Source organism: Pseudomonas sp. B16(2017) (genome assembly GCF_002113205.1).
In the GTDB taxonomy this organism is placed as follows: Bacteria; Pseudomonadota; Gammaproteobacteria; order Pseudomonadales; family Pseudomonadaceae; genus Aquipseudomonas; species Aquipseudomonas pharyngis.
Genome location: NZ_NEKA01000007.1, coordinates 168,895 through 224,969 on the forward strand (window position 1 = coordinate 168,895; position 56,075 = coordinate 224,969).

Annotated in this window: 52 protein-coding genes and 1 tRNA gene (2 of these 53 only partly in view); 16 read left to right on the forward strand and 37 right to left on the reverse strand. The window is 60.9% G+C overall.

From position 1 onward, the window contains the following. The 4 genes from CAG25_RS14285 to CAG25_RS14300 form a co-directional block, all read right to left on the reverse strand. Positions 1 to 407, reverse strand: the 5' end (the start) of a protein-coding gene (locus CAG25_RS14285; RefSeq protein WP_085611796.1) for an alkene reductase. 706 nt of this gene lie to the left of the window's left edge; 407 of the gene's 1,113 nt are visible here — the first part of the coding sequence; its start codon is at positions 405 to 407; its stop codon lies beyond the left edge, outside the window. A 148-nt stretch (positions 408 to 555) separates the two neighbouring features. Then, a complete protein-coding gene (locus CAG25_RS14290) occupies positions 556 to 2,793 on the reverse strand; it encodes a molybdopterin cofactor-binding domain-containing protein (protein WP_085611795.1) in 2,238 nt (745 codons plus the stop codon). Then, positions 2,790 to 3,263 carry a (2Fe-2S)-binding protein gene (locus CAG25_RS14295; protein WP_064596021.1) on the reverse strand — a complete coding sequence of 158 codons (474 nt, stop codon included), beginning with the start codon at positions 3,261 to 3,263 and terminating at the stop codon, positions 2,790 to 2,792. Before CAG25_RS14295 ends, CAG25_RS14290 begins: the two co-directional genes overlap by 4 nt. Beyond that, entirely contained in the window at positions 3,260 to 4,519 is a 1,260-nt protein-coding gene (locus CAG25_RS14300) for a cytochrome c (protein WP_085611794.1), read from the reverse strand. Before CAG25_RS14300 ends, CAG25_RS14295 begins: the two co-directional genes overlap by 4 nt. A 308-nt stretch (positions 4,520 to 4,827) precedes the next feature. Between CAG25_RS14300 and CAG25_RS14305 the strand changes: the two genes are divergently transcribed. Both CAG25_RS14305 and CAG25_RS14310 read left to right on the forward strand, forming a co-directional pair. Next, positions 4,828 to 6,027, forward strand: coding sequence for an MFS transporter (locus CAG25_RS14305; protein ID WP_085611793.1), 1,200 nt, complete (start codon positions 4,828 to 4,830; stop codon positions 6,025 to 6,027). A gap of 100 nt (positions 6,028 to 6,127) precedes the next feature. Beyond that, on the forward strand, positions 6,128 to 7,045 hold the full coding sequence (locus tag CAG25_RS14310) for a LysR family transcriptional regulator (protein ID WP_085611792.1): 918 nt from the start codon (positions 6,128 to 6,130) through the stop codon (positions 7,043 to 7,045). Positions 7,046 to 7,164: 119 nt separating this feature from the next. On the opposite strand, the gene CAG25_RS14315 is transcribed toward CAG25_RS14310, so the two are convergent. From CAG25_RS14315 to CAG25_RS14325, 3 genes are all read right to left on the reverse strand, one after another. After that, entirely contained in the window at positions 7,165 to 8,367 is a 1,203-nt protein-coding gene (locus CAG25_RS14315) for an NAD(P)/FAD-dependent oxidoreductase (protein ID WP_085611791.1), read from the reverse strand. A 223-nt stretch (positions 8,368 to 8,590) separates the two neighbouring features. Further along, positions 8,591 to 8,965: a response regulator transcription factor gene (locus CAG25_RS14320; protein WP_178076464.1), complete on the reverse strand. Its 375-nt coding sequence runs from the start codon at positions 8,963 to 8,965 to the stop codon at positions 8,591 to 8,593. A 148-nt stretch (positions 8,966 to 9,113) separates the two neighbouring features. Then, positions 9,114 to 10,133, reverse strand: coding sequence for a GlxA family transcriptional regulator (locus CAG25_RS14325; protein WP_085611789.1), 1,020 nt, complete (start codon positions 10,131 to 10,133; stop codon positions 9,114 to 9,116). A gap of 275 nt (positions 10,134 to 10,408) precedes the next feature. On the opposite strand from CAG25_RS14325, the gene CAG25_RS14330 reads away from it, so the two are divergent. Continuing rightward, positions 10,409 to 11,368 (forward strand): MBL fold metallo-hydrolase, encoded by a 960-nt coding sequence (locus CAG25_RS14330; protein ID WP_085611788.1) that lies wholly within the window; start codon positions 10,409 to 10,411, stop codon positions 11,366 to 11,368. A 130-nt stretch (positions 11,369 to 11,498) separates the two neighbouring features. Here CAG25_RS14330 and CAG25_RS14335 read toward each other — a convergent pair whose 3' ends face one another. From CAG25_RS14335 to CAG25_RS14355, 5 genes are all read right to left on the reverse strand, one after another. Then, a complete protein-coding gene (locus CAG25_RS14335; RefSeq protein WP_085611787.1) occupies positions 11,499 to 11,873 on the reverse strand; it encodes a response regulator transcription factor in 375 nt (124 codons plus the stop codon). Between the two features lie 126 nt (positions 11,874 to 11,999). After that, positions 12,000 to 12,524: a hypothetical protein gene (locus CAG25_RS14340; RefSeq protein WP_085611786.1), complete on the reverse strand. Its 525-nt coding sequence runs from the start codon at positions 12,522 to 12,524 to the stop codon at positions 12,000 to 12,002. Between the two features lie 15 nt (positions 12,525 to 12,539). Further along, positions 12,540 to 13,250: an AraC family transcriptional regulator gene (locus CAG25_RS14345; protein WP_085611785.1), complete on the reverse strand. Its 711-nt coding sequence runs from the start codon at positions 13,248 to 13,250 to the stop codon at positions 12,540 to 12,542. Positions 13,251 to 13,297: 47 nt separating this feature from the next. Beyond that, a complete protein-coding gene (locus tag CAG25_RS14350) occupies positions 13,298 to 14,752 on the reverse strand; it encodes a sensor histidine kinase (RefSeq protein WP_011333880.1) in 1,455 nt (484 codons plus the stop codon). Positions 14,753 to 15,098: 346 nt separating this feature from the next. Next, entirely contained in the window at positions 15,099 to 15,746 is a 648-nt protein-coding gene (locus CAG25_RS14355) for a response regulator transcription factor (protein WP_011333881.1), read from the reverse strand. A 402-nt stretch (positions 15,747 to 16,148) separates the two neighbouring features. Here CAG25_RS14355 and CAG25_RS14360 point away from each other — a divergent pair, with 402 nt between their 5' ends. Then, positions 16,149 to 17,123 carry a LysR family transcriptional regulator gene (locus CAG25_RS14360; RefSeq protein WP_085611784.1) on the forward strand — a complete coding sequence of 325 codons (975 nt, stop codon included), beginning with the start codon at positions 16,149 to 16,151 and terminating at the stop codon, positions 17,121 to 17,123. A gap of 110 nt (positions 17,124 to 17,233) precedes the next feature. On the opposite strand, the gene CAG25_RS14365 is transcribed toward CAG25_RS14360, so the two are convergent. Continuing rightward, positions 17,234 to 18,052, reverse strand: coding sequence for an alpha/beta fold hydrolase (locus tag CAG25_RS14365; protein ID WP_218191694.1), 819 nt, complete (start codon positions 18,050 to 18,052; stop codon positions 17,234 to 17,236). A gap of 345 nt (positions 18,053 to 18,397) precedes the next feature. Further along, on the reverse strand, positions 18,398 to 20,572 hold the full coding sequence (locus CAG25_RS14370; RefSeq protein ID WP_085611782.1) for a TonB-dependent siderophore receptor: 2,175 nt from the start codon (positions 20,570 to 20,572) through the stop codon (positions 18,398 to 18,400). 406 nt (positions 20,573 to 20,978) lie between these two features. Between CAG25_RS14370 and CAG25_RS14375 the strand changes: the two genes are divergently transcribed. Beyond that, positions 20,979 to 21,419: a hypothetical protein gene (locus CAG25_RS14375; protein ID WP_085611781.1), complete on the forward strand. Its 441-nt coding sequence runs from the start codon at positions 20,979 to 20,981 to the stop codon at positions 21,417 to 21,419. Positions 21,420 to 21,542: 123 nt separating this feature from the next. On the opposite strand, the gene CAG25_RS14380 is transcribed toward CAG25_RS14375, so the two are convergent. From CAG25_RS14380 to CAG25_RS14400, 6 genes are all read right to left on the reverse strand, one after another. Next, on the reverse strand, positions 21,543 to 21,962 hold the full coding sequence (locus tag CAG25_RS14380; protein WP_085611780.1) for an organic hydroperoxide resistance protein: 420 nt from the start codon (positions 21,960 to 21,962) through the stop codon (positions 21,543 to 21,545). 216 nt (positions 21,963 to 22,178) lie between these two features. After that, positions 22,179 to 22,340, reverse strand: a complete 162-nt coding sequence (locus CAG25_RS28650) for a hypothetical protein (protein WP_172829481.1) — start codon at positions 22,338 to 22,340, stop codon at positions 22,179 to 22,181. 157 nt (positions 22,341 to 22,497) lie between these two features. Beyond that, the gene (locus CAG25_RS14385) at positions 22,498 to 23,850 is read right to left on the reverse strand and encodes a cytochrome c (protein ID WP_085611779.1); all 1,353 of its coding nucleotides are present in this window, start codon (positions 23,848 to 23,850) and stop codon (positions 22,498 to 22,500) included. A 17-nt stretch (positions 23,851 to 23,867) separates the two neighbouring features. Further along, the gene (locus CAG25_RS14390; RefSeq protein WP_085611778.1) at positions 23,868 to 26,117 is read right to left on the reverse strand and encodes a molybdopterin cofactor-binding domain-containing protein; all 2,250 of its coding nucleotides are present in this window, start codon (positions 26,115 to 26,117) and stop codon (positions 23,868 to 23,870) included. Next, on the reverse strand, positions 26,117 to 26,572 hold the full coding sequence (locus CAG25_RS14395) for a (2Fe-2S)-binding protein (RefSeq protein ID WP_085611777.1): 456 nt from the start codon (positions 26,570 to 26,572) through the stop codon (positions 26,117 to 26,119). Before CAG25_RS14395 ends, CAG25_RS14390 begins: the two co-directional genes overlap by 1 nt. A 77-nt stretch (positions 26,573 to 26,649) precedes the next feature. Further along, positions 26,650 to 27,582 (reverse strand): AraC family transcriptional regulator, encoded by a 933-nt coding sequence (locus CAG25_RS14400; RefSeq protein WP_085611776.1) that lies wholly within the window; start codon positions 27,580 to 27,582, stop codon positions 26,650 to 26,652. Positions 27,583 to 27,809: 227 nt separating this feature from the next. On the opposite strand from CAG25_RS14400, the gene CAG25_RS14405 reads away from it, so the two are divergent. Then, complete coding sequence (locus tag CAG25_RS14405; protein WP_085611775.1) at positions 27,810 to 29,018, forward strand: MFS transporter; 1,209 nt, start codon at positions 27,810 to 27,812, stop codon at positions 29,016 to 29,018. A 188-nt stretch (positions 29,019 to 29,206) separates the two neighbouring features. Here the strand turns inward: CAG25_RS14405 and CAG25_RS14410 are convergent, their stop codons facing one another. The 4 genes from CAG25_RS14410 to CAG25_RS14425 all read right to left on the reverse strand — a co-directional run bounded on the left by CAG25_RS14410 (position 29,207) and on the right by CAG25_RS14425 (position 33,153). Then, positions 29,207 to 30,205 (reverse strand): NADP-dependent oxidoreductase, encoded by a 999-nt coding sequence (locus CAG25_RS14410; protein WP_085611774.1) that lies wholly within the window; start codon positions 30,203 to 30,205, stop codon positions 29,207 to 29,209. Positions 30,206 to 30,272: 67 nt separating this feature from the next. Beyond that, positions 30,273 to 31,142, reverse strand: coding sequence for an alpha/beta fold hydrolase (locus CAG25_RS14415; RefSeq protein WP_085611773.1), 870 nt, complete (start codon positions 31,140 to 31,142; stop codon positions 30,273 to 30,275). A gap of 82 nt (positions 31,143 to 31,224) precedes the next feature. Then, positions 31,225 to 32,013, reverse strand: coding sequence for an SDR family oxidoreductase (locus tag CAG25_RS14420; protein ID WP_085611772.1), 789 nt, complete (start codon positions 32,011 to 32,013; stop codon positions 31,225 to 31,227). Between the two features lie 39 nt (positions 32,014 to 32,052). Then, positions 32,053 to 33,153: an alkene reductase gene (locus CAG25_RS14425; RefSeq protein ID WP_085611771.1), complete on the reverse strand. Its 1,101-nt coding sequence runs from the start codon at positions 33,151 to 33,153 to the stop codon at positions 32,053 to 32,055. A gap of 148 nt (positions 33,154 to 33,301) precedes the next feature. On the opposite strand from CAG25_RS14425, the gene CAG25_RS14430 reads away from it, so the two are divergent. After that, positions 33,302 to 33,898, forward strand: a complete 597-nt coding sequence (locus CAG25_RS14430; RefSeq protein WP_172829529.1) for a TetR/AcrR family transcriptional regulator — start codon at positions 33,302 to 33,304, stop codon at positions 33,896 to 33,898. A 123-nt stretch (positions 33,899 to 34,021) separates the two neighbouring features. Then, positions 34,022 to 34,642 (forward strand): TetR/AcrR family transcriptional regulator, encoded by a 621-nt coding sequence (locus tag CAG25_RS14435; protein ID WP_085611770.1) that lies wholly within the window; start codon positions 34,022 to 34,024, stop codon positions 34,640 to 34,642. Positions 34,643 to 34,667: 25 nt separating this feature from the next. Here the strand turns inward: CAG25_RS14435 and CAG25_RS14440 are convergent, their stop codons facing one another. After that, complete coding sequence (locus tag CAG25_RS14440) at positions 34,668 to 36,128, reverse strand: efflux transporter outer membrane subunit (RefSeq protein WP_085611769.1); 1,461 nt, start codon at positions 36,126 to 36,128, stop codon at positions 34,668 to 34,670. A 190-nt stretch (positions 36,129 to 36,318) separates the two neighbouring features. On the opposite strand from CAG25_RS14440, the gene CAG25_RS14445 reads away from it, so the two are divergent. Continuing rightward, on the forward strand, positions 36,319 to 37,428 hold the full coding sequence (locus tag CAG25_RS14445; RefSeq protein ID WP_085611768.1) for an efflux RND transporter periplasmic adaptor subunit: 1,110 nt from the start codon (positions 36,319 to 36,321) through the stop codon (positions 37,426 to 37,428). Further along, positions 37,425 to 40,514: an efflux RND transporter permease subunit gene (locus CAG25_RS14450; protein WP_085611767.1), complete on the forward strand. Its 3,090-nt coding sequence runs from the start codon at positions 37,425 to 37,427 to the stop codon at positions 40,512 to 40,514. Before CAG25_RS14445 ends, CAG25_RS14450 begins: the two co-directional genes overlap by 4 nt. 85 nt (positions 40,515 to 40,599) lie before the next feature. Here the strand turns inward: CAG25_RS14450 and CAG25_RS14455 are convergent, their stop codons facing one another. Together CAG25_RS14455 and CAG25_RS14460 are read right to left on the reverse strand one after the other, a co-directional pair. Beyond that, positions 40,600 to 41,382 carry an SDR family oxidoreductase gene (locus tag CAG25_RS14455; protein ID WP_085611766.1) on the reverse strand — a complete coding sequence of 261 codons (783 nt, stop codon included), beginning with the start codon at positions 41,380 to 41,382 and terminating at the stop codon, positions 40,600 to 40,602. Then, a complete protein-coding gene (locus tag CAG25_RS14460; RefSeq protein ID WP_085611765.1) occupies positions 41,379 to 41,705 on the reverse strand; it encodes a nuclear transport factor 2 family protein in 327 nt (108 codons plus the stop codon). The genes CAG25_RS14455 and CAG25_RS14460 overlap by 4 nt, the downstream gene beginning before the upstream one ends. A 102-nt stretch (positions 41,706 to 41,807) precedes the next feature. On the opposite strand from CAG25_RS14460, the gene CAG25_RS14465 reads away from it, so the two are divergent. Further along, positions 41,808 to 42,737, forward strand: coding sequence for a LysR family transcriptional regulator (locus CAG25_RS14465; RefSeq protein WP_085611764.1), 930 nt, complete (start codon positions 41,808 to 41,810; stop codon positions 42,735 to 42,737). Between the two features lie 126 nt (positions 42,738 to 42,863). On the opposite strand, the gene CAG25_RS14470 is transcribed toward CAG25_RS14465, so the two are convergent. The 3 genes from CAG25_RS14470 to CAG25_RS14480 are packed head-to-tail and all read right to left on the reverse strand — an operon-like array spanning position 42,864 to position 45,646. Further along, a complete protein-coding gene (locus CAG25_RS14470; protein WP_085611763.1) occupies positions 42,864 to 43,865 on the reverse strand; it encodes an NAD(P)H-quinone oxidoreductase in 1,002 nt (333 codons plus the stop codon). Beyond that, positions 43,866 to 44,198, reverse strand: coding sequence for a carboxymuconolactone decarboxylase family protein (locus CAG25_RS14475; RefSeq protein WP_085611762.1), 333 nt, complete (start codon positions 44,196 to 44,198; stop codon positions 43,866 to 43,868). Positions 44,199 to 44,209: 11 nt separating this feature from the next. Then, on the reverse strand, positions 44,210 to 45,646 hold the full coding sequence (locus tag CAG25_RS14480; RefSeq protein ID WP_085611761.1) for an NAD-dependent succinate-semialdehyde dehydrogenase: 1,437 nt from the start codon (positions 45,644 to 45,646) through the stop codon (positions 44,210 to 44,212). Between the two features lie 239 nt (positions 45,647 to 45,885). Here CAG25_RS14480 and CAG25_RS14485 point away from each other — a divergent pair, with 239 nt between their 5' ends. Continuing rightward, the gene (locus tag CAG25_RS14485) at positions 45,886 to 46,812 is read left to right on the forward strand and encodes a LysR family transcriptional regulator (RefSeq protein ID WP_085611760.1); all 927 of its coding nucleotides are present in this window, start codon (positions 45,886 to 45,888) and stop codon (positions 46,810 to 46,812) included. Between the two features lie 76 nt (positions 46,813 to 46,888). Here CAG25_RS14485 and CAG25_RS14490 read toward each other — a convergent pair whose 3' ends face one another. After that, a complete protein-coding gene (locus CAG25_RS14490) occupies positions 46,889 to 47,140 on the reverse strand; it encodes a DUF2790 domain-containing protein (RefSeq protein ID WP_074690881.1) in 252 nt (83 codons plus the stop codon). A gap of 375 nt (positions 47,141 to 47,515) precedes the next feature. Continuing rightward, a tRNA-Ser gene (locus tag CAG25_RS14495) sits at positions 47,516 to 47,603 on the reverse strand. A 122-nt stretch (positions 47,604 to 47,725) separates the two neighbouring features. Here CAG25_RS14495 and CAG25_RS14500 point away from each other — a divergent pair. Next, entirely contained in the window at positions 47,726 to 48,397 is a 672-nt protein-coding gene (locus tag CAG25_RS14500; RefSeq protein ID WP_007955123.1) for a Bax inhibitor-1/YccA family protein, read from the forward strand. A 72-nt stretch (positions 48,398 to 48,469) separates the two neighbouring features. On the opposite strand, the gene CAG25_RS14505 is transcribed toward CAG25_RS14500, so the two are convergent. Both CAG25_RS14505 and CAG25_RS14510 read right to left on the reverse strand, forming a co-directional pair. Next, positions 48,470 to 48,796, reverse strand: a complete 327-nt coding sequence (locus tag CAG25_RS14505) for a YceK/YidQ family lipoprotein (protein ID WP_085611759.1) — start codon at positions 48,794 to 48,796, stop codon at positions 48,470 to 48,472. 40 nt (positions 48,797 to 48,836) lie between these two features. Continuing rightward, entirely contained in the window at positions 48,837 to 49,274 is a 438-nt protein-coding gene (locus CAG25_RS14510) for an Lrp/AsnC family transcriptional regulator (protein WP_064381847.1), read from the reverse strand. 139 nt (positions 49,275 to 49,413) lie between these two features. On the opposite strand from CAG25_RS14510, the gene CAG25_RS14515 reads away from it, so the two are divergent. Beyond that, the gene (locus tag CAG25_RS14515) at positions 49,414 to 50,307 is read left to right on the forward strand and encodes a DMT family transporter (protein ID WP_085611758.1); all 894 of its coding nucleotides are present in this window, start codon (positions 49,414 to 49,416) and stop codon (positions 50,305 to 50,307) included. Positions 50,308 to 50,309: 2 nt separating this feature from the next. Here the strand turns inward: CAG25_RS14515 and CAG25_RS14520 are convergent, their stop codons facing one another. The 3 genes from CAG25_RS14520 to CAG25_RS14530 form a co-directional block, all read right to left on the reverse strand. Then, positions 50,310 to 52,202 (reverse strand): acyltransferase family protein, encoded by a 1,893-nt coding sequence (locus CAG25_RS14520; protein WP_085611757.1) that lies wholly within the window; start codon positions 52,200 to 52,202, stop codon positions 50,310 to 50,312. A 73-nt stretch (positions 52,203 to 52,275) separates the two neighbouring features. Further along, positions 52,276 to 53,316: an FUSC family protein gene (locus CAG25_RS14525; protein WP_178076469.1), complete on the reverse strand. Its 1,041-nt coding sequence runs from the start codon at positions 53,314 to 53,316 to the stop codon at positions 52,276 to 52,278. 46 nt (positions 53,317 to 53,362) lie between these two features. Next, entirely contained in the window at positions 53,363 to 54,988 is a 1,626-nt protein-coding gene (locus CAG25_RS14530; protein ID WP_085611755.1) for an NADP-dependent glyceraldehyde-3-phosphate dehydrogenase, read from the reverse strand. A 231-nt stretch (positions 54,989 to 55,219) separates the two neighbouring features. Between CAG25_RS14530 and CAG25_RS14535 the strand changes: the two genes are divergently transcribed. Together CAG25_RS14535 and CAG25_RS14540 are read left to right on the forward strand one after the other, a co-directional pair. Beyond that, positions 55,220 to 55,582, forward strand: coding sequence for a cytochrome c5 family protein (locus CAG25_RS14535; RefSeq protein ID WP_085611754.1), 363 nt, complete (start codon positions 55,220 to 55,222; stop codon positions 55,580 to 55,582). Positions 55,583 to 55,658: 76 nt separating this feature from the next. Next, positions 55,659 to 56,075: the 5' portion of a D-arabinono-1,4-lactone oxidase gene (locus tag CAG25_RS14540; RefSeq protein WP_178076468.1), read on the forward strand. 912 nt of this gene lie beyond the right edge of the window; the window shows 417 of its 1,329 coding nt (coding positions 1-417); it begins with the start codon at positions 55,659 to 55,661; the stop codon falls past the right edge of the window.

Consider the following 56,075-nt stretch of genomic DNA (forward strand, 5'->3'; position numbering starts at 1 on the left):
GCATCGACGATGAAAGTCTTGCCCGGTACAGGCAAGGCGCTCGGCGCCACCGGCAAGGCGTTGTCCGGTTGAAAGCTTGGGTGCGATACGCGGCCCACATGCCACAGCTGCATGAAGATCAAGCCGCCGGCCTCGTGTACCTGGCGGCTGACTTCACGCCAGGCTTGCACTTGTTCATCGTTGTAGATGCCAGGCGTCCACGCATAACCCTGGCCCTGACGGGAAATCTGCGTCGCCTCGGTGATGATCAGCGCGGCGCTCGCCCGCTGGCGGTAGTACTCGGCGTTCATGGACGTCGGGATGTCGCCCGGTTGCCCGGCACGGGAGCGAGTCAACGGCGCCATCGCCACCCGATGGGGAAGTGTGTAGGGGCCGAGGGCGATGGGGCGGAACAGTTGTTGTGTCATGGGGGTTCTCCAGTCTTCGAAAAAGGTCGGTGGACGGTGTCGGACATTGGGTCCGGCACCGGATGGCCCTACGTTAAGCGGCTGACCGGTGCTTGATAATCCACACGCGACGCCACGCTGCATTGCGTGAAATGCAACGTGGCGCGGTTCAGGAAGGCTGTTGCGAGCGGGTCAGGGGCAGGTTCAGCCAACGCCGGCCGGTGGCATTCGCCACTGCATTGCCGATGGCGGCCGCCATGGGACCCTGGACGATTTCGGCGGCCCCCAGAAACGGTTGCCCCGGCTGGTCGAGCAGGTGAACGTCGACCTTTTTGGGCACTTGCGAGAAGCGCAGAATCGGGTAGCCGCTCCAGTCGTAGCTGCGGATGCCGCCGGCGTCATAGGCGACCTTTTCATACAGCGTCCAGCTGGTGGACTGCACGATCCCGCCCTCGACCTGGTTGCGCAGGCCATCGGGACTGACGATCTGCCCCACGTCGACCGCCGTGACGACGTGATCGATCTGCACTTCGCCGGTCTGCGGATGCACCCGCAGACGCACGGCGATGGCGCAGTAGCCCATGATGTTTTTGTAGCGCGCGAAGGCGAAGCCAAGGCCTGCGCCGGGTTCACTGCTTTTTTGCGCCCAGCCGACGGCATCGCGAACCTTTTCCACCACCGCCCGTGCCCGAGGATCGGTCAGGTGTGCCAGGCGCAGGGCAACCGGATCGACTGCGGCCTTGGCGGCCAGCTCGTCGATACAGGCTTCGATGGCGAAGACGTTGATGTGCGCCCCCAGCGAGCGCATGGCTGAAGTGCGAAACGGCATCTCGGTGACGAAGTTCATGTCGATCCGCGAGGAGGCCACGGTGTACAGCGGCACCGCGTTGCGATCGCCATCGCCCTCAGGCTGGGCGATCGGCACCGAGGGTGCGGAAGCGAACGGCCGGGCCAGCAGGCGTGCGGGCAGCAAGCGCCCGGCGTTGACGATGCGTTCGTTGTGCGGCGTGGTCCACAGGTCATAGTTCCAGTCCTGCAGCCGACCCTGTGCGTCGAGGTTGGCCTGCACTTCGGTGACCATCGCCGAGCTGTACGGCTCCCAAAGGTTTTCCTGCTCGCGCATCCATTGCACCCGCACCGGCGTGCCCGGTACGCGCATGGCAATCAGCGCCGCGTCGGCCGCGGCATCGTCTGCGCCGTTATGGCCGTAACAGCCGGAACCTTCAGTGTGGATACAGCGCACTCGGTCGGGCGGCAGCCGCAGCATTTCGGCGATCCCGGCACGCAGCGGGTATACGCCCTGGGTGTGGGTCCAGACGGTGAGGGTGCCGTCCTTGAACCAGGCCACGGCGCAGGACGGACCGATCGAGCCATGCATCAGATATTGCTTGGTCACCCGGGCGCGATATTCGTTGTCGGTCTTGCCTTGGGGCGTGCCTTCATGGCTGATCGGATAACGACGCGAGGGCAGGCGCTTGAGCAGCGCATGGATGTCGCGCGATTCGGGAATCGCCTGCCCGCCGCTCCAGCGCGCCGAGGCGTATCCATGACGCATGGCTTTGATCGCTTGCCATTCGTCCCGCGCGACCACGGCCAGATAATTGCCGTCGCGAATCACCTGCACCACCCCGGACAGCGTCTTGATCGATTCAATATCGATGGCTTCCAGCGTGCAGCCGGGACGCGGCGGGCGGATGACCCGGGCGTGGAGCATGCCCGGCAGGCGAATGTCCTGCACGAACGCGGCGCCACCGCTGACTTTGCCCGGGATATCCAGGCGTGGCAGCGAATGGCCGATGAGCTTGAATGACGCCGGTGGCATCGAGGGCGACTCGGATTTTGCATAGCGGTGCAGATCGACCTGCTGCACGGCGTCGGCGTAGGACATGCGTTGCCCGGTCGGGCCGAGAATGATGCCGTCGCGAGTCGTCAGCAGTGCCGGCGCAACGTTCCAGCTGCGCCCGGCCGATTCCAGCAGCATCTCGCGCACTTGTGCCGCCGCGTTGAACAGCGCGGTGCCGCTGTCGAAAATCGTGTGGCTGCCGGCGGTGTAGCCTTCGTTCGGCGTCAGTGCGGTGTCGGCGGTGAGCAGGTTGATCGCTGTGGGGGCGACCTCCAGCCGTTCAGCGGCAATTTGCAGCAAGGCGGTTTTGACCCCGGTGCCCAGTTCGACCTTGCCGGTGTAGACGGTGATGCCGTCGTGGCCGACGCGGATCCAGGCATCGAGCCAGGGGTTGGTGCGCAGGCTGCCGGGCAGGTCCGGCGCCAGCACGACCGTGCCGAGGGTATCGACTTCGGTGTCAGCCAGGGCGCGGCGCGAGACCGGCACCAAAGCAAACGCCACCAGCAGCGCGCCCCCGCGCAGGAACGCACGGCGACTCTGATCGACCTCATTGATCGTGGTCATTGCGCACTCCCGTTTTGCCGGGCGACAAGGCTGATCGCCTCGATGATGCGCAAGTGCGTGCCACAGCGGCACAGGTTGCCTGCCATGTGTTCGCGAATGGTCTGCTCGTCGGGATGCGGATTGCTTTCGAGCAGTGACTGCGCACGCATCAACATGCCGGCGATGCAGTAACCGCATTGAGCGGCCTGTTTGTCGATGAATGCTTGCTGCAGAGTGCCGGGGCGTTCGGCCGTGCCCAGGCTCTCGACCGTCCGCACCTTTTTGCCCTCAAGACCCGCGCAGGGTGTCAGGCAGGAAAACACCGGTTGGTCATCGACGATGACGGTGCAGGCGCCGCATTGGCCCAGGCCACACCCGTACTTGGCGCCGTTCAGGCCCAGGTGATTACGCAGTGCATAGAGCAGCGGCATGTCCGGTTCCAGTTCGAGAGCCCGGGAAGATCCGTTGACGTTGAGGGTGATCTGAGTCATTTCGTCTCCTGACGTAGCGCTTCGAGGGTGGCGGAAAGGTCGGTCCACGGTTGATCGGGCCTGGCCTGATGGCGCAGGTAGACGGCCAGGGCGTCGAGTTGAGCGTTGTCGAGACTGGCGGCGAACGAGGGCATCACCGGACCCGGTTGGCCGGGTTCTGCCGGGATGCCCTCGAGTACGGTTTTCACAAAGTTGCGCGGGCTGGCGGACTGCAGCGCCGAGGTGCGATCCAGTGCCGGGTGGCCGTCGATGTCACGCATCGGCGCGCCTTGGGCATGGCAGCCGGCGCAGGCACTGGCGAACAGCAGCGCGCCAGAGGATCGATCCGCAGGTTCAGCGCTGGCGCTCGGAATTTCGTTGATCGCGGTTTTCGCCGGCAGACTCAGCAGGTATTCGGCAATCGCCTGGGCATCTTCTGTGGGCAAGCGCGCCAGACCGAGACTGACCGGGCGCATCGGGCCCGCCGCCGTGCCGTGTCCGTCGACCACTTCGGCTCGCAGGTAACTCACCAATTGTTCGCTGCTCCACGGGTTTGCCCGGTGCGCCATGCCCAGCAATGACGGCGCGTCCCAGCCATCCACGCTGCCGCCGGCCAGGTTTTCGCCGGACTTTTCGGCGCCGATCAGGTTCAGCGGCGAATGACAGCCCGCGCAGTGACCGGGCCCCTCGACCAGGTAACGCCCGCGATTCCACGCCTGCGATTGCTCCGCCAGCGGCGTCAGCGGCTTCCCATGCAGGAACAGCAGGTTCCAGAACGACACCAGAGGCCGGATGTTCATCGGGAAGTTCATGCGGTTCTGTTGTGGCGGCGAGTCCACGGCCGGGCCGCTCATCAGGTACGCATAGGCGTCGGCGATGTCGTCCTGGCTCATGCGACGGTAATGAACGTAGGGGAAGGCCGGGTACAGGAAGTGGCCGTCGCGGGAGATCCCTTCACGCATCGCCCGCTCGAAGGCCGGCAGCGACCATTGGCCGATGCCGGTCTGTGGATCCGGGGTGATGTTGGTGCTGTAGAGGGTGCCGAACGGCGTCACCAGCGGCAGTCCGCCGGCCAGGTATTGGCCGCCAGGCCGCGTATGACACACCGCACAGTCGCCCGCCTCGACGACGCGCGCGCCGCGTTGCAGTTGTGCGGAATCGAAGGTTTGCGGGCGTTCGACCGGCGCAATTGCCGGACGCCACATCAGCGCCAGGGCAGCGATTGCACCGATCGACGCGAGGGCTGCCGCGCTGACCCACAGCGCTCTGGATCTCATGAAATGGCCGTTCATGAGCGGTTGCCCAAGAGGCACGCGGTGGGCGTGAGGGACGGATTCGGCATCTTCGACAACTCCTTGAACGACCGGGGAAGGGCGCCGATGCAAAGCCCTGCGCCAGGTGCCCAAGGGTAGAGAAGGTGCAAACGTCCGAGTATTGCCAGACCGCGCAATAGCACGTTGCGCCAAGTGCAACGCCGAGGGTCGTTGCATTTGGCGCATCACTCAATTGCCTTTGGGATGGATACTCGAAGGCCTGCGCGACCCTTAGCCTTGGCGTCACTTTCCCAACTCATCGAGGTGTCATCATGCTCACGGGCAATCCGGCAGCGGCGGCCAAGGCCGAACCATCCGCTTCTCTTTCCGGCCTGATGGTCGCGTTCCTGGCATTCTGCTGCGGCGCGGTCGTGGCCAACCTTTATTACGCTCAGCCGATCGTCGAACTGATCGCGCCGCAGATCGGCCTGTCCAGTGCCAATGCCAGTCTGATCGTTTCACTCACGCAGTTCGGTTATGCGCTGGGCCTGCTGTTGCTGGTGCCGCTGGCCGACCTGATGGAAAACCGTCGGCTGGTGGTGGGCTTTACCCTGGCGGCAAGCGTGACGCTGTTGTGCGCCGGTCTGACGCATTCGCCGTCGATGTTCCTGGTCCTGTCGTTGCTGATCGGCCTGACTTCGGTGGCGGTGCAGATCCTGGTGCCGTTGGCCGCGCACCTGGCGCCCGAGGCAACCCGTGGGCGGGTGGTGGGCAACATCATGAGCGGCCTGTTGCTGGGCATTCTGCTGTCGCGGCCACTGTCGAGTCTGCTGGTGGAAGTGTTCGGCTGGCGCGGGGTGTTTTTCAGCGCAGCGGCGCTGATGGCTGTCATCGCCCTGATCACGGCGATTGCCTTGCCGCGCCGCGTCCCGAGCCATCAGGCGACGTACGCTGCGCTGATCTGCTCGGTGTTTGCGCTGGCCCGTCGGCACGCGGTTCTGCGTCAGCGTTCGCTGTATCAGGGCTTGCTGTTTGCCAGCTTCAGCCTGTTCTGGACCCTCGCACCGATTGAGCTGATGCGGCACCACGGTTTCAGTCAGGCACAGGTGGCGATATTTGCCCTGGTCGGCGCCGTCGGCGCGGTCGCAGCGCCGATTGCCGGACGGCTGGCCGATGCCGGGCACGGTCGGCGCGGGACGCTCGTGGCACTGATGCTGGCGCCAGTCTCCTTGCTGATCGCCGCGCTGCCGGGCAGCAGCTATGTCTGGCTGGTGGTTTGCGCGGTGCTGCTGGACTTCGCCGTGCAGCTGAACATGGTGCTCGGCCAGCGCGAGGTGTACGCCATCGACCCGCACAGCCGGGCGCGCCTGAATGCCGTGTACATGACCAGCATTTTTGTCGGCGGCGCGCTGGGATCGCTGGTCGCCAGTCCGCTCTACGAGCATTTTGGCTGGAACCTGTCCGCCGTGACCGTGGCGTTGCTGCCGGCACTGGCCCTGGCGCTGTTCCTGAGCCGCAAGGCCGATGCCTGAACCGCAGGCACCGCTGAGTCCGATGAAGCACGGTCCTACAAGACGATTGGGGAACGGTGATGCACAATCATCACCGTTTCCTTTCGATCGGGCTCCACTTATGGACAAGTTGCTGGCACTGAAGATGTTCGTTGAAACCGTACGTTGCGGTGGTTATTCCTCGGCGGCGCGCAAACTCGGCATCTCCACCTCTTCGGTGACACGACAGGTGGCGGGGCTGGAAAACGAATTGGGCGCCAGCCTGCTCAACCGCACGACACGCAACACCAGCGTGACGGTCGCCGGCCAAACCTATTTCGAGAAAGCGGTGGCCATTCTCGATGCCATCGATGAGGCCGACGCGGTTGTCGCCGACCGTGGCAGCGAGGCGCAAGGACGCCTGCGCATCAGTGTGCCGGTGGAGTTCGGCCGGCAGATCATTGCACCGCAACTGGGGGTATTGCTCGACCGCCATCCGGGGCTTGAAATCAGTGTGTCGTTGAGCGATCAGGTCAGCGATCTGCTGAGCGAGCAGATCGATGTCTCGGTGCGGCTGGGATCGTCGGTGGTCAGTGACGATATCGTCAGCAAGCGCGTGGGCGGATTCCAGCGCTGGATTGTGGCGAGTCCGGATTACCTGAGCCGTCACGCTGTGCCGGCGCATCCGCGAGACTTGCTCGAGCATCAATGCCTGCGCTTCGACTACGCGGGTTCGCACCAGCACTGGACGTTCCAGGGCGACGAGGAAACCATCCAGCTCAATGTCCATGGTCGCCTGCAAAGCAACAACGCTGACATCCTGCGCGAAGCGGCGGTGGCGGGGCGCGGTGTGGCCCTGCTGGCCGACTGGCTGGTGCGCGCCGATGTCGAGGCCGGTCGGTTGACGCGGCTGCTGGAGGGGTATGAAGTCAACCCCGGTAATGCGAGCTGCTGCATCAATGCGTTGTACCTGCCCAATCACCGGGGCTCCAGTCGTATCAATGTGTTCATCGACTTTCTGGAAGACATTCTGGCAGCGGAGCCATCGCGTCAACGCTAGAGTGCCGTTTATTGCCGCCCGACGCTTTGTGAGTTCTGCATAAAAAAAGCGCCCGCCAAAAAAAACGTGGCGGGCGCCTGGGAATGCGCAGCGATAGGGAAGTGTGAACCGTCGGGTGATCAGGCCACCGGAATCAACGGGTCGGCCGCGGCCAGTGCGGTTGCACGATCGGCGGCCGGCGGGTAAATCCACACGGTGTTGATCTGGGTCTTGAGGTCTTTGGCCTCTTGCCCGACCAGTTTCAATTGACGGTCCCAGCCCTCGGTGAACACCGCGCCCCAGGCACCGAGGTCAAGGCAGGTCACGTACTTGGGCTGGCGGTAGGTGACCGGTGCGACACCGATCAGGTCAGCGGCCACATTGTTGCCGGCATAACGGCCCAGGCTGATCGCATGCTGGCAGGACATCGCGGCGTAGTTTCCGAGATCATCCGTGGCGGCATAAGCGACGTCGCCGGCGGCGAAGACATCCACGTGCCCCAGCACTTTCAAGTGGCCGTCGACGTGCAGGCGACCTTGCGGATCACGGCTGCCAGGCACCTGTTCGGTGAGCGGGCTGGCGCGGAAGCCAACGGTCCAGATGACGGTGTTGGACTCGATACGTTTACCGTCGGCCAGGGTCACGCCGCCGGCATCCACCGAGGCGACCGAGGCGTCGACTACCCATTCAATGCCCAGCTCTCGGGACGCTTCCACAATGGACGGGCGAATACCGTCACCCAGCGTCGCGGCGATTTGCGGCGAACGATCCACCACGATGACCCTGATCGGCGCATCGTCACCCAGTGCGGCACGCAGGCGGGCCGGCATTTCGGTGGCGGTTTCGATCCCGGTAAAACCACCACCGGCGACCACCACGGTATTACGCGCAGCGCTCGACGGCTGGTCCTTCAACGACTTGATATGGGCTTCGAGGCGTGCTGCTTCTTCGATCTGATCGACATCGAAGGCGTGTTCGATCATGCCCTTGAGCGGTGGGCGAATCACGCGACTGCCGGCGGCCAACACCAACCGGTCATAGCTCAGTGTGCCTTGCGTACCGAAGGCATCGCTGTAGGTCACTTGCTTGCTGGCGGTGTCGATGCTGTCGGCGATGCCTTTGACAAAATTCACGCCCACGGCATCGAACAGTTCACCCAGCGGCGCTTTCATGTTGTGGACATCCGGCTCGTAGAAACGCGGGCGAATGCGCAGTTCTGCCTGGGGCGCGAGGACGGTGATCTGCACGTCGTTACGATCATGCTGGTCCAGCAGACGTGCGGCGCTCAAGGCGCTCCAGACTCCACCAAACCCTGCGCCTATCACTAAAATGTGTTGTTTCATCGGATGACTCCTGTGGAAATTCTGGTCGTTGAACGGTTTGTCCGTTCATGCGTGAGCGTCTGCCGCACTGCACGAAGCAGGTGGTTGTGAACAACCGCAGAGCCGGTTCGATTCGCTGGGGAAGATGCTATCGGGGAAGGTGCGGCGAGACACTTCTACATAGGGTCAGTGCCGACATGCTTAGGTATGGGGTGAGGTATACACAGGTATAGAAAGAGGGCCGTCAAACGGCGCGATTGAATGCGCTTTCGATGCAGGTGATGAGTTCGCCGCACGGGAAGGGTTTAGGGAAATAGGCGAGGGGCTCGGGGAATGCGGCGTTGACCCGTGGCGGACGCCCCTGGTAACCCGTGATGAAAATGATCGGGATGCGCACGCCTCGGGCGCACAGCTCATCATACATCTCGATGCCGGACAGACCGGGCATCTGGATGTCCGAGATGATGCAGCCGGGGCGGGGCGGCGCCTTCATCGCCAGAAAAGCCTCCGCGCTCGGGTACAACTGCACGGTGTAGCCGTGAGAGCGCAACAGGCTGTCCAGCGCCATGCGCACGGACTCATCATCATCGACAACCGATACAACAGCGGTGTGGGACATTGCTTTACCAGGGCTGATCTCGGGTAGCCCGTCGAGGACGCCCGCCATTGCCGCACGATACGCCGCTCGGTCCGGCGGCGGACTTATACGTGTGTATAGCGACCGTATTTAAACGTCTGCGAGCCCGGCGCCATTGCGCTGTGTGGCGTCAGCGCGAGAACCGACTGCGGTATTCCCGGGGCGAGACCGAGAGGTGACGGTAGAAGGTGTCGCGCATGCGTTCTTCGTCGCCAAACCCGCACAACTGCGCGATCTGGTCGATGTTGCGCTGAGAGTCTTCGAGCATTCGTCGCGCCGCTTCCAGGCGAAACAGCTCGAGTGCCTTGGCCGGCGTGCGGCCGATCTTGCGTTTGTAGACCCGCGCGAAATTGCGCGGGCTCATCTGCGCCTGTCGGGCCAGCGATTCGACGCTCAATTGCGGGTCGCCGAGGTTTTCGCTGATCCACAGGTGCAATTCTTCGAAGCAGCCTCTGTCGTCGATCTGCGCTTGCAGCAACTGGCTGAACTGCGCCTGACCGCCAGGGCGTTTGAGAAAAACCACCAGCTCCCGCGCCACCTTCAACGCCACGGCGCGGCCGCAATCGGCCTCGACCAGTGCCAGCGCCATGTCGATCCCGGTGGTGACCCCGGCAGAAGTCCAGACGTTGCCTTGCTGGATGTAGATCGCATCAAGGTCGACATCGACACTCGGAAAACCACCCTTGAGCATGTCACACATGCCCCAGTGGGTGGTTGCGCGCAAGCCTTCCAGCAGCCCGGCCTGGGCCAGCAGAAAGGTGCCGCTGCACACCGAGGCGGTGCGTCTGGCCTTGGCCGACGCCGCGCGCAGCCAGTCGACCAACGCAACATTGTCGAGCATGGCCTGACGGATATTCGGCGCGCCGGGCACGATCAGCGTATCGATGGTTGTCTCGTCAAAGGTGCGCAGGGCCAAGGTGTTGACCGACAGCCCTTCGGCGGTGGCGATCAATCCGCCGTCCAGGCTGGCGGTGTGCAACGCGTAGCCAGGCAAGCCGCGTTCGGCCATGGCCTTGGACGCGGCCCAGAACACGGTTTGTGCGCCGGTCAGGTCCAGCAAGCCCATCTGCGGATACGCCAGGAACACCAGCGTGCGCGGTTGCGCGAGCAAGCAGGTGAGAGGGTCGGGATGGTGAAAAATAGAGTTCATGACTGCTCAGGGACCTGATGATCGCCCGCTTTTCGGCGATCCGGTGCGCCGTAGTTTCGGTGTTTGCGGGCAGGAGCGCGAATATACATTGGTATGGGCCACAGCCACCTCAACAGCGGCGTTACTCGGTCGATGTGGTTCAAGCCCTATACCCGCGTATGGTGTTGGACGTCGTGGTCGCGATGCACACTCGATTTCAAGGCGCGCCATTCAGCGCTTGCGCCAGCAAGGGCATTCGTCCGGGAAATTTTGACTCAGCCAAGAGGAAAGCGACCATGTCAACGTATCTGAATCACTCCAATCAAACCAACGCAACCGATGACCGGCAGGCGTCCGTCACCCGCCAGCCATTCGGTCCGGCGCAGGAGCTGGTGCCATCGCGCTACGCACTGCAGGTCGGCGACATTGACGTGGTGGTGATCAGCGACGGCGTGCTGCCGCTGCCGACCTCCACCATGTCCACAAATGCCGACCCGCAAGCTCGCGCCACCTGGTTCAAGGACATGTTCCTGGGGCCGGACGCGTTTGACTGGGCACTCAACGTGCTGGTCGTGCGCAGCGGCGAGCAGATCATTCTGGTCGACGCCGGACTGGGCGGGCAGTTTGCCGGTTTCCCCCGGGCCGGCCAGTTGCCGAAACGCCTGGAAGCGGCGGGCATCGATCTGGCCAGCGTGACTGACATTGTGATCACCCACATGCACATGGACCATGTCGGCGGTCTGCTGGTCGACGAGGTGAAGAGCCGGTTGCGTGCGGACGTGCGCATTCACGTCTCGGCAAAAGAGGTCGAGTTCTGGGAGACGCCGGACTTCACCCAGACCGTCATGCCGGCGCCAGTGCCTGACGTTCTGCGCGCGACGGCCAATCAGTTCATCAACGATTACCGCCGCCAGGTGCGCACCTTCGAGGATGAATACGAAGTGGCGCCGGGGGTGGTGGTGAAACTCACCGGCGGGCATACGCCGGGGCACAGCATTGTCTACGTCAACTCGGGCGGCGAACGCCTGACCTTTGCTGGCGACGCCCTGTTTCCGGTGGCCTTCGAGCATCCGGAATGGCACAACGGTTTCGAGCATGATCCTGAAGAGTCGGTGCGTGTTCGCATGCGTCTGATGCGCGAAGCGGCGGCGAGTGGCGAGTGGTTTGTTGCCACCCATCTGCCGTTCCCGTCGGTGGGCCGCGTGGCGGTCGATGGTGATGCGTTCCGCTGGATCGCAGCATTCTGGGATTACTGATCGGCTGTTGGCGGCCCGGCTGCATTCGGCCGGGCTCGATAAAAATCAGGCCCCGCAAGTGGTGAACTTGCGGGGCCTTTTTTGTTTTGAGGTTTATCGGTCGGGCAGGGCCGCGGCTCTTTTTGGGGGCTCAACGTCCGCGCATCAGCGCCTGCTCGATGCAGGCCAACAGAGCCTCGGTATGGAACGGTTTGGAGAAATAGCCTTCCGGCGTCTTCACACGGGTGCTGAATTCAGGGGGCAGGCCCGGCTTGCCGGTGATGAAGATCGTCGGAATATGGATCTTCCTGACCGCCAGCGCCTCGTACATTTCGACCCCGCACATGCCGGGCATCTGAATGTCCGAGATCAGACACCCGGTCTGCTCTGGCGCGCTCGATTCAAGAAATGCAAAAGCACTGTTGAATGTCTTGACCGTATAACCGCAAGACCGCAACAAACTGTCCATTGAAACCAGAACAAGTTCGTCATCATCGACAACTGAAACAATAGCTGAGTTGAACATGGGAAACCTTGCGTTCTTTGCGGGTGTCTGTCGCGCCCGCCATACTTGCAAGATACGCTTTCAAAAATTGTGGAATAGTATACGTGGGTATGTTTGGTTGGTTTTTTTGTTAGTTGCGAAAGTTAATCAATGTTCAGCAAATAAATGGTTGTTGATTAACGAAAGAAAGTAACTGTTATGTCGAGTGCAGGCTTCAAAGAGTTGTCGGCTGGCGTAGTCGTTGTTGGCAATTGCGCTGGCGCGACAGTCGCGGAACAAGGCATCGGCGGCCCGCAGTCGGCGCAGGGCGCGGTCAATGCCTTTAAGGCAGTCGGCAAAGCATAAAGGTTCGGGAGCCTCATTGAGGTGGTAGAGCGCGTCGCGCTGGGCATGGCCGCCCAGGTCGGTGATGCCGGTGACGAGAAAGTCGGCGTAACGGGTATTGGCATTCAACAGCCTGCGAAACAGCGTCTGCACCGGTAAAAAGCTGACAGCGTGCAGTGTCTGCTGGCTGTGCTTGAGCCGCGCCAGAATGCTCAGCGTCGCGCTCAGGGTCTGCGTCATTGCGTCGATGATCTCCACGCGCTCAGCGGTGGACAACGATGTGTGCGTGCCATAGCGGGTGACGCAGGGCGGGTGACTGACCAGGTACAGTGTGTGCGGTGCGTTCATGACCACCGTCTCCGGCTAGCGCTCGTGCGCGATGGAATGTTGTGATTGCAGCAGCGGACTCCACTGTTTCTGGTTGTCCGGGCGTCGGTAGTACACCACCATGCGCCGGGCGACCTGCATGGCCAGCTCGCGACCGTGATCGGCCTCGACCAGCGCCAGCGCCAGATCGATCCCCGCGCTGACCCCGGCCGAAGTCCACACCGAGGCCTGGTGGACGAAGATGGCCTCGCGATCCAGCTCGACCCTGGGGAACAGCCGCTCGAACATGTCAGCCATCAACCAGTGTGTCGCCACGCGCAGTCCATCGAGCAGTCCGGCCTGAGCCAGGAAAAAAGCACCGCTGCATACCGACGTCGTACGGTTGGCCGTGGCTGACGTGGCGCGTAACCAATCGACCAGCGGCGCGTTGTCTCGCAACGCCTGGCTGATGAACGCCGAGCCCGGAACGATCAACGTATTGATCGGCTCGTCGCCGAGCTCATCCAGCCGCCGGGTTTGAACCACCAGGCCTTCGCCGGTCTGCACCGGCCCGCCTTGCAGGCTCGCGGTGTGCAAGGCATAACCGGGCAAACCGAGTTGCGCCAGTCCGCACGTCGCCGCCCAGAAAACGGTCTGCGCACCGGTCAGATCCAGCAGGCCCATTTGCGGGTATGCCACGAACACGACGGTTCGTTCGTGTACCGGGGTTTCGGGTTCTGCGCCGGGGTTTGTACGTTGGATAGACAATGCGGGTCTCCATATCGCCACCGGGCGACATCAGGGGTGGATGGTTGTCATTGATCGTGTTCGAGCGCAGCCAATGGAATCGCAAACACAAACTGCGTGCCGACGCCCTCGGTGCTGTTGACCCAGATGCGGCCGCCGTGGAATTCAATGATCGAACGGCAAATGGAGAGGCCCATTCCCAGGCCGGTGGGCTTGGTGGTGAAGAATGGGTCGAACAGCGAAGGCAGGATGTCCTCGGCAATGCCAACGCCGGAGTCGGCGATTTCAAGCACGGCCTCGTTGTGCAGGATCGAGGTGGTGATCCGCAGCGTCCGGGCGCGGTCAAGTACATTGGCCATGGCCTGGCAGGCGTTGATGATCAGATTGATGATGACTTGCTGCAGCTGTACCCGGTCACCTTTGATTCGTGCCCCGTGAGTGCCCAGTCGGGCGTGCGGGCGCACCTCATGGAAGCTGATGTCATGTTGCATCAGCGTCAGCGAGTCACTGACGATGTCGTCGAACACTTCGACATTGCGTTGCACCTCGCTGTGTCGCGACAACGCCCGAATACAGGCGATGACATCGGAGACCCTGACCGAGTTTTGAATGATCCGGTCCAGCGAACGGCGGGCTTCTTCCAGGTTGGGTTCGGGCCGGTTGATCCAGCGTTTGCAGGATTCACCGCTGGTGATGACCGCTGCCAGCGGCTGATTGATTTCGTGGGCAATCGACGCGGCCAGTTCGCCCATGGAAGTCAGGCGCGTGACGTGGGCGAGGGTGGCTTGCGAGTGAAACAAGGCCTCTTCCGACTGTTTGCTGGCGGTGACGTCCATCAGCGCCCCGGCGTATTGCGTGCGCCCGCGATGTCTGGGCAACGGGCTGGCGATCATCTGCACGTGCTTGATCCGACCATCCGGCATGAGCAGCCGATGCTCGACTTCGACCAGCTCCTGCCGGCGCGCAAACTGCTCCAGCACCTGATCGATAACCGGCAGGTCGTCGGGATGAGTGCGTGACTTGACCAGCGCCAGTGTCGGGGTGACGTCCGGCGAATACTCGAAAATACGCGACGACTCTTGCGACCATGACACGCTGACTTTTTTATCGATGATGAAACCGATACTGCCGGTGTGGGTAAGTTTCTGTGCGCCCAGAAAGAACGCTTCCTTGCGCCGCAGCGTTTCAGTGGCGCGTTTGCTGCGCAACGCGAGCAGGGAAATGGTCGTCAGCGCGATCAGGCACCTGACGAATCCGGCGATGCTGCGGTGATCGCGATAACCTTCATCGACCAGAAAGTCGGCCGTCAGCAGCGTGAGGCAACCCAACGCGACGGCAAGAAATACCGGTACCGGGAAGATGTTCGCTGACATGAATACCAGCGTGATGTAGAACAACGTCGGCGCAACGTCCAGATCGAGGTACGCGTTGGTTATATAGATCATGCTGCCGACCGCTATGGCGCAAAGCCAGGCGAAGGCGTCTGAACAAAGAAGTTGTGCGCGACGTTTGATGATAGACATTTATTCTTCCAGATTTTTGCTATCGGACGGCAGGGCGTGTTCTTTCGATGAAGCAGGCAAACGCTATGAAAGGCGTATTAATGAAGAGGTTAAAAAGTCTGAAGTTGTTTTTCAGGCATGACGGTTGTTGGCGACTGTCTGTCATTCACCAATCGTTGTATTGAGTAATGGTTATTTGAATAAAGATCTTATTCGAAGACTTCTATACTGGCACTGCTGCATTGGGTCATTTGCAGTATGAATGGGTATGAACCGGCTATACCCAAGTGTTAGCTGTTCGGAACTTGAGTGTTGATGGTGCCGGCCAGCCACGGCGGCTTGAGCCATACCATATCGTTTCATTCGGTCACCGATGTGCAGGCAGCGCCGCGATGACTTCAGCCATGCGCACCAGGTCGGCAAATGAGCGCGCGCCCATCTTGCGCATGGCCTGTCCCCGGTGGATCTTCACAGTGATTTCACTGAGGCCGATTTCCCCGGCGATCTGCTTGTTCATCAAGCCTGAGGCCGCCAGCGCCATGACCGTCTGCTCCCGGGGTGTCAACGTCCCATGACGGGCGCGCAGCTCATCGGCATGCCGCCCTGACTCGCGACGCTGCTTGTCCCGCGAGTGTGCGGCGCAGACGGCATCGATCAGGTCCTGCTCGCGAAACGGTTTGGTCAGGAAGTCCACCGCGCCGGCTTTCATCGCGCGCACGGTCATGGCGATATCGCCGTGTCCGGTGATGAACACGATTGGCACATTGATTCCGGCGGTGGCCAGTTCATTCTGGAAATCCAGCCCGCTGCTGCCTTGCAGGCGCACGTCGAGTACCAGGCAACTCAGCGTGTCCGGACGTTGATACGTCATGAACTCGGCGACCGACCCGAACAGCTCCACCCGCAGACCAATGGAGCGCAACAGGCTGCCGAGGGATTCGCGCAACGCGGCATCGTCGTCGACGATGAATACCACCGGCTCGCTGGGGTTGTTGCTGATGGGATTGTTGTTCATTGCTCTTTTCCCAAAAGGTTGTGACGTTGTGGCGAATCCCTTGGCCGGGCGGCCGGTGTTTGCTCGTGCGGGTTGATGCCCGACCAGAGACACGGTCCCGCTGGCGATAGCGCCGTGCGACACGTTGCGCAGGTGTGGGCGTGAGTAGATAGACGGTTAAGCATCGTAGTGGCGCAGCACGCCGTCAGCTAGGACAAAAAACCCGAAAAAACGGCCATTGCACCGGTCTTTGCGCGGCCCGATGCAGCTATCGGTTTCAAACGGTTCATACACAAGTATCAAAACACTCACCTAACGCATGATCCCGCTGTCCCCAAGTACCACAGACGTCCGGCAGCCGCGCCCTTAACCTTTAACAGCTCTCCGTCGATCTCAATGGCCGCGTGCCGGGTGGTGAACTTCATGAACAGAAATGAACTCCGTCGTGTCGACATCAATCTGCTGGTGGTCTTCGAGACGCTGATGCATGAGCGCAACGTCAGCCGGGTCGGCGAGAAGCTGTTTCTCGGTCAACCAACCATCAGTGCAGCGCTGGGGCGTTTGCGTGTGCTTTTTGACGATCCGTTGTTCGTTCGTGCGGGGAGGGTGATGGAGCCGACAAGGCGGGCCGAGGAAATTTTCGCCAACCTGACGCCGGCGCTGGATGGCGTTGTCGCGGCGTTGAGCCGTTGTCAGCCCTTCGACCCAGCTACCAGCGAGGTGACCTTTCAGGTCGGCCTGTCCGACGATGTCGAATACGCGTTGCTCCCGCGACTGCTGCGCCAGCTTCGTAGCGAGGCGCCGAATATTGCCTTAGTGGTGCTGCGCGTCGATCAGCAGCAGATGTCGCAGCGGCTGTTCAATGGCGAGATTTCTCTGGGCATCAGCCCTACGCTCGATCTGCCGGCCAACGCCCGACGCAAGAGTCTACGGTCGATCCGGCCAATGCTCCTGCGCTCGGATACCCGCCCGGGCCTGCTGGCGCTCGATGAGTTCTGCGAGCGACCGCACGCCATCGTGTCATCCATGGGCAAAGCCAAAGACGACACCGACCACGCGCTGGACCTGCTCGGACGTCGGCGCAAAGTGGTGCTGGCAGTGCCGCAGTTCAGTGCCTTGCCAAGGTTGTTGGCGCAGAGCGACATGCTGGTCATCGTGCCGGATTACGTGGCCAGGACCATGGCCTCGGTGAATGGCATCAGGGCCGAGCCGGCCCCTCTGGTGCTGCCATCGCGTGAGCTTTCCATGGTCTGGCGTGCCGCTGCGCACAACGATTGCGCTCAGCGTTGGCTGCGTTCGCGTTGCCAGGCATTTCTTGGCACGCCGATTGAGTTGCAGGTAGTGCCCAAGCTGCGCCCGGCGTTGCCCGTCGATCAGACGTTGATGATGGCCCGGTAGATAACTGCAACGGCTGTGTGATTCGCCCAATAAAAAAGCTCCGACTCGATCGGAGCTTTTCTTTTCAGGGGGCTGTACGTGGCTTGTCGTGAGGGCGCGGCCCTGGAACCTCATGCATTGATAAACGCCAGAAGGTCCGCGTTGATGGAGTCGCCGTGGGTGGTGCACATGCCATGGGGCTGGCCGGGGTAGGTTTTCAGCGTACCGTGCTTGAGCAATTTGATTGAGAGGTGAGCCGAATTGGTGATCGGCACGATCTGGTCATCTTCACCGTGCAGCACCAGGGTCGGCACATCGATGTTTTTCAGGTCATCGGTGAAGTCGGTTTCGGAGAACGCGCTGATGCAGTCGTATTGCGCCTTGATCCCGCCGTTCATGCCCTGACGCCACCAGTTTTCGACGATCGCCTCAGACACTTTCGCACCTGGGCGATTGAAGCCGTAGAACGGTCCGCTCGGGAAGTCACGATAAAACTGGCTGCGATTCTGCGCGAGTGCTTTGCGCAACCCATCAAACACCTCCATCGGCAGGCCGCCGGGATTTTTTGCGGTGCGCAGCATGATGGGCGGCACGGCGCCGATCAGCACGGCCTTGGCCACCCGGCCGCGACCATGCCGCGCCACGTAGCGCGCCACTTCACCGCCGCCGGTGGAGTGGCCGATGTGCACGGCGTTGCGGATGTTCAGGTGCGCCATCAGTTCGGCAACGTCGGCGGCGTAGGTGTCCATTTCGTTGCCCGTGGCGGTCTGTGAGGAGCGACCATGGCCACGTCGATCATGGGCAATGACGCGAAAGCCCTTGCTGAGGAAGAACAGCATTTGCGCATCCCAGTCATCACCGGAAAGGGGCCAGCCGTGATGGAAAACGATCGGCTGGCCGTGGCCCCAGTCCTTGTAGAAAATCTGCGTGCCATCCCTGACGGTGAGCATTCCCGAGCCACTGCCGTTGCCGGCGCTTTTGCTGACCCCTGACGCGGATGCTGGTGTCTGCTGTGTCGCCAGCGCCGGCAATGCCACCGCCAGGGTTGCGGCCATGGCGCCCGTCGTGATCAAGCCACGACGGGTGGTTCCGTTTTTCTCGTCAGTCATTTTGAACACCCATTGAGTTAAAGAAGTTGCACAGGCGGCGCAAGGCTGCAGTCCTGGCCGAAGGCAATCTTTGGGCAAAGGGGTACGACTGACCACCAGACATGGGTTTTTGAAATTAACGCTTTGGTATGTAGGGCGTGGCGGGAGGAGTGCTGCGGGGTTGGCGCGTCCCTGCGCCTGGACAACTCAGAAGGTGTACTTGGCCGTCAGCATCATGTTGCGCGGCGTGCCATAGCTGTCGCCGCCGTAGCTGACGGAGTTGGCGATGGTGGAGTAATACTTGCGGTCGAAGATGTTGTTGGCGTTGAGTTGCAGGTCGAGGTTGTCATTGACCCGGTAGCCGGCCATCAGGTCGGTCACGGCGTACGCGCCTTGCTTGAGGCGGTAGTTGCCGCCATCGAGCAGTTCGATGTCGTTGTACATGCGGCTCTGCCAGGAGATGTTGCCGCCCACGCGCAGTTTTTCCAGCGGGCCCTGGAAGTTGTAGCGGGTGGTGAGTTTGAACAGGTGTTCCGGGGTGTCGGTGTCGAACTGCTTGTTGACGTTCTGCGGGTTCGCCTCGTCTTTGATGGTGTGCGTGCGGGCGTAGGTGTAGCCGCCGCCGATCTGCCAGTTGTCGGTGAGCGCGCCTTGCAGTTCGAAGTCGATACCCTGGCTGCGGATCTCGCCGGAGGCTTCATAGCAGGACGACTGCGGGCAGTTCGGGACGAACACTTGCACCGCGCGGTTTTCCTGATCGACGCGGAACACGGCGAGGCTGGCGTTCAGCGCGCCGCCCAGGTATTCGCCCTTGATGCCGACCTCGTAGTTCTTGCCCACGATCGGCTTGACCGGGTTACCGGAGGTGCCCTTGTTGCTCTGCGGGGTGAAGATGTCGCTGTAGCTGGCGTACACCGAATGATGGTCGTCCAGCTCGTAGATCAGGCCGGCATAGCGGGTGACGTTGCGGGTGACTTTGTAGTCGCCGTCGCCATCGCGGTTGTCGTAGTCGTACCAGTCCAGACGCCCGCCGAGGATCAGTTTCAGCGGGTCGGCCAGGCTCAGGCGAGTCGTCAGGTACACGCCGTCCTGAGTGGTGACTTCACGCGTGTTGTTGGTGTGGACGAAGTCCGGTTTGCCGGCGTTGATCGGCCAGTTTGTGTCATAGGGCGAGTAGTTGTGAGTGGTCAGGTCGTAGATGCGTTTGCTGGCGCCGACCACCAGTTCATGGCTGCGCCCGAAGGCTTCGAACGGACCGCTGAAGAAGGCGTCGAGACCTGCCTGGTTTTCATCGGCCTTGGACTGGTAAACCGTGCGGGCCAGGGTGTCGTTGACCCAGCGCGACTGGTACGAGCCGGAGAACAGCGCGTTCTGTTCGGAATAGTTCGCGTTGACCTGCAGCTTCCAGTCGTTGGCCAGTTGCTGACGGATCTCGGCGAAGACCGTGTTGATCTCCTGATCCTTGTCTTCCCAGGAGGTGCCGGGGTTATACGAGCGCGGCAGATCGAGGTGATGGCCGTCGAGACCGATCATCGACGATCCCCAGAAGTAGTTGGTCCTGTCCTTCTGGTGCGAGAAACCGAGGGTCAAAGTGGTGTCGTCGCTCAGATCGGCTTCGGTGACGGCGTAGAACAGGTTGTGTTGTTCGTCCACGTCATCGATGAAGCTGTTGGCGTCGTGGTAGGACGTGACCACCCGGCCGCGCAGGGTGCCGCTGTCGTTGAGCGGGCTGGAAGCATCGAGCTCGCCGCGATAGTTGTCCCAGGTCCCGGCGGCGCCGGTCAGGGTGACGCGCTGCTCGGCCAATGGCCGTTTGCGCACCAGGTTGATCGCCGCCGAAGGGTTGCCGGCACCGGTGACCAGACCGGTCGCACCCCGAACAACCTCGACCCGATCAAACATCGCCAGATTCGGCTGGGATCCGACGTTCACGCCGTCGTAGCCGCTTGGAATGCCGTCGTACATCAGGTTGTCGATGTTGAAGCCTCGGGCTTTGTAGGCCTGTCGGCCTGGGCCGCTGGAGTAGTCGAGGAACAGCCCTGGCGTGGCGTTGACCACGTCGTTGATGCTGGTCATCGCCTGATCGTCCATGCGCTGGCGCGTGATGACGGTGACGGCTTGCGGTGTTTCGCGCAGGGTCAACGGCAGTTTGGTGGCGGTGGCCATGGTGCCGGTGGTGTAGGACTCGGAGCCTTCGGTGGTGCTGCCCAGCTGTGTGGATGTGATGGCGGTCGCGCCGAGCTCGAGGGTGGCGGGCGGGGCGGTGTCCTGCGCCTCGCGGGTTTCATCGGCCAGCGCCGGGGCCATGACGGCCATGCAGATGGCCATGGACAGGAGGTTGCGTGACGGGTTGAAACGATGCGGCGAGGTAGGGCGCGACATGAAGGCTTCCTGATTTTTAAATAGCAAACAAAGAGCTGTTGAGAATCATTGCTAATAATTGTGTCAGGGTTTTTTACAGCAACAAAGCGCTTCGTGAAAAAAATGTGAAATTGCGCAGGAGGAGAGGGAGGGGACAAACGTGATCAAGGAACCGCTTAAGCGCGGCACTTGCAGCGCAGGAGCCGGTTACACCGTTGGTCAGCTTGCAATGCAAACCAACAGGTTGGTGTCTACTTTTGTGGCCGGGTCAGCCAAATGACAGGAGACATTCTGAAGTCATTCAAGCGCTTTCGAGCTGACCCCGTGACGTTGATTTCAGGATGGATCTTGAATGAGGCGCGGAGCATCGCCCAGGCTATGCGTAACGGAGAACCCGCGCCTTTTGAGCTCGTTAAGGAGAACGCAGATGGCAATCAGCCGAGACACCGAAACAACCGATAAAACAGCGCTGGTACAAGCCGAGGTGCACCGCTGGTACAACCTCTTTTTCCCGTGGTCGCGCGGTGTGGCTTCCCAGTCGGAAGACGCGATAAAGCCTTTGTACGATGCCCTGGCGAACGATTTCCGGGTGGTGCTCACGGACGGTCAGATCATGAACCGGGAAAATTACTGGGAACGCCTTTGGGGCCTGCACGGCCAGCGTGCCGGCAGCCCCGAATCACACATCATCAATCTCTCGATCACGCCGCTTCCCGGTGATTTCTTCCTGACGGTTTTCGACCTGGTCAAGAACGGGATCACCAAGAAGAAAGTCGACTCGGCGCTCATGCGCCTCGACCCGGATTCGCCATCGGGAATCTCGTGGATTTACGTCCACGAAAGCGAGCACGAGACATCGTTCGCGTAAATCATTCAATGACCGTTCGCGCCTCTGGTTGTTTGAACCGGAGGAACGGCATCGCTCAACTCTGTAAAAAAAAACCGCCCGAAGCCGTGCATCGGGCGGTTTGCAGGATCAATCAGGACTGATTCAGATCAGCCGCAGGGTGACGTCGATGTTGCCGCGAGTGGCCTTTGAGTAAGGGCAGGTCTGATGCGCAGCGTCCACCAGCGCCTGAGCGACCGAAGGCTCCAGCCCCGGCAGGCTGACACTCAAGCGCGCCTGAAGAAAGAATGCATCGCCGGCCTTGCCCAGATCGATTTCGGTTTCGACCGCCACATCCGCCGGAAGCCTGATCTTCTGTGCCGCGGCTGCCTTGCCCATGGCGCCGATGAAGCAGGCCGACCAACCGGCGGCCAACAGTTGTTCCGGATTGGTGCCGCTGCCATTCGAACCCGGTGGCGAAAGCTTGATGTCCAGGTTGCCGTCCGAGCTGCGTGAGGCGCCATCGCGCCCGCCAGTGGTGCGGGTCTTGCCGGTGTAAAGCACGGTGTCGAGTTGATTGATCATGGAAATACCTGCCTGTGATGGGGGATGTCGGACAGAAGGTTCCGATGGCCCACACTTTTGCATTGGCATGTACCCGAGATGTGTCATGCAGCGGAGTTTTTGTATCGCTCTGTAGCCTTATCGGTGTGGAAGGGGTCACACCTGGCCGTTTTTAACCGGGTGCAGCGCAGGGGGGAGCCGAAAGCCCGGACCTTGCCGGGCGGGTGATGGACGTATTCAGCGCGAATCGGCGTTTCGCGTACGTTGCGTTGCAGATGCTTCGCGGCGTCTGCGAAGCCACGTGATGACCGCATGTACCGGGTGGAGGACGGCGACGAGAACGCCAAGCAGCATGATGGTGAAGATGATGATCAGCGGGATGCTTTCATGCGAGAACATGGTGGGTAACTCCTGTAGTCACTATGTCGGAACCCGCAGACTAGACGCTTGGAGCGATGTTTTAGATGAATGTATGTTCATTCGACGAGGTGTGGAATGTGCTACGGCGCAAGGGCGTTTCCACACGCAAGTCGATGGCTCCCGTCGGGTTTTCCTCTTAACGCATCTGCAGGATGATCGGACTGCTGCTGGCCGGATCGGTGTGCTCACGCAGCTTGCCAACCGTGTTTGCATCAACAGCACTGCCCTGATTGCCCCAGGTGCTGCGCATGAAGGTCAGCACCTCGGCGATCTGCTGATCCGACAGCTGCTCACGGAAGGCTGGCATGCGATAGGCATCCGGCACGCCGGCCGTCACCACTCGTTGCGATCCATTCAGAGTGATGTTGATTGCCGAGGCACTTTCCTTGGCCAATGCCGAGGTGGCGCCTGCCAGTGGCGGCATCCATTGCGATTGACCCTTGCCGTCCAGACCGTGGCACGACGCACAGCGCGTCACGTAGGTCTGTGCACCGGGCGATTCCAGACGTTGCGCTGCCGAAACCGCTTGATACTGCCAAGGCGCGCCATCCCGTTCGCGATCCCCGGGTAGCGACTTCAGGTAGTGGGCAATCGCGGTCAGATCGTCATCGCTCATGAACTGCGTGGAGTTGTTGAACGCCTCGGTCATCGAGCCGTAGACCACCGCGTGCTGGTTGCGACCGGTCTTGAGGAACTGCACGATCTCTTGCTCGCTCCAGCGGCCCAGCCCGGTGTTGTGGTCAGCGCGCAGGCTCGGTGCGTACCAGCCATCGAGCAAGGCGCCAGCGAGGTATGGCTTGCCGGACTCATCCAGTGCCTTCTCGTTGAACGCCAGGCTGCGCGGCGTGTGGCAACTGCCACAGTGCCCGGCGCCCTGCACGAGATAAGCGCCGCGGTTCCACAGCTCATCCTGCGACGGTTTGGTCACATAAGGTTCGGCGTCGACAAACACACCGTTCCACAGCGCAATTGGCCAACGCAGGTTCAGCGGAAATGGAATCGCACTGGGGATGTTCGCCTGTTTGACCGGCGCCACGCCTTTCATGAAGAACGCATACAGCGCTCGCACGTCGTCATCACTGAGCTTGGCGTAGGACGGGTAGGGCATGGCCGGGTATAAACGGCGACTGTCGGGCGCCACGCCGTGGCGCACGGCACGATCAAAGTCCGCCAGACTGTAGTGGCCGATGCCGGTTTCCGGGTCCGGGGTGATGTTGGTCGCATGGATCGCGCCCAGCGGCGTGGCCATTTCCAGTCCACCGGCGAATGGCGCACCGCCTGGCACGCTGTGGCAGGCCACGCAATCGCTGAGCCTGGCGACGTATTCGCCCCGAGCTACCAACGCCGGGTCGATATCGGCCACGGCGATTTGATGGTTCTCCAGGCGCGAGACAGGCTCGCGGGTGACATACCAGGCCAGCAGGCCTGCCGCGACCAGGCACGGCACCGCCAGCCAGCCAGCGGTTCTTGCGAATCGGCTGTTATTCATGGACGCTCCGGCGCTGATCAACTGAAGGTGTGTCGGCTCATGGGCAGGCTGCGCACCCGCTGACCGGTCAGCGCTGCCACCGCGTTAGCGACAGCGGGCGCGACCGCAGGCAACGGCGGTTCACCGATGCCACCCATTTTTTCTCCGCTCTCGACCACACGCACATGAACCCGTGCCATCCGCGCAGGCGGCAGGATCGGATACAAGTCGTAGTTGCGCGCCCGGGGTTTGCCATCGATCCACACGGCTTCTTCCACCAGTGTTTGCGACAGGCCCAGCGCCACGGCGCCATTGACCTGAGCCTCGACAATCGCCGGGTTGACGATGCTGCCCGGGTCAATCGCCTGCCAGATGTCATGCACCTTGACCTGGCCGTTCTCGATGGACACCTCGGCGATCACCGCCGTCTCCGTACCGAACGGCGAAGCCATTGCCACCCCGCGCGCACGTCGGCTGCCATCCTCGGCGGTAAACGGCCCACGTTTCCAGCCACCTGACAGTTCACCCACGGATTGCAGCAGTGTGGTCAGCCGTTGGTTGCCGCGCAGCAAATGCAGGCGCAGGTCGAACGGGTCCTTGCCACCCTTGTCGGCCAGTTCATCGAGGAACGATTCATAGAAGAAGTCGTTGAGGGAATTGCCCACCGAACGCCAATAGCCGAGCATCGCCGGGCCTTTGACGTAGATCTGCGCGATGCGCTTGTTGGGGATCGCATAGGACTTGCCCGACAAGCCTTCAAGTGCCGTCGGATCGAGCTTTTCACCCTGCTTGCCGGCGAGGGCTTCGGTCGGGCCTTCGGTGGCACTGATCGCTTCGATTGCCAGCGGCCAGCCGTCGTTGTCCAGCGCGGCACGGAAATTCACCGCGGCAACCGGGCGAAGCACGTCACGCAGGAACTCTTCCTCACGACTCCAGATCAGTTTGACCGGGCGGCCAACCGCTTTGGACAGCGCGATGGCCTGAGGGTAGGGGCTGGCCGAGTCGTAGAGGAAATGCCGACCGAAGAACCCGCCCAGCAGCGGCGAATGCAAGGTGATGCGCGACGGATCCAGCCCGGTGCGTTTGGCGATATCGGCGCGGAACATGTCCGGCGCCTGATTCGGCAACCAGACTTCCAGCGAACCGTCCGGATTGAACCGGGCCAGCGCTGAAGGCGGCTCCAGCTGTCCGTGGTTCAGGTATTGGTTGTGGTAAGTGGCGTCTATCCGGGTCTTGGACTCCTTGAGAATCGAAGCCACATCGCCCTCATGTTCATCGTCTCTGGCGGGGCTTTTATCTTCAGCGAGGCGCTTGAACCAGGCATCGCTGGAAAAGTCGGCGGGCATCGGCCGCACTTGGCTGTCGGCCGTCGGCTCTTGCCAGTCGACCTGGATCGCCTCGACGGCACGTTTGGCGTGCCACCAGCGCTCGGCGACCACCGCCACAGCGCCCGGCAGACGATGCACGGAATGTACGCCTTTCATCGCCTTGACCTGATCTTCGTTGCGCAGGTTGCCCACGGTCATCCCCAGGCGCGGGGCATGTTGAACGGCGGCATGCAGCATGTCGTCGACCTTCAGATCGATGCTGTACAGCGCCTTGCCCGTGGACTTGTCGTAGGCATCGAGGCGCTTCACCGGTTTGCCGATCCAGCGGAACTGACTCGGATCGCGCAGCTTTACAGAGGCCGGATCGGGAACCGGCAAATCCATTGCGCGCTCGGCCAGTTCACCGTAGGCCAGCGAGCGGCCCGATTTGGCGTGCACCACTTTGCCAGGCTCGGTGCTCAACTCGCTCACCGGCACGCCAAGTTGCTGCGCGCCCGCCTGCAACAGCATGGCGCGGGCAAGGGCACCGAGGCGGCGCATGACCGGGTAACTCATGCGCACCGACATACTGCCGCCGGTGATGCGCATGCCGTTTTCCATCACCACATAGGCTTCGCCAGGCGGAGCGGCTTCGACCAGAAAGGTTGCCGGGTCGGCATCCAGCTCTTCACCGACAATCTGCGCCATCGCAGTGAACGTGCCTTGTCCGCCTTCCATGAACGGGCAGAGCAGACGCACGCGGTTGTCCGGGCGGATCTCGAGAAACGCCGGGACCTGTGTGCCACGCTCGGCCGTAGTTGTCGCTGCAGCTTGCACCCGTGTCGCACCGAGTGGCAGACCGAAGCCGAGCACCAGTGCGCCGACGGCGGTACCGGTCAGAAAACGTCTGCGCGATACATTGATCGGTTCCTGTAGATCCAGGACTGAAGCGTGTTGTGAAGGGTCGATACGAACGTTCATCACGCGTCCCCCTTGCCGGCAAGCTCATGCACGGCGGCATGAATGGCGTTGTAAGTACCGCAGCGGCACAGATTGACCATCGCCGCCTCGATCTGCGCATCACTCGGTTTGGGGTTCTGCTTGAGCAGCGCGGTGGCAGCCATCACCTGCCCGGACTGGCAGTAGCCGCACTGGGCGACCTGCAGATCGACCCAGGTCGAGACCACCCGCTTGCCCACGTCATCGGTTTCGATGGCTTCAATGGTGGTGACCTCGCGGCCAACCACACCCGCCACCGGCGTGACGCAGGAACGCACCACATTGCCGTCCACCAGCACCGAGCAGGCGCCGCATTGCGCCAGCCCGCAGCCGTACTTGGTGCCGGTCATGCCCAGATCATCGCGGATCACCCACAGCAAGGGCGTATCGGCGTCGGCATCGACCTGGTAGGTCTTCTGGTTGATTCGTAGTTCCATGATTCACCCGCTGATCATCGGTTGACGTGCATTGTTATGAGCGGTGACACGCAGCGAGGCGCATCACCGGTTTTCGTTCAATTCGCGACTGTGCCGAGCGCTTCTGCCTCGAATGGCTGCGCGCGCAAAAGGGCCATGTCACGACTCGGTGCGGTGCCGAACAGCCGGCCATATTCGCGGCTGAACTGCGAAGGACTTTCATAGCCGACCGCAAACGCCGCCCGCGACACGTCCAGGCGCTCGACCAGCATCAGCCGCCGGGCTTCGTTGAGCCGCAGCCATTTCTGGTACTGCAGCGGACTCATGCCGGTGAGCTGGCGGAAATGATGGTGAAAGGTCGGCGCGCTCATCTGCACTCGCGCGGCCAGATCGTCGATGCGCAGGGCATCGGTGTAGTTGACCTTCAGCCAGTCAATGGCCTTGGCGATGCGATAACCCTGACCGTCGACGGCAGTGATCTGCCGCAGCCGTGGGCCTTGGTCGGTATGGAGCAGCCGATAATGGATTTCGCGCAGGATCAGCGGCGCCAGGACCGGGATCGCCTCGGGTTCATCGAGCAATGCCAGCAGGCGATCGAGCGCGTCCTCCAACGCTGACGACAGGCTGCCAATCGCAGCGCCCGTACCCGTTGATGGCTGGCGCTTGGCCGGCAAGCCGCTCTTGGTAATGACCTCCGCAAGCATGCTGACATCCAGCTTCAGCACGAGGCCGACACAGGGCTGTTCGGGACTGGCGAGCATCACTTCGGAGTTGGCGGGCAGGTCCAGCGACGTGACCAGAAACCGCGACGGGTCATAGCTGTAGCCCTCACCACCGACCCACAAGCGCTTTTCGCCGCGACCCACGAGAATCAGGCTGGGTTCGATCATGCACACAACGGGGGGCGCCGGCTGGTCGCGACGAAACAGCGACAGCCCGGGTATCGACGTGGCGAAGTCACCCGGCGCGTTCACACGCGGGTCGATGTGCCGTGCCAAAGGTGATTCCTGGGGCAGAGGGGTCGGGATCATGTGGGCTCACTCCTTTGACTGAACTCTAATGCGCGCGCGAGACGTTTCCTATCTATCACCCTGCATCCCCAGAGGATCAGGCAAGCATTCAAGAGGAATGCACTAGGGAAGCACCGGATTGACCGGGAGAATGTGTCCATCTGTTACAGGGGCAGTGCCCGGACGGGCGACAAACTGCTTGCCCTTGCGCATCACCCCCTACGTTTTTCGCATCACAGGTAGTTTCCATGACGTTTCCTTCTACAGATCCTTCTAAAAGAACAGGCGGCTGGAGCGCCGTGCTGGCGATGTCGCTGGCCGCATTCGCTCTGGTCGCTTCCGAGTTCATGCCCGTCAGCCTGCTGACGCCGATTGCGGCAGACCTGCACATCACCGAAGGCCAGGCCGGGCAGGGGATTTCCGTGTCCGGTGGCTTTGCCTTGATCACCAGTTTGTTGATCGCCTCGGTCGCCGCTCGCATCGAACGCAAGCAGCTTCTGCTGGGCCTGACCTTGCTGATGATCGTCTCCGGAACGGTCGTCGCGCTCGCCCCGGGCTATCCGTCATTCATGTTTGGACGTGCGCTGATCGGGATTGCGATCGGTGGTTTCTGGTCGTTGTCGGCGGCGACTGCCATGCGCCTGGTGAAGCCTGAACAGGTTTCCCGCGCGCTGGCCATCGTCAATGGCGGCAACGCTTTGGCCACGGTCATCGCCGCTCCGGTGGGCAGCTTCCTTGGCTCATTGATCGGCTGGCGCGGCGCATTCTTCTGTGTGGTTCCGGTCGCGGTGCTTGCCGCCGTGTGGCTACTGATCAGCCTTCCGTCTTTCAAGGCCGAGCGCCAGGTCGGTAGCGGCAACGTTTTGCGGCTGATGAAGCAATTGCCAGTGGCCTTGGGCATGGTCGCCGTCAGCGTCTTTTTCATGGGCCAGTTCATGCTGTTCACCTACCTGCGACCATTTCTTGAGGGCGTGACGGGCGTCAGTGTCTCAACCTTGTCGTTCATGCTGCTGGGGCTGGGACTGGCCGGTTTTATCGGCACCTTTCTGATCGAACGGTTTATGGGGCGCGGCCTCTACCGCACGCTGACCGCCATTCCGCTGATCATGGCGGCGATCGCGCTGGCGCTCATCAGTTTCGGCAAATCGCCGGTGCTGACCGCCGTGTTGCTCGGACTCTGGGGGCTGGTCGCCACGGCCGCGCCGGTCGGCTGGTGGACATGGCTGGCGCAGACGCTCCCGGATGATGCTGAGGCGGGAGGCGGCTTGCTGGTAGCCATCGTCCAACTGGCAATTGCCGGCGGCGCAATCATTGGCGGTCTGGCCTTTGATTTGAGCGGCTACAAAGCCACCTTCGAGCTTAGCGCCGCTGTCCTGGTCGCCGCTTCCGTGCTGGCCTGGCTGGCCGGACGCAATGCCACGCAAATTCATCTTGTCGAGTCGAGCGCGACAGCCTGACGAGATCACCTGCAACCTTCCTCATGGCTCAAGCATCAAACTGCGCCAAACGATAACGGGCGCTTGAACCTGCACATCATCCGGTTGAAGCACTTGCTGCTCCTCTGGCGAAATCACTTCGGCTGAGGGCCGCTCCAGCAGTAAAGGCTGTGCAGTGTCTACGTTCGATTCAGAAACAGGCGGCGTGGTCATTTGAGCGCAACAACGACCTTGCCCTTGGCGCGTCCCTGCTCAACGTACTTCAATGCTTCAGCCGTTGATTCAAAGGGGAAGGAGCGATCAACCACAGGTTTGATGATTCCGCCCTCAACGAGCGCGGTGATGCGTTGCAGTTGAGCGCCATTGGCTCGCATGAACACAAACGCATAGCTGACGTCCTGCTTGCGCGCTTTGCGACGAATGCCAAGGCTCAGCAGGCGCATGACTTGCTGCAATGGCCAGGACAACCCTTGCTCCCGCGCGAACTGCACAGTGGGTGGGCCCGAGATGGAAATGAGTTGGCCGCCGGGCTTGAGGACCTTGAGTGACTTCTCCAGCACGTCGGCGCCGAGGCTGTTCAGCACCACGTCATAGTCATGCAGCACATTTTCGAAGTCCTGCTGTGTGTAGTCGATCACCAGATCGGCCCCCAGCGCCTTGACCCATTCGACATTGGCGGTGCTGGTGGTTGTGGCGACAAACGCACCGAGGTGTTTGGCAAGCTGAATGGCAATGGTGCCGACGCCGCCCGAGCCTGCGTGAATCAGCACTTTCTGGCCCTTTTGCAGCCGGGCGGTTTCAACCAGTACTTGCCAGGCGGTCAGTGCAACCAAGGGCAGGGACGCGGCTTGTGCCATGTCGGTATTGGCAGGTTTCAGGGCCACGGCGTTTTCGTTCACGGCGATCAATTGGGCGAACGTCCCGATCCGCGCTTCGGGCGGGCGAGCATATACCGCGTCTCCCGGTTTGAAGCGTGTCACCTTCGAACCGACTTCAACCACGACCCCCGCCAGGTCATTGCCCAGGATCAACGGAAAGGCGTAGGGCAGGATCAGCTTGAACTCGCCTTTGCTGATCTTCGAATCCAGCACGTTGACACTGCTCGCATGGACCTCGATCAAGACGTCGTGGGCACCGACTGCGGGGGCGGGCGCTTCGCTAATGCGTCCGGGGTTCTTGCCATAGCCATCAATCAGAAATGCTTTCATCGTGGTGCGGCTCTTGCTGGTTGTACGGAGGGTAGTCGGTGGGTTGCGGTGTTGCTGCGTGACGTGATCAAGCATCGAGAAACGCCTGCGCCTTGGCCACAAAGTCGGCGTGATGCTGGAAAATCCCGCCGTGCCCGGCATCCTCATAAATCACCAACTGTGCGTCGGGGATAAGCCTGGCCAGTTCAAACGAGTTAACGCTGGGCACCATGATGTCGTTGTCGCCGTTGACGACCAGCGTCGGCGTGCGCAAGCGTCCAAGCGCTTGCCGCGGTTGTTTGCCCCACGCCGTGATGGCTTTCAATTGCCGCAGGAAGGCGCGCGGCGTCGGGCCCTTGTCGCGATTGTTCTTGCGTGCCTTGAGGCGTCGTAAATACTGCGAGGCAGACCGTCGCCCATTGGCCGACGAGGTGAAGAATAGGTAGAACTTGGGATCGCGCAGGGTCAGCAAGCCTTTGAGGATCAATGGCCATGACACTGTGCCGACCTTGTCGATGCCGGTGCCGCCCGCCGGTCCAGTACCGGTCAGAATCAACCGGCGTACCAAGTCAGGCGCCTTGAGGGCAATGTCCTGAGCGACGAAACCTCCGAGGGAAAAACCGAGCACATCCACGGTTTTCAGCCCCAGCGCCCTGATCAGCTGGATGGCATCGTCGGCCATTTCACCCACCGTCAGTGGCGCGGTTCCACCCGAGTTGCCGATGCCGCGATAGTCGGTGGTGATGACGCGTCTGGTTTGCGCCAGGCCATCGATGATCGCGGGGTCGAAGTTGTCCAGCACCGCGCCCCAATGGTTGAACAGTACAAGCGGCACGCCGGTTGCGGGCCCGGTGTCGCGGTAGGCGAAGGGAATGCCGTTGACCGTGATCGACTGGTTCGCTGCGTCGATGAATGACGTCGGCGAACCCGGGCGGGAATTTGTCTGTATTGAACTCATTGTCACTCCGGCAAGCCGGCAGCATTCGATGCAATGCCATGTGCCTGCATCGAATCTGCCGCGAATGCTCGCTAGCAAAAAATCACTGTGGCGTCTGGTAGCGTTGGGCGACCGCAGACTGGCGGATTTGCCCCAGCAGGCCCTGGCGTGCGCCCTGCAGGTCATCCCAGCGCTCGGCTTCGTGCAGCGGCGGGATGGTCACAGGTTCGCGGCGATCAAAACCGACCAGTGCGGCATCCACCAGATCACCCACTTCCATGATTTCGCTCAGGGTGTTGATGTCGACGCCGGAACGATCCCAGATTTCCGTGCGAGTGGCGGCGGGCAGCACGGCTTGCACATAGACACCCTGCGGCGACAGTTCCAGGCTCAGTCCCTGGGACAGGAACAGCACGAAGGCCTTGGTTGCACCGTAGACGCTCATGCCGAACTCCGGCGCCAGGCCTACCACCGAACCGATGTTGATGATTGCGCCGTCGCCGGCCTTGGCCAGGCGTGGGGCGATGGCGCTGGCGAGCCGCACCAGCGCCGTGGTGTTGAGGGCAACCAGTTGCGCAACGCTGTCGGTGCTTTGGTCGACAAAGTGGCCGGACAGCGCAGCGCCGGCGTTGTTGACGAGAATGCCGATACGGGCGTCGTCGCGCAGGCGGCTTTCAACGGTGGTCAGATCGCCGAGTTGGGTCAGGTCTGCCTGGATGACATCGACGGCGACGTCGTGCTCGCTGCGCAAGCGCGCTGCCAGTGTGTCCAGGCGAGCCTGATCACGGGCGACCAGTACCAGATCGTGACCGCGTTGCGCGAAGCGTTCGGCATAGACGGCGCCAATGCCGGTGGAGGCGCCGGTGATGAGAACAGTAGGGCGAGTGCTCATGGGGTATCTCTCTTTCAGAAGGTGAGAAACGGAACGCGCTCAGCTTGCGCTGACGCTCGATTCAGCGAGAGTCGGGTAGTCGATGTAGCCCGCCGCGCCGCCGCCGTAGAGGGTGGCGGGATTGAACGCGGACAGCGGCGCGCCCTGCTTGAGGCGCTCCACCAGATCCGGGTTGCCAATGAACGGGCGACCGAAGGCGATCAGGTCGGCCTGGTCTTCGGCGAGCCGCGCGTTCGCCAGGTCCAGGTCATAGCCGTTGTTGGCGATATAGGTGTTTTTGAAGCGCTGGCGCAGGGCGCCGAAATCGAAAGGGGCCACGTCGCGCGGGCCGCCGGTCGCGCCTTCGACCATGTGCAGATAAACCACACCAAGGGCGTCGAGTTGCTCGACGACGTAATTGAATTGCGCCTGCGGATCGCTGCTGGATACGCCGTTGGCTGGCGACACTGGAGACAGGCGCACACCGGTGCGATCCGCGCCGATCTCATTGACGACCGCCGCCGTCACTTCGAGCAACAGACGCGCACGATTTTCAATCGAACCGCCGTAAGCATCGGTGCGCCGATTGGCGTTGTCCTTGAGAAACTGATCCAGCAAATAGCCGTTTGCACCGTGAATCTCCACGCCGTCGAACCCGGCGGCGACCGCGTTGGCTGCGGCCTGGCGGAAATCGGAGACGATCCCCGGCAGTTCGTCGAGTTCCAGCGCGCGGGGTTCGGAAACGTCTTCAAAGCGGTTGTTGACGAACACTTTGGTCGCGGCACGCAGCGCAGAAGGAGCCACCGGTGCGGCGCCGTTTTCTTGCAAGTCAACGTGCGACACGCGGCCGACATGCCACAGCTGCAGGAAGATTTTTCCGCCCTTGGCGTGAACCGCATCGGTGACTGTGCGCCAACCGTCTATCTGCGCCTGCGTGTAGATCCCGGGGGTGTCCTGATAACCCTGGCCCTGTCGGGAAATCTGCGTCGCTTCGCTGATCAGCAAACCGGCGCTGGCGCGCTGGCTGTAATAGGTCGCCGCGAATTCGCTCGGGACAAAGCCCTGGCCTGCGCGGTTGCGTGTCAGCGGCGCGAGAACGACGCGGTTCGACAGCGTGAGACTGCCCAGGGTGTAAGGGGTGAACAGAGTCTGTTTGGTCATCTGATGAATCTTCCGTGCCCGTGAATGGAGATCGGTGGGTGTGAAATTAGGATGATGATCGAAATCTAAACTGTCAACGGTTTTGATTATGGGCGACATCTATGTATCATCGGAGGCAGGAATTCCCGCTAAACACGAGGTATTGCACGTGAGAGTGACCAAGGCCCAGGCGCAGGCCAATCGAGAACACATCGTTGAGACGGCCTCAGAGCTGTTCCGTGAGCGTGGCTTTGACGGCGTCGGTGTGGCGGATCTCATGGCGGCTGCCGGTTTCACCCATGGGGGCTTCTACAAGCATTTCGGGTCGAAGGCCGACCTGATGGCCGAAGCTTCGGCCTGCAGTCTCGGCAAATCGTTGACAGGTGCCCAGGCGCTCGATGTCCCCGGTTTCATCAACGTTTATGTGAACAGAGAACATCGCGACGGACGCGGCAGCGGTTGCACGATGGCCGCACTGTGTGGCGACGCGGCGCGTCAGTCGGACGACGTGAAAGCAACGTTTGCCGAAGGCATTGAACGCACCCTGCAAACTCTGGGGGAAAAATATCCGACAGGGCCGGATGCCGCGGAGGGCGAGGGCAGGAAGAAAATGATCGACTTGCTGTCGCGTGCGGTCGGCGCAATTGTCTTGTCACGCGCCTGTCCGGATGATTCCGCCTTGGCGGATGAAATCCTTGAGGTATGCCGCGCCGAAATGTTTGCTTCATTGCCGGTGTTGCCGGTCGATGAAGTGGAAACGCCGTAGAAGGGCCGATCCGCCCTGTTCGACGGCTTGAACGTCAGCCCGTTTCACACAGCCGTTTTTCGTGAATATGTACTCTATTGGTCACGATTTGTAAGACCTCGACAGGCTGAGTAAGCTACGCCCATGAATCAGCCATCGATATCTTCGCCCGGCCCACGTGGCCCAGTCGATCACGACATTCGTGATCAGATTGTCGCGGCAGCCAATGAACACTTCAGCCAATACGGCTATGGCAAAACCACGGTTTCCGATCTGGCCAGGGCCATCGGTTTTTCCAAGGCGTACATCTATAAATTCTTTGATTCCAAGCAGGCGATCGGCGAAGCGATCTGCTCAAATTGTCTGGGGCAAATGGTTGCAGCGGTCGAACAGGCTGTTAACGCAGAGGGGATTTCGCCGACCGAGCGTTTCCGCCGGCTGGTGAAGACCGTGATTGCCACGGGTGTGGACCTGTTCTTCAATGATCGCAAGCTTTACGACATCGCGGCATTCTCGGCAGCGGAGCGTTGGCCAAGTGCTCAGCTGTATGAGGAGCAGATCAAGCGCTTTATCTTCGACATCGTGCGTGAAGGGCGAGAGCTCGGAGAGTTCGAGCGCAAGACCCCGCTGGACGAGACCGTCGAGGCGATTCATCTGACCCTGCGTCCCTTCGTCAACCCGTTGTTGCTGCAGCACAATCTCGATTTTATCGAGGTAGCGCCCACGCTGACCTCCAACCTCATTCTGCGTAGCCTGATGCCCTGACCTGAAAGCGATCTGGTGGTGCTGCTCAGCGTGCCGCTACAGGTTGTGATTCAGTGGGTTGCCAGCCCCCGCCCAGCGACTTGAATACCGCCACCGCCGCACGGGCCGATTCCGTCCGCGCCTGCGCTCTGGCGTCGGAGGCCTGCAGCAATGTTTCGTCGGCGTGCAGAACATCGATCAGGCTGGCGGTGCCTTTTTCATAGGCGGTGAACGAGGACTGGCGTGCTTGAGTCAGCGCCGCTTCGCCGCCGGTCAGGGTCGTGGCCTGGGTTTGCCGATTTACCAGTGAGGACAGCGCGTTCTCTACATCTTCGGTGGCACGCAGTACCGACTGGCGATAGGCCGCCAGTGCTTCTGATTCCTGACCTTTGGCCTGATCGATCCGGGCGTTGATGCGTCCGAAGTCAAATAGCCGCCAGCGCAAACCCAGCACACCGGCCGACTGGCTTGCGCCGCCGGTGAAAAGATTGCCGCCGGATACGGCTGTCGCACTGCCGAGCAAGGCGCTGAGGGAAAATTTCGGGTAGTACTCGGCAATCGCTTCACCGATACGCGCGTTGGAGGCCGCGAGGCGGCGTTCAGCCACGATCAGGTCCGGTCTGCGCCGCAGCAGATCTGCCGGTGTGCGCAGCGCAGTCAGCGACGGCACATCGGGAATTTCGCCCTCACGTGCCAGTTGCGTGCGGTGAGTGCCGGGAGGCGTGCCGAGCAGCACGTCCATCGCATTCATGGCTGCCTCCAGACCGCTTTGCAGTACCGGAACGGTCGCCTCGACTTGCGACAACTCACCCTCGGCCTGGCGCACCTGATATTCCGCGGCCAGACCCTTGCCGTAAAGCAACCGGACCTTTTCCAGCAACGCGCGCCGGGTATCGACTTGCCGGTTGGCGATGTCCAGCCGCGCCTGTAATCCGCGCAGGGTGATGTAGATATCGGCCGTTTGCGCAGCGATCGCCAACCTCGTCGCCGTGACACCCGCTGATGAGGCCTGATACTCAGCCAGTGCCGCCTCACGCCCGCGGCGCAGTCCGCCAAAGACATCGACTTCCCAGCCTGCCTCGAGGTTGGCCTCATAGGCATTGCCGTAACGGTCGTAGCCCGGTGCTGAATTCAACACCTGGCCCAGTGGCGTCTCGACGGACTGATAAGCGCGTGCCGCCTGTGCGCTGATGTTCGCCGAGGGCAGCAGTGCTGCATTTGCGGCGCCCAGGCCGGCCTTGGCCTGGGTGACGCGCGCCGAAGCCTGTGCCAGGTCCAGATTCTGCTGCAAGGCTTGGTCGATGAGGTCGGTCAGCAGCGGATCATTGAAGCTTTCCCACCAGGCGGCAAGGCTGTCCGGTGTCGATCCGGATCGCGGTTCGACAGCGGACTGCCCCAGGTAATGATCTGAAAGCGGGGCGTCTGGACGATGGTAATCCGGACCCACCGCACAACCTGCCATGAAGCTGGCGGTAACCAAAAGAGCAATCGGGCGCAGGGGAGGCATCGGCGTTCCTTAACGAGATTTTTGTGACTATATTACGTAATGGTCACAACGTGTCAATTAAGGCTTGAAAAGGCAATCACGGCATTAATGATAAAAATGGAGCGTCGAATACCTCATGGAATGTGACTGTTGACGATATTAGTCACAAAGATGAGAATATGATGGTCATCCTATTTCAGTAAGTGAACCTATGCGCCGGCTTCGAATTTCCCCTATTGCCGCATGCCTGTTGCCACTCGCCCTGGCGGCGTGCGGTGATTCCTCATCCGTTGCAGACCCGCGCACACAGGCGCCTCTAGTTAGGTTCACCGCCGTTCAGGCTGCGGTTGACGGTTCCCGCACCTTCACGGGAGTGGTGACTGCGCGCATTCAGGGCGACCTGGGGTTTCGCGTTTCGGGCAAGGTGCTCGAGCGTCTGGTTGACACGGGGCAGAGCGTCAAACGCGGTCAGCCGCTGATGCGGCTCGACCCCATCGACCTGGGGCTGCAGGCACGCGCGCAGCAGGAGTCGGTCATCGCCGCACGGGCCCGCGCCAGGCAGACAGCCGATGACGAAGCCCGCTATCGCACTCTGGTCAGCGCCGGCGCCATTTCCGCATCGGCCTACGATCAGATCAAAGCCGCCGCAGACACGGCCAAGGCCCAACTCAGCGCCGCTGAAGCGCAAGCGGACGTTGCCCGCAACGCTTCCGGTTATGCGGTGCTGGTTGCCGATGCCGACGGCGTTGTGGTGGAAACACTCGCCGAACCCGGACAAGTCGTCAGCCCTGGACAACCGGTGGTTCGACTGGCGCGGGCAGGGCAGCGCGAGGCCATCGTGCACTTGCCCGAGACCTTGCGCCCCGCAGCAGGATCCACCGCGCAAGCCACGCTCTATGGCGATGCCTCGGGTGCTGTGACCGCGAAACTGAGGTTGCTTTCGGATTCGGCGGACCGCACGACGCGTACGTTCGAGGCGCGCTATGTACTGGAAGGCGCGCTGGCCAATGCGCCGATAGGTTCGACAGTCACCCTCAGAATCGCCGAGGGTTCGACACCTGCCGCATCGTTGCAAGTGCCTGTTGCCGCGCTTTACGACGCGGGTCAAGGTCCTGGCGTGTGGGTCATCGACGGCACACCGCCAACCGTGACCTGGCGAGCGGTTCGGGTGCTGGGGTTGAGCGACGATTCGGCCCGAGTCGCTGGCGATCTCCGGGTTGGCGAACAGATTGTGGCGCTGGGCGCTCACCTGTTGCGCGAAGGTGAGCCAGTAAGAATGCCCGTGCCTGATGCGGCGACCGTTGCCGGGAGTCGCCCATGAGCGAGGGCCGATTCAACCTTTCTGCCATCGCCGTTCGCGAGCGTTCGATCACGGTCTTTCTGATTTTCCTGATCGCCGTTGCCGGCACCCTGGCGTTCTTCCAGCTGGGGCGTGCCGAAGATCCTCCGTTTACGGTCAAGCAGTTGACCGTCATCACGGCGTGGCCGGGGGCGACCGCACAGGAGATGCAGGATCAGGTCGCGGAGCCACTGGAAAAACGCCTGCAAGAACTCAAATGGTACGACCGCTCGGAAACCTATACGCGACCAGGGCTCGCTTTCACGATGGTCTCGTTGCTCGATAGCACGCCGCCCTCGCAAGTGCAGGAAGAGTTCTATCAGGCGCGTAAAAAACTCGACGATGAAGCGATCAAGTTGCCGGCGGGCGTCATCGGGCCGATGGTCAACGACGAGTATTCGGACGTGACCTTTGCGCTGTTCGCCCTGAAAGCCAAGGGCGAGCCGCAGCGTCTGCTGGTCCGCGATGCGGAGTCCATGCGCCAGCGCCTGTTGCATGTGCCGGGGGTGAAGAAGGTCAACATCATCGGCGAACAAACCGAACGAATATTTGTTTCCTTTTCGCATGACCGGTTGGCGACCCTGGGCTTGTCACCGCAGGACATCTTCGCCGCACTGAACAGTCAGAACGCACTGACCCCGGCCGGATCAATCGACACCAGCGGGCCGCAGGTTTTCCTGCGTCTCGATGGTGCGTTCGACAAGCTGCAAAAAATCCGCGACACCCCTGTGGTCCTGCAGGGGCGGACACTCAAGTTGTCTGATGTGGCGACGGTCGAACGCGGTTACGAAGACCCGGCCACCTTCCTGGTGCGCAATAACGGCGAAGAGGCGCTGTTGCTCGGTGTGGTGATGCGCGAGGGCTGGAACGGCCTTGATCTGGGCAAGGCGCTGGATGCCGAGACCGTCAGGATCAATGAGGAAATGCCCTTGGGTATGACCCTCTCGAAAGTCACCGACCAGGCAGTGAATATCGACTCCGCCGTTGGCGAGTTCATGGTCAAGTTCTTTGTCGCGCTGCTGGTGGTCATGCTCGTCTGCTTTCTGAGCATGGGCTGGCGTGTCGGCGTGGTGGTCGCCGCTGCGGTGCCGTTGACCCTGGCGATCGTGTTTGTGGTGATGGCGGCCACCGGCAAAAACTTTGACCGTATTACCCTGGGGTCGTTGATTCTGGCGCTCGGGCTGTTGGTCGATGACGCGATCATCGCCATTGAAATGATGGTGGTGAAAATGGAGGAGGGCTACGATCGCATCAAGGCGTCTGCCTATGCCTGGAGCCACACGGCGGCGCCGATGTTGTCCGGAACCCTGGTGACGGCGATCGGTTTTTTGCCCAACGGTTTCGCTCAGTCCACGGCCGGCGAATACACCAGCAACATGTTCTGGATTGTGGGCATCGCTCTCATCGCTTCATGGGTCGTGGCGGTGGCGTTTACTCCTTATCTGGGCGTGAAACTGTTGCCGGACATCAAGGCAGTCGAGGGTGGACATGCGGCGATCTACAACACGCCGCGATACAACCGCTTCCGTCGGATTCTGACCCGGGTCATTGCGCGCAAATGGCTGGTCGCGGGCATGGTTATTACGCTGTTCTTCGTGGCGGCGGCAGGCATGGGCCTGGTGAAGAAACAGTTCTTCCCGACCTCTGACCGTCCCGAAGTCATGATCGAGGTGCAAATGCCCTACGGCACCTCCATCGAGCAGACCAGCGCCACGGCCGCCAAGGTCGAAGCCTGGCTGCACCAGCAGGATGAAGCAAAAATCGTCACGGCCTATATCGGCCAGGGTGCGCCGCGTTTCTTTCTGGCCATGGCGCCGGAACTGCCCGATCCGTCGTTCGCCAAGATCGTAGTGCTGACCGACAGTCAGGAAGCGCGGGAAACCCTCAAGTTGCGTTTTCGTGACGCGGTCGCTCAAGGGCTCGCCCCGGAGGCGCGTCTCAGGGCAACGCAAATCGTGTTTGGTCCTTACTCGCCGTTTCCGGTGGCCTACCGGGTGATGGGGCCTGATCCGGCCAAGTTGCGGGTGATCGCCGAGCAGGTGCGGGGCGTGATGCAGGACAGCCCGATGATGAGAACCGTGAACACTGATTGGGGGCCGCTGACTCCGTCGTTGCATTTCAATTTGGATCAGGACCGTCTGCAGGCTGTGGGGCTGACATCGACTGCGGTTGCACAGCAGTTGCAGTTCCTGCTCAGCGGAGTACCGATCACGGCGGTGCGTGAGGATATTCGTTCAGTGCAGGTCATGGGGCGGGCAGCGGGCGATATCCGGCTCGATCCACAGCAAATCGAAGGCTTCACCCTGGTCGGTGCGTCGGGGCAGCGGGTCCCGTTGTCGCAGATAGGCGAGGTCGATGTGCGCATGGAGGATCCGATCCTGCGCCGGCGTGATCGCACTCCGACCATCACCGTGCGCGGCGACATTGCCGAAGACTTGCAGCCACCGGACGTTTCCAGTGCGCTGCTGAAGCAACTGCAGCCGATCATCGAGAAACTGCCTTCCGGTTACCGGATCGAGCAGGCGGGTGCGATCGAAGAGTCCGGCAAGGCCGGCAAGGCGATCCTGCCGTTGTTGCCGATCATGATCGCCATGACCCTGGTCATCATCATTGTGCAGGTCCGTTCGATCTCGGCGATGATCATGGTGTTCCTGACCTCGCCGTTAGGCTTGATTGGCGTGGTGCCGACACTGCTGATCTTCAATCAGCCGTTTGGCATCAATGCGTTGGTCGGATTGATTGCACTGTCGGGGATCCTGATGCGCAATACGCTGATTTTGATCGGTCAGATTCATCACAACGCGCAAGAAGGGCTGGATCCGTTTCACGCTGTCGTCGAAGCCACGGTGCAACGTGCGCGACCGGTACTGTTGACAGCCCTGGCGGCGATCCTGGCGTTCATTCCCCTGACACACTCGGTGTTCTGGGGGACGCTGGCCTATACCCTGATTGGCGGCACACTCGTCGGTACCATCATGACGCTGGTCTTCCTGCCCGCGATGTACTCGATCTGGTTCAAGATCGGTCCCGACGCCAGGGCGCCGACTGCAACAGTCAAACCGGTGTAGCGATTGGCGCCGGGAACATCCCGAGAGAGGCAGGGAGGCGGCAAGTCCCGAGAGCTCGCCGCCGTTCCTTGATTGCGGATATCGATTACAGGGTTGAGATCGTACCGCCGTCGATACGGTGTTCGGATCCAGAGATCGATGCAGCCCGGGAGGATGCAAGGAAGACGATCAAGTCCGCAACTTCTTGGGGCTTGGCCGGCCTTCCCAGTGGGATTCCGCCTATCGACTCCATGACAATTCGTTTGCCGCCTTCGTAGTCGGTTCCCGCTTGTTCAGCCAATCGCTCGGCAAACCTTACGGACGCCTCTGTCTCAATCCACCCCGGCGCGACACTCAGCACACGAACGCCCTTGGGCATTACTTCTTTTGCAAGAGACTTGCTGTAAGTGGTGAGAGCCGCCTTGGCGGCGGCGTAGGCGGTGGTTGACTCATACAGAGGCATCATGCGCTGGATCGAGCTCACATGGATGATGACGCCTGAGCCTTGGGCCAGCATGGATGGCAGTAATGCGCGGTCCAGGCGTACGGCAGGCATCAGATTCAGATTCAGTTCTGCCAGCCATTGCTCGTCACTGATGGCGGCAAAACCACCACCCGGCGTGTTTGACCCTCCAAGCACGTTGATCACGATGTCGACTCCACCCCACATCTCAAGGACCGTCTGTGCGAGGTGAGCAACGCCTGCTGCGGTGGTCAGATCTGCACCGATATAGGTGACACCCTCCATCGGTGGTACTGACACGTCGCGCGCCGAGGTCGCCACCCTTGCGCCTGCCTCCACGAGAGTCTGAACGACTGCAGCGCCAAGGCCCATAGTGCCGCCGGTGACCACGGTGCGCAGGCCATCGAGTTGAAGGTCGAAGTTCATGCTGTTACCTCCAGCGATGCGATCAGGCCGCCTTCAAGACGAAAGCGGTACGACAGAACGGTCGGGCTGCCGGAGAAGTTGCCGCTAACCCTGGCGCGGACGAGTTGCAATCCGTCCTCTCGCTCAATGGTCAGGGGAACGGTAGTAGCGCTGTACTTGCGTGATGCCTCGGCCAAGAGGCCCTTGATGGCATTGATACCCGCGTAGGTATGACCGAAGTCCGTCATGACGGCTTGCGCCGTGAAGCAATGCGCCAGGGCTTCGGGGTTATGTTCCGCCGCGAAGTAAGCGGCGATTGGCTCGGGCAGGGTCAAGGCAGGCATGTTGTCGGCTCCATGGGGTCGGTGAAAGCCCTAGGATGCGTACCGGACAGAATTAATTGAATCGCCTAGAATCAGCATTGGTCATGTAGAGAACAATGCATAATGCGCGGATCCGAATTTGCTGAGCTAAAAGCCTTCGTGGCGATCGTCGAGCGCCAGAGCTTCGCTCGCGCGGCAGAGTATCTGGGGCTCTCACCCTCCGCACTCAGCCAGACCATTCGGCATCTCGAAGCTCGCCTTGGCGCACGCCTGCTCAATCGCACCACTCGCAGCGTTGCTCCCACGGCGAGTGGTGAGCTGCTTTACAGCCGTATCGCCCCCTTGTTTCGAGAGATGGCTGTTGCAGTCGCCGAAGCCAGTGAGGCAACAGGGCAGATAAGCGGCACGCTGCGTATCAATACGCCAGGGATCGCCGCCAGAACCCTCATTGCGCCTCGCCTGGCACGCTTCCATCAGGCCCACCCTGATGTGCTGCTCGACATTGTGGTGGACGACGCACTGACCGATATCGTGCGCGGCCGATTTGACGCGGGCATCCGTGTAGGTGGTCGGCTTGAGAACGATATGGTGGCCGTGCGCCTCACCCCGGACCTGAACATGGTCGCTGTGGCATCTCCGGACTACCTCGCACGTCGTGGCACGCCCCGGTCACCTGCCGAGTTGCAGGATCACGCTTGCATCAACTGGCGGTTGCAGATGGACGGCAGACCCTATCGCTGGGAGTTCCAGGAGCAAGGGCAGCCAATGGAGGTGGCGGTCGATGGTCCCGTCGTCACCAATCATCCCGACATCGGTATCGCCGCAGCCGTGCAGGGGCTCGGCATTGCGTACCATTTCAAGAGAGAAGGCGTGGGTGAGCTCCTGGCCGAGGGGCGGTTGGTCCAGGTTCTCGCTGACTGGTCGATCTCGCGCCCAGGGCTGTTCCTCTATTACCCGAACAGACAGTATCGACCAGCCGCCCTGAGTGCGTTCATCGACTGTCTATTGGATCGCAACTCGTTTGATCGGCCGTGTGCCGAAAATCATCGGTGATAGGCGCCAGGTAATGGGATTGAGCATCTCAAACCGCGGCGGTAGCTTTGCAAAGAGTGTTCCCCACACCCGTTGAAGGTGCCCACGAAAGGCACCTTTTTCAGTTCCATCACAATCTGGCCAGACTCAAAGCAAGTCTTCAGGCTGCATCGTCAGAATGATTTTCCCGACGTTCTCGGAAGACTCCATTCGGCGGTGAGCATCGGCAGCCCGTGATAACGCAAACGTGCTATCGACGACAGGCTCAAGACTTGCGGCACCCTCAAAGCGATCAAGCCAGTGCTCGCGGAAGCGCTTGATCATGTCGTGCTTCTCCGGCTGCGTACGCGACTTCATCACCGTGCCGATGATTTGCAAATGGCGGTAAAGAATGTCCTCCAGCGCTACGGTCACGTTGCCGCCTGCGCCGAGGATGCCCACTTGCACCAGGCGACCGCCCTTTGCAAGGGACGCGATGTTGCGTGCGAAGTAGGGCGCCCCGATAAAGTCGATGATGACATCGACGCCGCGACCCTGGGTTTTGGCGGCGATTACGTCAGCGAAATCCTGCGTCTTGTAGTCGATCGCCACGTCAGCGCCCAAATGCTCGACACGCGCCAACTTGCTGCCGTCGGTCGTCGCATACACCGTGGCACCCGTGGCGTAAGCCAGCTGCACCGCGGCAGACCCGACGCCGCCGGCGGCCGCATGAATCAACACTGAATCGCCAGCCTTGAGCCGAGCCAGATGCATCATCGCTTCATGGGCGGTGACGAATACCTCGGGAATGGCTGCCGCGTGTACATAGTCAAGCTGCGCGGGGATGTGCATGGCCATGCGGTAATCGATGCGTGCCAGTTCGGCGTAGGCACCGCCTCCAACCACGCCCATGATTCGATCTCCCACCTCGAATCCTGTTACCGCGCTCCCTTTGCCGATCACTTCGCCGGCGATTTCCAGGCCGATGATCATTGAGTCGCCGAAATTCGGACGGCCGTACCCACCGGTCCGGTGAGTCAGGTCCGCACGATTCACCCCGGCGGCATAGACACGTACCAGCAGGTCGTCAGGCCGCACTTCAGGATTGGCGACTTCGACGAGTTCAAGGACGTCTGGCGCACCAAACGCTCTGATGTCGATGGCTTTCATTCAGTTGTTCTCCTTTGCGCTGAACGTGGCGTTGGCGATCGCCGATGCGGTGATCGCGCCGGGGAAACCCACGTAAAAAGCCAGGTGGGTGATCGCTGCCGCCATTTCGTCCTGGGTCACACCGTTGGCAGCCGCGCGGCGTAAGTGGGCAGGCAACTCTTCCGAGTGACCAGCGGCAATCAATGCCGCCACGGTGATCAGGCTACGGTCGCGCGGGGACAGCGCCGGATCGCTCCAGATTTGCGGATAAAGCGTCGAGTCGACGAATTGCGCCAGCTTTGGCGTGAACGCGCGCGCTGCTTCGCGAGGACTGCTGAAATTGATCCTGGACATGGGCGAGCTCCTTAAACCTGGCTGATGAATTTGTGGGTGAGATAGTGCTCGATACCTTCAATGCCACCTTCGGAGCCGTGACCGCTCTCTTTCATCCCGCCGAAGGGGAGTTCGGTAGCGACGATGCGGTATTGGTTGATCCCGATCATCCCGGCCTCCAATCCGTCCGCGACGTCAATGGCCGTGCGCGCGTTGGAGGTGAACGCGTAGGCAGAGAGGCCGTAGGGCAGGCGGTTGGCTTCTCTCAAGCCATCAGCCAGTTCATCGAACGGCATCAGCACGGCGATAGGGCCGAAAGGCTCTTCGTGCATCACGCGGGCATCCATCGGCACATCCGCCAGAACCGTGGGTTGGAAGAAGTAGCCTTCGCCTGACAAGGCTTCACCACCGACCAATACCCGCGCACCTTTTTCGACGGCGTCGGCGACCAGTTCTTCCATCTTTGCCAATTGCCTCGGGTTGGCCAACGGTCCGACCTGGGTGTCAGGATGCAAGCCGTCGCCGATCCGCAGGGCCTGTGTCGCAGCGACAAAGTGATCAACGAAGGCTTGATAGGCACCACGCTGGATCAGAAACCGAGTGGATGAAATGCACACTTGCCCGGTCCCGCGAAACCGATTGGCGACACCTTCAATGGCGGCTTTTTCAATGTCGGCATCTTCGAATACCAGAACCGGTCCGTGCCCACCCAGTTCGAGGGTGATGGGCTTCACGCCTTCAGCCGCTCGTGCGGAGAGCAGGCGCCCGATGGGCACCGAACCGGTGAACGTCACTTTGCGGATGATCGGCGAGGCGATCAGATGGCTGGACACTTGATCCGGTACGCCAAAGACCACTTGCAGCACACCCTTGGGCAATCCTGCATCGTCGAGTGCACGCGCCAGGGCCAGCGCTGTGGAGGGGCTTTCTTCACCTGGCTTGAGAATGACGCTGCAACCCGCAGCCAGCGCTGCCGCGAGTTTGCGTGCCGGGGTGATGGCCGGGAAATTCCAGGGCGTGAATGCGGCCACCGGGCCGATGGCCTGGCGTTTGACCAGTTGCAGCACGCCTGGTCGATTGGCCGGGACCACACGGCCGTCGATTCGCCGGGCACTTTCGGCGAACCATTCGAAATACTCCGCCGCGCGGGTCACTTCATCCAGGCTTTCACCCAGCGGTTTGCCTTCCTCCAGGGTCATCTGCGCAGCAATCTGCGGTGCACGTTCGAGGATCAGGTCGGCGGCACGTTTGAGAATTTTTGCGCGTTTGTCGGGCACGGTCTGGCGCCATTGCTCGAAGCTCAGGCGAGTCACTGCCAGGGCGTGATCAAGGTCGTCTGCGGTGGAGAGTGGGACGCGTCCGATTTCCCGGCCGGTTGCCGGGTTAACCACGGCGGCAGTCTCGCGCCCTTCGGCGTTGAGCCATTCACCACCGATGAAAAGATAAAGCGGATCGTAGGAAGTCTTCATGATGTAGCCTTCAGTTGGTTGTGAGATTCGTATGAAGCTCGGTGCCTGATGGGCTGTGCCGCAGAGCCTGATCAGGAAGCTTGTGCAACCAAGTCTATGGAAGGAGGGCCCGTTGATTTAGTCGGGCCGAAGGGAATCATTGTTGTCTGCAGAGGTAATATCGGGCTGCGGGCCGACCGTGTAGCATCCTGAAAAAAGCGGTTATCACGGGTGTGCGCCAGATCCACAGGAAGGTCGCGATGGATAAGCTTTCGAACATGTCGGTGTACATAAAGGTTGTCGAGATGGGCAGTTTCACGGCCGTGGCCAATCATCTGGACTCCACGGTCGGTAACGTATCGCGTGCTGTATCGGCGCTTGAAAACGTGCTCGACGCACGGCTGTTGCAGCGCTCGACGCGGCGCCTGTCGGTCACCGATGCGGGGCGACGGTTCTATGAGCGCTGCACGAAAATTCTGGCTGATCTGGAAAGTGCCGAAGCCGAAGCCAGCAATGCGGCGCTGGAGCCTCGGGGAACACTGCGGGTGCATTGCGTCCCCGGACTGGCTCGGCATCTGGTCACGCGGGCCGTGCTGGATTACCGCCAGCAATTCCCGGAGGTGTCTGTGGATTTACTGCTTTCACAACGCATGCCTAACCTGTTGGAAGACCAACTGGATGTCTCGATTCTGATCGCCCGAGCGCTACCCGATTCCGCATACGTCAGCCAAAAGATCGGTGTCAGCCATTGTGTTCTGGTGGCGTCGCCAGACTACCTGGCCCGGCATGCGCCTCTGGAGACGCCTGAAGATCTGCGTGATCACCAGTGTTTGCTGCTGGGTACGGTGGACTATGCGCGGGATGAGTGGCAGCTCAAAAGCAAGGCGGGGGACGCGACATTTATCCCGACAGGGCCGAGTTTCAGCGTCAACGATATGGATGCGATGGCGCTTGCCATTCGAGAGGGTGCCGGGATTGGCTTGCTGGCCGGGTTCACGGCCATCGACGATCTGCGCTCCGGCAAGCTGGTGCGGGTTTTGCCTGACTACCATACCTACGAGCGTAACGTGTATGCCGTCTATACCTCGCGACAGTTCGTCGATGCAAAAATCACGCGTTTCATCGAAACGTTGAAAGATCAGGTTGGCAGTCAGCTGGCAGCCACGGCCAAAGCACTTATCGGTTGAAACGCTGCGGGGCAGAAAGGTATTTGCGCCTCGATGAAGCAACTTCCCGAGGCGCAATGATCGGCGAACAGGTTACTTAGCCCTGGCTGCAACGGCCCATGACCTTATAGGCCAGTACGTGTTGTTTGCCTTGTGAATCCTGGTAGGTCATGTGCGTCGGCACGACTGCGCAAATATCCGGCACCGGATCTTCAGAGATGACCTTGGCGACATCAAGGTGGGTGCCGTAGCCATATTGCTCGACCTGTTGATTCTTGGCAGTACCGTCCTGTGCCGCTACCACAGAGCTGAAGCCCAAGAGTGCGACGATGATCATTGCAGTTTTCATGATGAGATTCCCTGAAGTAAGTGTGATCTTGCTGGCAGGACGAACTTTAGGCTCGAGGGATTTGTGGAAACAGGAGCGAATCAGGGAAAGACTTTTCTACATTCCGAACACAATCGTCAGGTTTCGGACGTTAGAACGCTTGATTTTGGGACTGTCGGCTTTTGACTGAAAACCGCATGTTGAAGACAGCTGCCTCCCTCAGTTGCGAGGTGGAGACAACTAAATTTTTTTGGGGGCGCGCGCAGCCGTGTCGGAAGAGCAGGGGTGCGGAAATGACCGAAAAGATGCGCAAACCATCCTGAGGGAGAGGAGTCAAATTTCTGGATGCCAGAAACGACAAAGCCCTGAATAATCAGGGCTTTGTCGTACATAAGATGGCGGAGGCGATGGGATTCGAACTCATGGACCTGTTACAGTCGACGGTTTTCAAGACCGTTGCCTTAAACCACTCGGCCACACCTCCGTTGCGTTGCGGGCGCCATAATACCTGAATGAAACACACTGTCAAACTCTGTGCATGGCTTGTTACAGAGCGTCTGTTATGATCTTTGCGACTGAACGTTTCAAACCAACAGGAGTGTCGCCATGCGCGAACAGGATTACGCAGTTCACAACAGCGTGCAGGCTGAGCAGCTAGAGGTTAGCCGCGTCCTGCGCAACACTTACGGTCTACTGGCGCTCACCCTCGCATTCAGCGGTGTGATGGCGTTCGTGGCCCAGCAGATGCGGGTCGGCTACCCGAATATTTTCGTGGTGCTGATCGGTTTCTACGGGCTGTTCTTCCTCACCAACAAGCTTCGTGATTCCGCCTGGGGCCTGGTGTCGGCGTTTGCCCTGACCGGTTTCATGGGTTTCCTGCTCGGCCCGATCCTCAACCGTTACCTGGGCATGCAGGGCGGCGCTGAAGTGGTCAGCTCCGCGTTCGCGATGACCGCACTGGTGTTCGGTGGTCTGTCGGCCTACGTGCTGATCACCCGCAAGGACATGAGCTTCCTCGGTGGTTTCATCACCGCCGGTTTCTTCGTTCTGCTGGGTGCGACGCTGGCAAGCATGTTCTTCCAGATCAGCGGCCTGCAACTGGCGATCAGCGCAGGTTTCGTACTGTTCTCCTCGGTTTGCATCCTGTTCCAGACCAGCGCCATCATCCACGGCGGCGAGCGCAACTACATCATGGCGACCATCAGCCTGTATGTATCGATCTACAACCTGTTCGTCAGCCTGTTGCAGATCTTCGGCATCATGAGCCGCGACGACTGATCGCTGCACCGCTATAAACAGAAAACCCGCGAAAGCGGGTTTTTTGTTGCCTGCGAAGAAGAAAGCAGACGTTCAATTGATCACGATGCTGCCATCGGCCTGTTGTTTGTAGATCGTGTAAGGCAGCAGCAACGTATCGAGCACTCCCGACACGGCTGCATCGACCAGCAGACCCGGCGTCGCGTTCTTGTAGTTGAACGCATCGACGTCATCCGGCTTTTCGGCGTGCAGCATGCAGAAATCGTACGTCACGCCGCTGTAGATGCGCGGTACAGCGCCGCAGTAGGATTTTTTAGTCTTCAACTGGTCGGTGGAAGACTTATCGCTGAACGCCACGGTCTGCACCGTCCCGCACCCGGCCAGCATCAACATCGCCAGCATCATTGCCTGAATTTTCATACCGCCAATCCTTCGCCGGAAAAAACACAATCTACGCCGCTCACGCCATCGGCGGCAATCGACGTTTCACCGGGGTCTTCTTGACGATCGCGGTATTGGTTTCCGCCAGCGTATTCAACCGGTCAAGCAGGGTGTCCAGCTGCTCCATCGAGCGCACATGCAGGCGCGCGATAAAACAATCTTCTCCGGTGACCTTGTCGCACTCGGTGAACTCGGGAATCGAAAGGATCTGCCGCTCCACTTCCTGCAACTGCCCCGGCAATGGCCGCACCCGGACAATCGCCTGTAACTGATAACCGAAGCATTTCGGGTCAATCTCTACGGTGTAACCCTTAAGCACACCACGCTCCTCCAGACGCCGCAGGCGCTCGGCCACGCTGGGCGAGGACAACCCGCTGATTTGCGCAAGGGCCTTGAGCGAGCGGCGCGAATCCTCCATCAGAGCTCCGATCAGGATCTGGTCGATATCGTCGGTCATACAAGAAACTCCCGCATTAGGCGAATGGCACAAACCACCCTTGATAAAAAAGGCAGAAACCGAGTTTAGCCTGCTTTTTGCGCTGGAGAAGTTTCGGTCTCGCTTGGCATACTTTTGCCACACATTAAGGAGATTGATGATGGACAACACACTCCGTCGCGGCTCATTCGAAATGACCGCCGCCATGCTGATATCCGGGACAATCGGCTGGTTCGTGCTGGTGTCGGGGCAACCGGTGCTGGACGTGGTGTTCTGGCGCTGCGTATTCGGCTCCGGGACCTTGCTGCTGATCTGCGCCGCGTTCGGCTTTCTGCGCCCAGGCATCCTGACCCGCACCACTTTCCTGCTGGCGGTGCTCAGCGGAATGGCAATCGTCGGCAACTGGGTGCTGCTGTTCGCCTCGTATTCACGGGCATCGATTGCCATCGGCACGGCGGTGTACAACGTGCAGCCGTTCATGCTGGTGGGTTTGGCGGCATTGTTTCTGGGCGAGAAGATCACCCTGCAGAAGCTGTTCTGGCTGGCGATTTCATTTATGGGAATGCTGGCCATTGTCAGTGCCCATGGGGGGCAAGGCGAGGGCGGCAGTGATTACCTGACGGGGATCGCGCTGGCGCTGGGTGCGGCGTTTCTGTACGCCATCGCGGCATTGATCATCAAGCGCCTGACCGGCACACCGCCGCATCTGATTGCGTTGATCCAGGTCTGCACCGGTGTGTTGCTGCTCGCGCCGTTCGCGCATTTTTCAGCAATGCCCGAGGCGCCAAGTGCCTGGGCCAGTCTGGTGACGCTGGGCATCGTCCACACCGGTCTGATGTATGTGCTGCTTTACGGCGCGATTCAGAAACTGCCGACCGCATTGACCGGCGCGCTGTCGTTCATCTACCCGATCGCGGCGATTTTCGTCGACTGGTTTGCCTTCGGCCACCAACTGCAAACTCTGCAATGGGTCGGCGTGGCGGCAATCCTGCTGGCAGCAGCCGGCATGCAACAGGGTTGGGGATTGAAGTCACGTCGTCTGCTCGCTCAGTGAATTCAGATCTCCTTGACCGCGGCTTTGAACAGTCCTCTTAGTTGTTGATTGCCGGCATCGACCAGATGGTTATCGTCGAAATACAACGGCACACCTTGCTTTGACCCCATGCAGTTACCGTCCGGACAAAGCAGCGGGGTCGGGTCCAGCACCTGTGCATTGCACCGTTTCGCCACAGTTTCAATGGCATCGTTGGCGATTCGGTTGCGTTGCTCGTAATCCTGCAACGGGATGGAAATATCGGCAGTGTCACCAAAAATGCGTTGATGCAGATTCAGGCCTTTATAGACGCTGAACGGCATCTCCGGGATTGGTTTGACGATGTAAACCGGATGGTTTTCGGCGATGGCGCACACGGTGTTCGCGTATTCAGCGACGTAGGCCTCGCTGAAAGACATTGGCTGCTGATCGGGAAAGCGAATCCGATAGCTGTTGTTACGACTCGGATCGGCATACAGCGCCGCTCTGCTGAACAGCACCACTGGAATTCCCGTGTATGAATTCTTCAATATTTGCAGTTTTTCGTGATTGAACGCCTGACATTGACGCTCGAGTGTTTTGTCGTGCATCTGGAAGTTCTGCAATGTCGGACAACCACCCAGGGACCACGACAAAGCTGCTTGCGGATTATCCATCTGCACGGCAGCGGCGGTGGATTGCGCATGACTGTCGCCAAACAGAATGACTGACACCTCGCCGTTGCCCAGTTTGCAATCGGCGGCGCCATGGGCATTCGGGCGGCATTCCTGGGTATAGAGTTTGCTGGTGTACTCGGGTTGCCCGAGGTCGACAAAGGCAAAGCGAAGTGATGGGTGATTCTTGACCAGCGACGCCGTCGCGGCAGACACGACAACCATTCCGGTCACCCACGATGCATACCTGAAGAGCGTACCGCGTACCGACTTTATCGGCTTGATCCTGGATTCCACCAGGTAATACGACCCGGCACCCAGAACAAATGACAACGCCACCGCGCCCCAGACGTGTGGCCAGCTATTGAGCAGGCCACAAGTGTAGAGAAGAACCACCAGTGGCCAGTGCCACAGATAAACCGAGTAGGAAATGGTGCCGGTCAATTGCAGTGGCTTGAACGTGCTGAAAACCGATCGGGTATTACCGTAGATCACCAGTACCGTGCCCAGAACCGGCAAGAGTGCCAGGTAACCCGGCCAAAGGTCCTGTTCCGAAAAACACAACACACTACCCAAAATTGCCAGAAGCCCAAGGCCTTCACAGATGGAGCCGTTGCGCTTGCTCAGTTGCAAGGGAAAGAGAAATACGAGGCCACCGGCAATCAATTCCCAGGCTCGGGTCGGCAGCATGTAGAAGGCAAACACCGGATCCGAGCGTGTGATGACAGTCGAGGCGGCAAAAGACGCAGCAGCCAGTATCAACAAGCTGTAGCGGGTCTTTTGTGCGCCCAGGCACTTGTAAAGCGCCATCAGCAGCAAGGGATACAGCATGTAGAACTGCCATTCGACTGACAGCGACCAGGTGTGCAGCAACCAGTTCTCGTGCAGCGGTGCGTCGAAGTAGCTGCCACCCTTGGCGAACATGAAGTTGGAACTGAACAGCAGGCTGCTTTTGATCGTTCTGATGACGTCGCGAAAGTCATCCAGCGGCAGAAAGACGAAACCGAACAGCAGCAGGGCGAGACACACCACCAGCAATGCCGGGATGATGCGTCGGGCTCTCGAGGCGTAAAACCCCAGTAACGAAAAGCGCTGCTGTTCCAGGCCCGTGAAGATGATGCCGGTCATCAGGAAGCCGGAAATGACGAAGAACACGTCTACGCCTGCAAAACCGCCACCGAATCCTGGAACCGCGAAGTGATAGAGCACCACCGACAGCACGGCAAGCGCCCGCAAGGCATTGATATTCGTCCTGAATTGCATTGAAGCATCCATCCACGTCCGTTGTGGGGGCGCATTGTAGAGAGTATGTAGAGTTTGTTACATCGGAAAAGTCTCAGATATTCCAGCGCGGCGCAGTCTTCGCCAGACGCTGGCGCATCTCGCCGATGTTGGCTGCCAGTTGTCGGGTCAGCAGACGGTAGCCATCCAGCGGGCTGTAAATCGGCGTGTCGAGGCTGGCGTCCGGCAATTCCACCGGACGTCCCAGTCGCTGGACCGCACCGGATTTCAACGCTCGGGCCATGCCGATCAATTGCACGCGAATGTGCCGGTGTTCGGCCTTGAGCGCCGCTTGCAGGTGCGTCATGGCGTCGGGGTCGTTGGCGTCCGGGCGGATGTTGCCGAGGATTTCCAGAGTGCTGATGCACATGCGCAGGTTGCGCTGGATAGCGTCCAGCTCGGTCATCGACACTTTGACTTCCTTGGACACAGAAGGCATCAGCGAACGCAGTTGCACCATCACCGCGTTCAGCCGGTTCATCAACTTCAAGTGTTCGTCGGCGGTCACCGGTTGGCCGCCGATGATCCGTCCGTACACCGTCGCGCAATCGCGCAGCGCGTCGGCCAGGTTGTAGCGCCACGAGTACACCGCGTACAGCGGCAGGGCGAAGGAAAAGGCCAGGGCCAAGGCGATGCCGATCAGGATATCGACCCCACGCCACAGCCCGTCGGTGATCGGGTTGTCGCCATGCCCGGCGACGATGAACACGGTGATGGCCGAGAGCAGGGCGGTGTAGCCGCCCTTGCCGATGGCGTGATACGAGAAGAATCCGCACACCACCGCCATCGCAAAATAGGTCAGCCACGGCATGCCCAGCCACGCCTGCTGCGCCACTATCAACAAACCGACGCCGGCACCGATCAAGGTCCCGGTGGCGCGTTCGGCGGCTTTCTTGCCGATGTTGCCGTGGTGCTGCAAGCCGCCGATCACCACCAGCATGGTCACCGACGCCCACTCGCCGTGGGGCAGGTTGATGCCGGTGGTCAGCAGGATCGTCGCCAGCAATCCCAGCGCGACCCGCACCGCGTGAATCGTTCGTGCATGGCGATAACGTCGATACGGGTCGAGCAATGGCCGCAGGATCCGCCGCAACAGCGGCGGCCAACGGTGGGGGCTGAAAGTGCTCAGCGGTGTTTCCTCCTCAGAAGATGTAGTCGGTGGCGATGAAGTTCGAATCCCGTCCGCGAATGATTTCGCTGATCAGATCTTTATTGGGTTCCTGGAACTTGGTGGCCACCAGCGTACGGATCGAAAACACACGCAGCGCATCGTGTACCGACAGCGTGCCTTCGGCGGAGTTCTTGCGCCCGTTGAACGGGTAAGTGTCCGGGCCGCGCTGGCACTGGGCGTTGAGGTTGATCCGCCCGACCTGGTTGGCGAAGGTGTCGACCAGGCGGCCGACGGCGACCGGGTTGGTGCCGAAGATGCTCAGTTGCTGGCCGAAGTCCGATTCCAGCACGTAGTCGATCACGGTATCGAGGTGACGGTACGGCACGATCGGCACCACCGGGCCGAACTGTTCTTCCTGATAGACACGCATCTGCGGCGTCACCGGGTACAACACCGCCGGGTAGAAGAACGAGGCCCGCGCTTCGCCGCCATTCGGGTTGACCACCTGGGCGCCTTTGCTCTGCGCGTCAGCCACCAGCCCATGCAGGTAATCGACCTTGCCTGACTCTGGCAGCGGCGTCAGCGAAACCCCGCTGTCCCATGGCATGCCTGGTTTGAGGCTGGCCAGTTTGGCGTTGAATTTCTCGATGAAGCTGTCGACCACATCCTCATGCACAAACAGGATTTTCAGCGCGGTGCAGCGCTGGCCGTTGAACGACAGGGAGCCTGTGACCGCTTCGCTGACCGCGTTGTCCAGATCCACCTCGGGCAGGACGATCCCGGGGTTCTTCGCATCCAGGCCCAGCGCGGCACGCAAGCGGTGTGGTTTCGGGTGCAGCTTTTTCAGGTCGCTGGCGGCCTTGTTGGTGCCGATGAAGGCGAAGATGTCGATCTTGCCGCTGGCCATCAGCGCGCTGACGGTCTCGCGGCCGCTGCCGTAGATCACGTTGATTACACCGGTGGGGAAGCTGTCGCGGAAGGCTTCGAGCAGCGGACGGATCAGCAGCACGCCGAGCTTGGCCGGTTTGAACACCACGGTGTTGCCCATGATCAGCGCCGGGATCAGCGTGGTGAACGTCTCGTTCAGCGGATAGTTGTAAGGGCCCATGCACAGCGCCACGCCGAGCGGGACGCGGCGGATCTGGCCGAGGGTGTCCTGTTCCAGTTCGAAACGACTGGAGCGGCGGTCGAGTTCTTTCAGCGCGTTGATGGTGTCGACGATGTAGTCGCAGGTGCGGTCGAACTCTTTTTCCGAATCCTTGAGGTTTTTGCCGATTTCCCACATCAGCAGTTTCACCACGGCGTCGCGTTGCTGGCGCATGCGCCCGAGGAAGGCTTCGACATGCTGGATGCGTTCGGCCACGCGCAGGGTCGGCCACAGGCCCTGGCCCCGGTCGTAGGCGCGCACGGCGGCGTCGAGCGCGGTGAGGGCGGTGTCGGCGTCCAGCAGTGGCGTGCTGCCGAGGATCACTTGTTCGTCGCCATTGTCGCCGTGCAGGTAGACCGGGCTGCGCACGGTGGCGAGCGGGCCGTCCCAGCGGCGCAACTGGCCATCGACCAGGTATTCGCGTTGCTCGACCTGACCGTCGAGGCGGTATTTTTCCGGGATGTCGCTGACAGAAGGGAACAGGTTGCCAAGGATGTTTGCTGTGGTCATGTCGCTACCCCGTAGAAGATGTCGGCGGGCCGATTGGAAAAGGCTTTACAGGTTATACGCCTGAATTCACTGAAATTTAAACCCGCAAATGTCACGGGAATGTCACGCACGGCATAAGACCTGACTGGCCTCGTATGCCCCCCTCACTGTCCCGCAATGCCCTCAACCCGCCGCCGTCGCTGCCTTAAGGTGGGATCACAACAATAAGCGGCACCTCACGCGAGGATCTTTATGCGGGCATCCCGATTCACCTGGCTGCTGATGCTGGCCGTTGCACTGGCCGGTTGCGGCGAAGACGCCAACTCCCCGACCTCATCCGGCATCGCCCGTAGCGCCATGCCCTCCGACCCGGCGCTGGCGCAGATCTACGCCAACAGCTGCCAGCTCTGCCACGCCAACCCTGCCGCCAATGCGCCGCTGACCGGTGACCGCAAGGCCTGGGAACCGCGCATCCAGCAGGGCGCCGACACGCTGCTCGACCACGCCATCAACGGCTACAACGGCATGCCGCCGATGGGCCAGTGCGTCGAGTGCTCGGAAGAACAATTCCTTCAGTTGATCGGCTTCATGGCCGACCAGCCGCTCCCACAATAAGGACCTTGGCATGCCGATAGATCTGACACGCCGGCAGTTGTTGCAACGGGCAAGCATCGTCGGCGCCTTCAGCGCGCTGGCTTGCAATCCGGCGCTGGGCCAACTGATGCGCGCGCCGCGACTGATTCCCTGGCGCAACTGGTCGGGCGGGCAGAGTTGCCTGCCGGCGGCGCGGGTGGCACCGAAGAATCTGGATGAACTGACGACGATCATTCAGCAGGCACCGGGCAAGATTCGTCCGGTCGGTTCGGCGCACTCCTTCAGCGCGCTGGTGCCCACCGACGGCACGTTACTGTCCCTGAGCTACTTCAACGGCCTGCTCGATCACGACCCGAAAACCCTGCAAGCCGAATTCGCCGCCGGCACGCCAATGTCGCGAATGGGCGTGCCGCTCAAGGACATCGGCCAGGCGCTGCAAAACATGGCCGACATCGATTACCAGACCCTCGCCGGGGCGATTTCCACCTCGACCCACGGCACCGGCAAAACCTTC

What these genes read in the sequence shown, in the direction of transcription:
- CAG25_RS14330 (WP_085611788.1), top strand. Translation starts at nt 10,409, where the DNA reads ATGTCAACGTATCTGAATCACTCCAATCAAACCAACGCAACCGATGAC.
- CAG25_RS14380 (WP_085611780.1), bottom strand. Translation starts at nt 21,962, where the DNA reads ATGATCAATCAACTCGACACCGTGCTTTACACCGGCAAGACCCGCACC.
- CAG25_RS14320 (WP_178076464.1), bottom strand. Translation starts at nt 8,965, where the DNA reads ATGTCCCACACCGCTGTTGTATCGGTTGTCGATGATGATGAGTCCGTG.
- CAG25_RS14325 (WP_085611789.1), bottom strand. Translation starts at nt 10,133, where the DNA reads ATGAACTCTATTTTTCACCATCCCGACCCTCTCACCTGCTTGCTCGCG.
- CAG25_RS14425 (WP_085611771.1), bottom strand. Translation starts at nt 33,153, where the DNA reads ATGACCAAACAGACTCTGTTCACCCCTTACACCCTGGGCAGTCTCACG.
- CAG25_RS14310 (WP_085611792.1), top strand. Translation starts at nt 6,128, where the DNA reads ATGGACAAGTTGCTGGCACTGAAGATGTTCGTTGAAACCGTACGTTGC.
- CAG25_RS14530 (WP_085611755.1), bottom strand. Translation starts at nt 54,988, where the DNA reads ATGACCACAGCAAACATCCTTGGCAACCTGTTCCCTTCTGTCAGCGAC.
- CAG25_RS14385 (WP_085611779.1), bottom strand. Translation starts at nt 23,850, where the DNA reads ATGAATAACAGCCGATTCGCAAGAACCGCTGGCTGGCTGGCGGTGCCG.
- CAG25_RS14460 (WP_085611765.1), bottom strand. Translation starts at nt 41,705, where the DNA reads ATGCCTGCCTTGACCCTGCCCGAGCCAATCGCCGCTTACTTCGCGGCG.
- CAG25_RS14535 (WP_085611754.1), top strand. Translation starts at nt 55,220, where the DNA reads ATGCGGGCATCCCGATTCACCTGGCTGCTGATGCTGGCCGTTGCACTG.
- CAG25_RS14520 (WP_085611757.1), bottom strand. Translation starts at nt 52,202, where the DNA reads ATGCAATTCAGGACGAATATCAATGCCTTGCGGGCGCTTGCCGTGCTG.
- CAG25_RS14350 (WP_011333880.1), bottom strand. Translation starts at nt 14,752, where the DNA reads ATGTCTATCATCAAACGTCGCGCACAACTTCTTTGTTCAGACGCCTTC.
- CAG25_RS28650 (WP_172829481.1), bottom strand. Translation starts at nt 22,340, where the DNA reads ATGTTCTCGCATGAAAGCATCCCGCTGATCATCATCTTCACCATCATG.
- CAG25_RS14390 (WP_085611778.1), bottom strand. Translation starts at nt 26,117, where the DNA reads ATGAACGTTCGTATCGACCCTTCACAACACGCTTCAGTCCTGGATCTA.
- CAG25_RS14355 (WP_011333881.1), bottom strand. Translation starts at nt 15,746, where the DNA reads ATGAACAACAATCCCATCAGCAACAACCCCAGCGAGCCGGTGGTATTC.
- CAG25_RS14475 (WP_085611762.1), bottom strand. Translation starts at nt 44,198, where the DNA reads ATGTCCAGGATCAATTTCAGCAGTCCTCGCGAAGCAGCGCGCGCGTTC.
- CAG25_RS14480 (WP_085611761.1), bottom strand. Translation starts at nt 45,646, where the DNA reads ATGAAGACTTCCTACGATCCGCTTTATCTTTTCATCGGTGGTGAATGG.
- CAG25_RS14450 (WP_085611767.1), top strand. Translation starts at nt 37,425, where the DNA reads ATGAGCGAGGGCCGATTCAACCTTTCTGCCATCGCCGTTCGCGAGCGT.
- CAG25_RS14440 (WP_085611769.1), bottom strand. Translation starts at nt 36,128, where the DNA reads ATGCCTCCCCTGCGCCCGATTGCTCTTTTGGTTACCGCCAGCTTCATG.
- CAG25_RS14470 (WP_085611763.1), bottom strand. Translation starts at nt 43,865, where the DNA reads ATGAAAGCCATCGACATCAGAGCGTTTGGTGCGCCAGACGTCCTTGAA.
- CAG25_RS14505 (WP_085611759.1), bottom strand. Translation starts at nt 48,796, where the DNA reads ATGAAAATTCAGGCAATGATGCTGGCGATGTTGATGCTGGCCGGGTGC.
- CAG25_RS14300 (WP_085611794.1), bottom strand. Translation starts at nt 4,519, where the DNA reads ATGAGATCCAGAGCGCTGTGGGTCAGCGCGGCAGCCCTCGCGTCGATC.
- CAG25_RS14365 (WP_218191694.1), bottom strand. Translation starts at nt 18,052, where the DNA reads ATGCTCACCGTCAGGGATGGCACGCAGATTTTCTACAAGGACTGGGGC.
- CAG25_RS14340 (WP_085611786.1), bottom strand. Translation starts at nt 12,524, where the DNA reads ATGAACGCACCGCACACACTGTACCTGGTCAGTCACCCGCCCTGCGTC.
- CAG25_RS14315 (WP_085611791.1), bottom strand. Translation starts at nt 8,367, where the DNA reads ATGAAACAACACATTTTAGTGATAGGCGCAGGGTTTGGTGGAGTCTGG.
- CAG25_RS14485 (WP_085611760.1), top strand. Translation starts at nt 45,886, where the DNA reads ATGGATAAGCTTTCGAACATGTCGGTGTACATAAAGGTTGTCGAGATG.
- CAG25_RS14465 (WP_085611764.1), top strand. Translation starts at nt 41,808, where the DNA reads ATGCGCGGATCCGAATTTGCTGAGCTAAAAGCCTTCGTGGCGATCGTC.
- CAG25_RS14500 (WP_007955123.1), top strand. Translation starts at nt 47,726, where the DNA reads ATGCGCGAACAGGATTACGCAGTTCACAACAGCGTGCAGGCTGAGCAG.
- CAG25_RS14360 (WP_085611784.1), top strand. Translation starts at nt 16,149, where the DNA reads ATGAACAGAAATGAACTCCGTCGTGTCGACATCAATCTGCTGGTGGTC.
- CAG25_RS14445 (WP_085611768.1), top strand. Translation starts at nt 36,319, where the DNA reads ATGCGCCGGCTTCGAATTTCCCCTATTGCCGCATGCCTGTTGCCACTC.
- CAG25_RS14395 (WP_085611777.1), bottom strand. Translation starts at nt 26,572, where the DNA reads ATGGAACTACGAATCAACCAGAAGACCTACCAGGTCGATGCCGACGCC.
- CAG25_RS14415 (WP_085611773.1), bottom strand. Translation starts at nt 31,142, where the DNA reads ATGAGTTCAATACAGACAAATTCCCGCCCGGGTTCGCCGACGTCATTC.
- CAG25_RS14400 (WP_085611776.1), bottom strand. Translation starts at nt 27,582, where the DNA reads ATGATCCCGACCCCTCTGCCCCAGGAATCACCTTTGGCACGGCACATC.
- CAG25_RS14510 (WP_064381847.1), bottom strand. Translation starts at nt 49,274, where the DNA reads ATGACCGACGATATCGACCAGATCCTGATCGGAGCTCTGATGGAGGAT.
- CAG25_RS14410 (WP_085611774.1), bottom strand. Translation starts at nt 30,205, where the DNA reads ATGAAAGCATTTCTGATTGATGGCTATGGCAAGAACCCCGGACGCATT.
- CAG25_RS14305 (WP_085611793.1), top strand. Translation starts at nt 4,828, where the DNA reads ATGCTCACGGGCAATCCGGCAGCGGCGGCCAAGGCCGAACCATCCGCT.
- CAG25_RS14405 (WP_085611775.1), top strand. Translation starts at nt 27,810, where the DNA reads ATGACGTTTCCTTCTACAGATCCTTCTAAAAGAACAGGCGGCTGGAGC.
- CAG25_RS14290 (WP_085611795.1), bottom strand. Translation starts at nt 2,793, where the DNA reads ATGACCACGATCAATGAGGTCGATCAGAGTCGCCGTGCGTTCCTGCGC.
- CAG25_RS14375 (WP_085611781.1), top strand. Translation starts at nt 20,979, where the DNA reads ATGGCAATCAGCCGAGACACCGAAACAACCGATAAAACAGCGCTGGTA.
- CAG25_RS14295 (WP_064596021.1), bottom strand. Translation starts at nt 3,263, where the DNA reads ATGACTCAGATCACCCTCAACGTCAACGGATCTTCCCGGGCTCTCGAA.
- CAG25_RS14490 (WP_074690881.1), bottom strand. Translation starts at nt 47,140, where the DNA reads ATGAAAACTGCAATGATCATCGTCGCACTCTTGGGCTTCAGCTCTGTG.
- CAG25_RS14435 (WP_085611770.1), top strand. Translation starts at nt 34,022, where the DNA reads ATGAATCAGCCATCGATATCTTCGCCCGGCCCACGTGGCCCAGTCGAT.
- CAG25_RS14515 (WP_085611758.1), top strand. Translation starts at nt 49,414, where the DNA reads ATGGACAACACACTCCGTCGCGGCTCATTCGAAATGACCGCCGCCATG.
- CAG25_RS14420 (WP_085611772.1), bottom strand. Translation starts at nt 32,013, where the DNA reads ATGAGCACTCGCCCTACTGTTCTCATCACCGGCGCCTCCACCGGCATT.
- CAG25_RS14335 (WP_085611787.1), bottom strand. Translation starts at nt 11,873, where the DNA reads ATGTTCAACTCAGCTATTGTTTCAGTTGTCGATGATGACGAACTTGTT.
- CAG25_RS14455 (WP_085611766.1), bottom strand. Translation starts at nt 41,382, where the DNA reads ATGAACTTCGACCTTCAACTCGATGGCCTGCGCACCGTGGTCACCGGC.
- CAG25_RS14370 (WP_085611782.1), bottom strand. Translation starts at nt 20,572, where the DNA reads ATGTCGCGCCCTACCTCGCCGCATCGTTTCAACCCGTCACGCAACCTC.